Origin of the sequence: Pseudomonas sp. BW7P1 (genome assembly GCF_024981055.1) — a bacterium.
GTDB lineage: Bacteria > Pseudomonadota > Gammaproteobacteria > Pseudomonadales > Pseudomonadaceae > Aquipseudomonas > Aquipseudomonas bananamidigenes.
Map to the genome: position 1 here is coordinate 3,472,627 of NZ_CP103374.1, position 57,671 is coordinate 3,530,297.

The window sequence follows — 57,671 nt, forward strand, 5'->3', positions numbered from 1 at the left end:
GCTGCCTCGTGGCTCCTCAAGGGCTCATGGGGTGCATCGTCTGCCAGTGACGACAATGGGCCATTCCCCCCCCTAGACTGCTGAAATTGATCACGGAGATCACTATGAGCATTTTGCTTTCCCCGTTTTACTCTGACTTCGACTCCGAAGAAGAGGCAGAGAGCTACGATCGCTGGTTTCGTGCCAAGGTTCAGGAGGCACTTGATGATCCCAGCCCGGGCATTCCCCATGAGGAAGCCATGAGGCGGCTCGACCAACTATTGGAAGAGAGACGCAAGAATCGACGCGCTGCCGCTTGAATGGAGCAATCAAGCTCTGGACGATCTGGCTGACATTATCGATTACGTTGAACAATACAACTCCAAAGCTTCAGCGGCTCTGCAACAAAAGGTTGGTGCAGCAACGCAAAGGCTTTCATCAATTCCCTATGGTTACCGGTCCGGTCGAGTGCCAGGCACTCGGGAAATGGTGGTCAATCCAAACTATCTGCTGGTCTATCGAGTGAACGGGCACATCAAAATACTGACGTTAGTCCACACCCGACGACAATACCCACGAACCTCATCAACCTGAAAAAAAGGGCGGCCAAATGGCCGCCCGAAGCGTACTGCACGAGAGTCTTTTACAACGTCAGCTGCCCCCGCTCCTCCTCGGTCAGCTGCTGTTTCGCCTGTTCATCCAGGGCTCCGGCGCCCAGCACCTGCACCGGGCTGTCGGGGTTGTAGCCCGGTGTCGGTACACGGCTGGCGCCATCGCGGCTTGGGGCCAGTTGTTCGTTGCCGAAGCTCAGCACCTGCACGGTGAACACCGAGGCCTGGTTCTGTCGTGACGCGGCCTGCTGCTGACGGGCGACGTCTTCCGCCGCCTGGGTGGCCGACGACGCCGCGGAACTGGCCGAGGTGATCGCCCCGGTGTTGACCGCCGAAACCACCGGCACGCCGGTCGCCTTGCCCTGCACCGAGATGTTGGCGGCGTTGACCACCGTCAGCGCGGCGATGTTGACGTTGCCCGAGACGCGAATCCCCGCTTCGCCCGCATCGATGGTGCCCAGCGGCGCTATCAGGTCGATGTCCCCCGGGGCGACTTCGGCAATCGGGTTGAGCGTGGCGATACCGGCGCCGGTGCTCGGTACCGAGGGCGACAGGGTCACGTTGCCCCAGCTGTCGTACACACGTTTCGGCGGGGTATAGACCACAGTGGTTTTCGAACCGCGACCGGCGTTGATGTCGCCCTCGGCAGACCAGCCCAGAATCGAACCGCCGAAGGTGGTCATGATCCGGCTCTGCCCCAGCAGGATACTGTCCCGGGAATACAGCTGAATGTTCCCCGAACCCTGGGTGATGATGCCCGCCGTGGACGGCGGCGCGGCGCCTTCGATGCCGAACACCTGACCACCGCCCGGCGTGAGCATCTGGATATCGCCGCCAAACAGCGTCTTGACCCCGGCGCCTCCATAAAGAGTGATATCGCCGTCATAACGGATCGGGTTGCCGGCCACATCGGTGCTCGGGAACAACGAAGCGATGGCGTTACGTCCACGCAGATAACTGCCTTTGCGCGGGCCGTCGACATCGTTGTACTCCAGGCCACCGGCGCGCAGCTCGGCGAAATACACCTGGCGGGCGAAGATCGCCTGCTCGGCACTCGGCAGCGCGGCGAAGAAGGCTTGCGCCTGCTCGGCGTTGCCGCTGAAACCGTAGCCGAGGGTCAGCCAGCTCTGCAGTTCGTCGAGGTAGGTCTTGACCACCTTGCCCGGTTGCCCGCTGAGGGAAACGTTCGGGTCGGCAAGGTTGCGCGGGTTCAGGTAGCGCGCGATGAACCGCGAATAGTCAGGCCCCTGCGCGCCCACGCCCGCCTGCAACACCACACTGGCGCCCGGTCGCTGATCACCCGCCACCAGCGAGCCGAGACTGGTAATGCTGGCACGGTCTTCCATGAGGATATGGCGCCCGGCATTGATATCCAGGACGCCGGGACCGGCGATATCGAAGCTGCTGTAAAGGATGTCACGCCCTGCCGAGACCCGCGAAACATCCCGAGGATCGTCATGCACGAACAGGTTGCCGGTCGAAGTGATGCTTTCTGTTACCGGTACGCCCATCTCGGCGTTGGGCACGGTCGTGGGGTTGCCGAGGAAAGTGCCCGACGCCACGATATCGCGTCCCGCCAGCATCCACACCGGGCCTGCCGCTTCGTACCAGGTCCGTTTCGACAGATTGAACGTCAGCGTTTCACCACTGCGCACCCCCACCAGGTCACCGGTCAAGGCATAGAACCGTGCGGGCGCCTGCACCTCGCTCAAACCCGAGTAACTGTTGGCATCGAAAGCAAACAGCGGATAGCGCAGGTTTTTATCGGGTGAAACCCCGTCACTGCCACGGTTGGTCATGACCGGCGTTTTCGAAGTGTTGTTACCGTAGCCATTGAAGGCCGGTGCGAATGGCGTAGCGATGGCCGACGGACTGGCACCCGACTGATTGATTGCATAGCCACCGGCATAGATCGAATCCTGCGCCAGGAGCTCCAGTTGCCCGGCCTTCGAGGGCGCCAGCAACAACGAGTACGCCGTCGCCGGCGAAAATCCGCTGCCTTGCATGTAGGTCGCCGACGGCCCGGCATAAATCGAACCCTGGGCCGCCACCGCACGCAGAATCGACGGATATACAAAGCGCCCATCGGTAGGCGATGTGTTTCGCCCGATCACGGGGCCCTGTCCGTCGACCTCGCCCAGTTGTGTACTTGGCGTCAGGTTGCCGCCAGCCGAAAACAGATCGATAGCCGTGTGGTCGGTCCATAGCGAGAAACCACTCAATCCGCCCCCGTCATGCACGACACCGTCAGCGGTGGAGAACGGCGTCGAGTTCTGCAACCGGACCCGACCCGGGTCCGCTGCGCCACCCAACACCAGATCGCCGCGGGTATTGAGGCTCATGACCGAGTCGCCAGGGATCAGCACCAGGCCGCCGGAAGCACTGCCAGCGGTGGATGTGAACGGGTCAAACGGTCGGACTTCGCGCGGGTCCTGCACATAGGACGCTGCGCCGTACTGCAGATTGATTCCACCCAGCGCTGCGCCGGTCAGTCGGGCCGCGCCGCGCAGGTTGATCAAGGCGCCTTGCAGGTCGTGTCGGGGGGGAGCCACGCCATTATTGCCGGCCCGGGCCTGCAACGACGGATTGAGCGAACCACCGATGCGGATGTCCATGTCACCGCCACCGGTCAATTGCAGCCGTCCATCCTCGCCGACGCGCCCGGTACTGCCGACCGCCACGATCAAGCCTTGACCACGGGGATAAAGATGGGTGTTGGAGTTTTCACCCAACGCCTTGAGCATGCCCGCATCGGCACCTGCGCGCAGGCTGATGTTGCCGCCACCCAACGTGCCGAAACCGGTGAAGCCAACCAGGAACGGCCCGGTATCGACGCCTTGGTCAGGCAACGGCTGAGTCGCATAACTGCCGAAGTTGATCCACCACGCCGTCGGCACATCGCTGTTGCCGGTACCCTGACGCCAGAGCCAGTTGCCCACCGCCACACTTGGCACTTGTTCAGGTGTTTCCAGGGTTGCCGAAGGGCCGCGCCGCCCCAGCACATCCCCCGAAACAGAACCACCGGCGTTGATGGTCAGGTTGCCGCCCATCCGGGGGTACCAGGCCTGATACAGACTGTCGTTGCCCGTAACCCACCGCTCGTAATCGCTGCCGGCACTGCCCAGCACCGAACCGTTGTCCGACAGACGTCCGCGCGGCTGGTTGAAGCGTGGATCGATCTCTTCGGATTGGGTGCCGGCGGTATACACGCCAAACGGTGAGTCCATGCTCAGATTACCGGCGGCGAGCACGTCCAGATCCCCGGTGCCGGTACGCAGCACGCTGAACATTTGTGTGCGGGTCTTGACGGTAATGCCCGGTTTGTTTTCCACGCACAGCTCAGGGAAAGGACCACACCAGGCCAGCACGTCGTCATCGCTTATCGCTGACCCCGGGGGCATGCCCATCCAGTTGTCCGGTGCCCAGGTCCATCGCGGTGCCGAAACGCAGGAGTTCGGTGCCCAGTCGCACCATTCCTTGAGCTCGTCAGGGACCGGATCGCCCGGAGTGAAACCACCCAGGTTGCCTTCACCCCAGACCAGGGTGGGTGGTTTTTCAGTGACTTTGAGCCCGTAATGCGTGTCGGCCAGACGCAGATTGCCGTCGCTGGAAACCGGCTTGATCGCACGCGTATCGGCGGCGCCCAAATCGGCCCCCGCCACCACCCGCATCGACCAGGACGCGCTGCCGGCCGGCAACAGGCTGGCAACGGCCCAGTTGCGCCCCTGCTGGTTGCCGTTCAATGGCCGCAATTCGATAAAAGCCGTGCCATCGGCCAGCACCACATCGGTCATCGATGGAATCAAGGAACCGCGCAGCAATGCCAGCGATCCACTCAAGCGCACACCTTTGATGGCGTTGGTACCGGCTTCGACGCTCCCGGGCAACGGCACGCCTTTGGGCCAGCGAATCGCTTCGACAGAGGTGACGCCATTCAAGCGAATGCCCGCGCCAAGACGACTGCCGGCCGGCAATGTGACGCTGTCGGTCAACAGCGTTCCAGCGGCATAAAGCAGCTGGCCCGAGGCATCGTGAACTGCGCCTGCCAATACCGTACCGGCGCCCAGCGTATAAGGTGCGGCCAGGGTCGCCTCGGTTGGCAACAACGTGCCACCGGCCAGGGTTGTCGCTTGCAGCGGCACGTCATAGTTCAGCGTGACACCCGGCTGGAACAGCGTGCCTTCAGCCAATGTGACACCGGCCCCAGGCACCACCAGATCTCCGCCAAACGGCTGAATCCCCGGCAACAGTTTCCAGCCTGCATCGTCGACCGTCTCGGGTGGCGGTGCAAAACCGTCATTGAGGCTGCCGTGAATATCGAGATTGCCGCCGGCACGAATCACCAGGCTGCCTGACTCGCCAGAGCCATGGATGGCGGTTTTCCGCGTATGCGGATTCAGACTGGCATAGCGGTAACCGGACAGATCCACATCGCCCTGCACCACCAGATCACCGTCAGCGGTTTTGCTGACAATCTCGACGCCCGGCCGCAGATGGAAGGCATCGGCATAGGTGGCATTGTTCAGGCCGGACAGTTTGTTCTGCAGCAGGTTGCTGTTGAGCAACGCGGCATCAATGAATGCCGTGCTGTCGCCATGGATACGGTCAAGGTAGGCCTGGTCGATAACCTGATACGGACGTCCGCTGGCCGCCGGGTCTGTACCGTCGCTGGCATCGCTGTAACGGCGCGTGGCATTGAGCCCGATCGAACGGGCGCCCTGAATGTCCAGCGTACCGCTGGCATCAATGGCGATGTCACCGCCAGCCAGACGTGGCGCGTTCAGTTCCAGCGTACCGCGCGCCAATCCATCGGATTGCCCGGGCAATGGCCCCGAAGCAGCCTCGGTGCCATGGCGCAGATCGATCCGCGCGCCGGCCCCCAGCGTCAGCCTGCCGTCGCCGGAGTTGAGCTCGACCATCGCCCGGTTCGGTGCATCGATGATTTTTCCGTAGCTGTCGACCCGCAACACACGACCATGGGCGTCGAGCACAGCACTGCCGGTCAACGTCAGGCCGTTCTTCGCCGACAGACGAATCGAACCGACCCTTGCGCCACTCGCGTCGACAAGCCCTGCGACGGTCAGGCTACCGTTGTCCACCGAGACATTCACCTCACCGGCATTGAGCCCGTTGCCGATCAACAGATCACCCTGCTTGAGTTGCAGGCTGCGGCTGCCGAAAACCTGCCCTGCGTTCAAACGCTGGTTAAGGACCTCGAATTGCTGGCTCGGATCGCCATTCAAGTGTTGCGCGCGGATGTCCACGCCACCGGCCTTGTACGGCACCCACGTGCCGCCTGCGTCATAACTGCCGCTGCTGGCGCCGAGGATCCGGCCCTGCAGATCGACCATCCCGGCATCGTTGCCCAGGGCAATGGCGCTGAGATTGCCGGCCTGATTGTTCTGTGCCGACAGGTCGATGAGCGAGCCCGCAGCCTGACGGATATTGCCGTGGCTGCTGTACAACGCCACATCACCGCCCCAGCTGTACTTGTTCACATCATTGAAGGCAAGGGCACGCCCGGCCATATCCAGGTACGCGCCACTGTTCAGGGTCAGGTCTTCTGCCGATTTGATCACCAGTTTGCCGCTGGCCAGAGCAATGCGACTGTCGAGCGTGACGTTGCGCGCATCGAGGGTCAGTTCCGCGCCGAGGGCATTGGCCGCAGCCGGGGTACCGGCGCCGGTCAGCGTCAGGTTGTTACCGGCCTTGAGCAGATTCACCGAGGCCGCCTCTCCCGTCAGCAACGGGGTGCGCAGGTTGAGGTTGCCGCCGCTGTAGGCATAGCCCTCGACCGGATCGAAAGCGCCTTGCGTTTGATACACCGCCAGGCTGCCTTTGTGGTTGGCGGTGATGCGGTCGCTGGCGGTCAGATTGACGTCGGCAAAACCCAGCACCAGGCGATCGTTCTGCTCCCGACCACTGGCCTGCGGGTTGGGCCCGTAACCGAACTCGATGCGTTGTGCCTGAATGTCGAGCGTGCCCTGTCCGGTGCCCGCGCCGCCGCTAATGACAGCAGCGGGCGCTTGGGTGGCACCGTTCCACACCAGATTGGCAGTGCGGATGCTCGCCACCTCAGTGGCTTCACCCAAGCCGTAAATGGCCGGCGTGCCGAGTATCAGATTTTGCAGTTTGCTCACGCCAGTCTGCGGATCCAGCGTATCGAGAGTGACATTGCCATAGAAATTGAATGCATCGCGGCTGGTCAGGCTCAACGTCTCCAATGCCGGAGCGCCGAACTGCGTGTCGCCGCGCAACAGCCGGTCGAGCACGTTCTGGTTCAGGGTCAGGCCGGTCGGCACGCGACTCCCGGCGGCACTCAAGGCTTCGGCACTGCCGGCATTGATCGCGCCCACTGCCAGCGTCAGATGGCGGGTCCCGAAGCGTACCGTTTCATCAAGCTCGAACTGTTTGTCTGTGGCCGCCGTGATGCTGCCATTGGAGTAAAGCAGCGTCGGGTTGGTGCAGGTGGTCGTCGGGCAGTTGCCGATGCGAATATCCCCCGCGCCGGAGGTCGGGGTCGACGGCGACGGCGCGAGCACATTGGTCCAGCCGTTCGAGACCACCAGCAGACCTGCCGTGCCCGGCGCATAGGTAAAGCCTGCGGAAGAATCGTACGGTACGTCGCCGCGCCCCAGGGTGTTGATCCCCGAGCCGGCCTCCAGACTGATGCGGCCACTGGTACTGGTGGTACGCAGCAGCACTTCAGGCGCAGACAACACGGCGCCTTCACGCAAGCTGATATTCGATGTGTCGCCAATGAACGAGACGATGTTGCCAGCCGTGTTGTAATCGATCGTCGGCTGAGCCCCGAGGGTCAGACGGCCTGCACCCAGTCTGTTGAGGCTGTCGGCATAGAGCGACACACCGCTGAACCCCTCGGTACGCCGATGCCCGTCGCCGAGCAGTTCCACATCGCGCGCGCCCCTCACCACCGCCGTCCCGACCACGCCGCCGGTGGCAGGTTTGAACAACACCTGTCCAGAGAAATCCAGCGCAATGCCCTGCTCGGCGCCCGACATCAGATACAGATTCAGCGACTTGCCGTCCATCGGCGCCAACGCCCGTGGTACGCCACGCCGCGCAGCGTCACTGCGGATGAATTGAGTAAAACCGGTTTCGTTGTACTGCGAATAGCGGCGCACGACATCGGCCGAGGTCAGGATGACCTGGCTGGCCAGGCTGTCACGCAGCCCGGTGTTGGCAATCGACATCAGCCCCGAAAGGGTCCATGAACCATTGCGCAGAGATAACGCGCCAGGCGTGACACCCGGTGCGGCCTGGCCGTTGACCTCGACCCGAAACGCCCCCGGCAACAAGGCGAACGTCGAAGGCAGCAGCGTATAGGTGCCCGCCGCCAGCCCCGGCACGCCGGCCCCGAGGGTGATCTGCTGGCCGATACGCGGATCAACCGCTCCCGCTTCGGCGAGCATCGGCGCGTAGGTACTCTGATTGCCGGGCACGATGGCGTACACCGGGTTGCTGGCCAGGCCTGGCAAACTGAATGTGCCGTCCGCAGCGTTGCGCACCAGCGGATTGAAGCGTGCATCGGTAGAGCCGCCGCGCCCGGACACAAATCCGGCCCCTCGCAGGTCGCCGCCGCCAGACAAATCGATCAAGGCGCCCTGTTGCACATCGACGTATCGCGAAGTCAGCGTTACACCGGCGGTTTCTGCGGTAATCCCCTTGAGCACAACCGATTTGCCAGCGTAGCGATAGTCGATGCCGTCGGTGGTGCCGCCATAGGGCATGACCAGTCCGTCGGCGCTGACCGAGGTCACACTGCCTGGCAACAAATGCAGGTCGTGGGTATTGACCACGGTCTCGTCACCCAGACGGATCATGCCCAGCGGCGCACGAACAATGCCGCCCTGCTCGATGTGCCCGGCGGCCAGCGTCAGGTCGCCAAACACCGAGTAAGGCAGGGCGACCGGAGCGTTTCCGACGCCGGTGATGCGCAAGTTGCGCGCCGGGTCGGCGCCCGGGTGCACGCTCTGGTAACCGACCCGCACCTCGGCAGTGACATCACTGGCCGGATAGATTTGCGCGGCTTGCAGGTTCAGGTCTCCTGGGGTCCACAACTCTGATTTGGTGGTGTACCCCGTCGGAGCCAGGAAGCGCAGATCACCCCGGCTGTGCAAAGTCACCTGATCAAAGCCACGCCGACTGACCTCGATGGCCGCACCGTTACGTGAGGCGATCGTCCCCGCCGTGCCGAACGACAGGCTGTTGCCCAGATCCAGCAAGTCCGCCGTGGCGTTGAACGTGGCGGGTGCCACATGGGTCGTCGGCGTATTCATGACCCGCGGGCGCAGGTAACCCGGCGCGTCGAAGTATTTGCCGGTCCCCGACAAGCGCAGATATGGCGCTGACAGGTTGATCCGCGCATTGTCTCCGGCGCCGTCGGCCAACGCCAATGCGCCGGCATACAGGCTCAGACTCTGGCGGCTGTGCAGATCGACATCGCCGTCGAACGACAGCAAGCCATTGCTCAACAGGCTCAGGTTGTCGAAACCGCCGGCCATCAATTGATTGGCGCCCAGGCGGGCACGACCGTATTGCAAGGCTGAAGCGCCGGAACCGGGTTGCAGATCCGGCGGCAACAGAGACTTGCCTGCGTCCTGTCCGAGGATGATTTCCCTGGGGGTACGCACTTCATTGGCGGCAAGATTGAGGTCGTAGATCGGCGTCTCCAGCGCAATGTCCAGACGCCCGCCGGCTGCGCCCGCACCACCGGCGACTGCACGCAGGCTGCCATCGATGAACAGGCCGTTATAGGAACTCAGGCTGATTCGTCCACCGTCGGTGGCTATCGGCGTCGCCCCCTGCCCGGCGATATCCAGCACGGCTTGCGCGCCGGACGCATCCAGTCGCGCACCCTCGCGCACGATCACATAAGCATCGGCCGACGTGGCCGTGGCTTTTTTCGCATCGATTTCACCGCCGACGATGATCGTGCCGCCCTTGCCCACCAGCCCGTAAGTACGACCCAGCGCATCCACCGCCGTGGCCGCGCGGCCGGCCACATCCAGCACCGCGTGTTCGCCGATCCAGATCGAGCGGTTGTGCGCAGCGTTGTCAGCCAGTTGCGAGGCGTCGGCGACGTCGAGCGAACCGAACTGTTGCTGGCGAATATCGAGGGTACCGCCCCAGGCATTCAGCTCGCCATCGAGGGTGATCTGCCCCGCGCCGCGCAAGTTGATGCTCTGCCCCGGATCGACGCTGATGCGCGAGCCCCGGCCGAGGCTCAGGGTCGTGTGCGCAGGATCGACCAACCTGACTTCGCCGGTACCGGCCTGCAGCGTCAGGCTGGCCCCGGCACGCCGGGTCAGTTGGGCCTTGGTCGGGTTTTCCTGATAGAGCGGCGGCGTCCACAGTTCGAGAGCCTGTTGCGGCGCGACACCGCTGACCTGATTGGCGGCCGCCTCGCTGAAGCGATAGACCGGCATGGACACGTCAATGACGGTGTTATCCGTCACTTGCATCCGGTTCAGGCCAATCAGGTTGTAGGTCGAGAAGCCTTTGTCAAACAGCGTCGGCGTCAGCTGCAACACCGTATCGGCCTGAAGCTTCTCGGTCTGGCCGATCAGCACGTCGCCGGTCTGCAGTGACAAACGGCCGCCGCCGGACACACCATAACCCCGAAGTTGGCCGTCCAGGGTCAAGTGACTGTCACCCGACGCGGACAAGGCGCCGGCCTCCAGCGTCACGTCACCGCCCTTGCCACCGCGGGTCTTGCCGTTGGCCAGAATCGCGCCGCCGGACGACACATCCAGCAGGCTGCCGGCACCGACTTCGATGTCGCCACTGCTGCGAATCGACACCGACCCACCGTCCAGATACGCCAGGCTTGCGGCATCGTCCGGGTTGGTGCGCAGGTTGCTCCACAGACCGCGAGTGTCCAGTTGCACGCCTTCAGCCACGCTCACGCGGGTGGCCTTGCCGGTCGGTGCGACGAGCCGGGTGTCGGTGAGGCGATCGGTGTTGAGCTGATTGAGCACATTGCCCAGATGCAGGCTGCCGCCCCGGGCCGTCAGGCCGGCGTCGAGCTGCACGTCCGGACCGTAAAGGGTGATGTCGCCGCCATTGTCGACGGTGACGGCGCCTTGCACATCGATCCGTTCTTTGGCCGCGACCTTCAGCGCGCCCAGTTGCCCGTCACTCAGTTGCCCGGCATCGAGGAACAATTTGCCGCTGCGTGCATCGGACACCGCAGCGGTCAGGTCCCGATCATTGCCGGCGACCGGACGCTCACCGCCGACCTGCACCTGATCGAGCAACGGATTGAGGCCGTAGAGCAAGCCACCGGACGCCGCCACATACGCCGGGTCATAACTGCCGACAATCAATTGTCCGCGCCGCGCCCGAGCCGTCTGACTCTGCGCATAGCCATCGAGTACGGCACGCGGTGCCTGGGTCTGGCGTTCGCCCTGATACACCTCGCCAAGCATCTGGCCTTCGAGCACGGCGTTGCGGGTGCCGATCACCAGTTGCCCGGCATCGCGCCCCACGGTGTAGCCCGACTCCCGACGGCTGGCCGGCGCAATCAACGAGTTGTAGTAGTAACTCGTCTGGCCCCAGCGCTGGCTGCTGTCTTCATAACCCTTGTACAGCCCGGTGTAGAGCAGATCTCCAGGCGCTATGGAGACTTCATACAGGCGCCCGTCGGCACCGCGCAGCCAGCTCTGGCGAATTTCGCCACTTTGAACATCCAGCGTGCCGCCGGAGAGGTTGATCAACGAGCCCTTCTCGGTGACCACGTCATTGCCGGCAAAACTCACCTGCCCGCCCTGGGCCATCCATTCGCCGACGCTGTGGCCCTGGGTGCCGAGGTAACCGCCGACCTCGAGCAAACCGCCAGCGGTGTACCAGCGATCCGTCGCGTAACCGTTGGTGCCGGCCGGGACGTAGACCAGCTCACGCACATCGACCCAGATGTCATTGCTGTTGAGTGCACCCTTCTCGCGGTTGACCGAAGCATCGCGCTGCTCGTTGCCCTGGACGTTGATTTTGATGCTGTTGGATTCCATCGCGACTTTCACGCCGATGGCGCCGGAAACATCGATCAATGCGCCGTCACGCACCAGGCTGCGACGCTGCGCGGCCACGGCGACCTGGCCGCCGGTGGCCAGGGTGATCGAGCCGTTCTGGAACTCGACGCTGCCGCCACTCTGAATGTCGATGCGTGACTGATCGCTGCGAATCCTGTTGTTGGGCGTAACGCCCGTCAACGCGGCTTGATGCTGGCTGTCGAGCGCCGTCAGGTCGCTGCTGTCGAGCAGGATCGCCGTCGCACCGCCCTTCCCCAGTGTCACGCTGCCCTGGGTGTCGGTGGCCGGGTTGAGCAAATGGATCGTGCCGCGTGTCGCTACCGAAGTGCTGGCCAGCAGCACACCGTTTTGCACGACCTCGTGACCGGTCAGGGTGATGTCGCCGGTCGCCGCCCGAATCAGGCCGTTGTTGCTGACCTTGCCGGCCGCGCTGCCGGTCTTGAAGCCCGGCGTGACTTCATTGCCGAAGGTCGTGGAGAACGCGTTGCCTTCAGTGCCCGAGCCTTTGCGGATGTAAAAGCGATCCCCCGCGCCGAGCACGGTCTGGCCCTTGGCGGTGTCGATGCTGCCGTCGTTCTGCACTTCGCTGCCGAGCAGCAAGGCATAACCGCCGGCATCGGTCGATTTGGCCGGCCGGGCCGTTTCGATGGACGCGCCGCGCTCCACCAGCACCTTGCCGGCCGCCTCGGTGAACGTCGGCTGACTGCCGTTACTGTCGAAATACAGGCCCCGGTCGCGGAACTGAATGTCCGTGATGTTGGCCGCTGCGGCCACCAGGTTGCGTACGTTGACCTCGCTGGTGCCGCTGAAGACGATGCCGTTGCGGTTGATCAGCATCACCGTGCCGTTGCCCTTGATCCGGCCCTGAATCTGGCTGGCCCGCGCATTCGGATCGTTGACGCGGTTGAGCACGGCCCAGTTCGACTGCTGGGCGAAATCGACCGTGGTGTTGCGACCGACGTTGAACGTTTCCCAGTTGAGGATCGCCTTGTCGGCGGTCTGTTCGATCGTCACCGTGGTCTTGCCATCGACCTGAATCTGCTGCGGGCCTTTGGCGTTCTGCCAACCCTGAGTGAGGCTGTTATCGACCTTCAAACCGCCCTCGCCCAGCCCGTCAGGCACAACCTGCACCGTGCCCAGCGCAGCCGCACGACCGGCCGCCTGCGCTGCCTGTTGGGCGGCAATGGCGGCCACGGTGTTGTTCAGGGTCTGAATCGAGCGTTGCAATTGCGCATTGGCCTTTTGCTGCTGGGCCAGCGGTGGGGTCATTCCCGGCAGTCCGCCCGCACTCGGGCGTGACGCGGCAGCCTGTTGCGCCGCGCCCTTGGCGGCAAACCATCCCGAACTGAACGCCGTCGCCGCCTCGGCACTGCCCGCCACCAGACACAAGGCAACCGCCTGCGCCAGGGGCTTGAGCAACCACAGCGCCGGATCGGCGGCCATACGCTGCCGGGGCTGGACACGGGTACTGCGACGGGACGGGCGAGCGAGCATCACTACGAGATCCTTTTTGTTTGCCACATGAGGCCGCAGGTCGGCTTGCCCCTGCTGTTACGACATAGGCGGTTGGCGAGAGCCACGACCGAACGGATGTCACACAAACTTCATGAATGAGGAGTAGACCGGCCAAAAAAAATGGCAGCAGCCCGCAGGCTGCTGCCATTTCATTGCGCTGAAGCGAGGCTTACAAAGGACGGCCGACAGCGTTGCAGACGCTGGCGTTGTTGATGTCCAGGTTGTTGCCCGAGGTGTTGGTGACGAAGTTGGCAGTCACAGCGGCTTTCCAGTTGGTTGGAACCGGAGTGAAGCTGTGGGCCACGGTGGCAGCGTTGTTGCCCGGGTTGCTGTAGTGAGTGGTCAGGAAGGCTTTGACATCAGCGGCCACGGACGCGTCCTTGTAGCACTGACCGAAGATGAAGTTGGTGTAAGCCACGATCGGGTAACCGCTGGCAGGGTTAGGAACGACCGGTACCCACTGCGAAGGGTTCGAAGGGGCGGTTGGCAGAGCAGCCGAACCCAGAGCCAGCGAAACGTTGGCGGTGGTTGGCTGTACGCCGTTGACGCGAGCAACCACGGCATTGCTGGCAGCGTTCACACCGTCCGGACCGACGTAACCGATGGAACCGTCAACGGCGTTGACTTGAGTGGCCACGTCAGCAGTACCGGCAACGCCTACCCAGGTCGAAGGCAGGGTCGAACCGGCTGGCAGACGAGCGCTGGTGAACGTGGAGTTGGTGGCGAACTTGGTCGGGCAGATCGAGTTCAGGTGACGGGTCAGGATTTCCGTAGTGCCGCTGGAAACGCTGCGATAAACAACGCGGATCGGCGTGGCGTCGGAAGTGCCCAGCAGATCGCCCCAGGTGGTTTTGGTGCCGGAGAAGGCGTCGCACAGTTGAGCGCTGGTCAGGTTCAGAGCGGTCTGACCGGATTTTTTGTATGGAATGGCAACCGAAGTGGCCACCGAAGGCAGTTGAATCAGCGGGCCGTACGAAGCGCCGAAGTTGGCATTGTAGGTGCTGATTTCCGAAGCGCTGAGGATCGAGTCGCTACCGGCGAAGTGAACCGAACCAGTGGTGTTGAACAGTGCCGAGTTGTTGGTCAGGAACGCGGTCTTGCCGGTGCCGCTACCGGTACCCAGGTAGCTGAAGTTGGCTGGCAGGATGCTGTTGCTCGAGCCTTTGTACAGAGCGGCAGGCAGAGTCGCGCCACCACCGGTTACGTTGGCAGCCATGGCCTGGGCGGAAGCCAGGGCAGCGACGGTCAGGGAAGCTGCGATCAGAGTGCGCTTGAACATGAAGAATCTCCTTTTCAACGTTGGTTGTGAACACAGGTTTTCAGGGGACTTGCATGACACTGGGAGGACTCACCGCCGACCTTCGCAAGCGGGGTCCGTGGTTAAGTCGCAGTGAGAAATTCGCAGTTTCCGGTGACAGATAAAGGAAAAAACCTCGGGAGGTGCAGGCTGATTTTCGAGGGATTTTCTCGGGTGTTTACGCCGTTGTGCGGAGTGTCTGCGGCGGGCTTTTCGAGGGAACCGGCCACAGCCCTTGAAGGGCCGTTGCAGATGACAGAAAGGAGAACCCGAGGATGAGGGGAATGAGGGTCGGGTGATGCTGAAGCCGCTGAAAAAAACCTGAATTATTTATTGCTCTGACTGGCCTCATCGCTGGCAAGCCAGCTCCCACAGGTTTGTGAGTTGTGGGCGAAATTGCATTAACAACACCGAACACTGTGGGAGCTGGCTTGCCAGCGATAGGGCCAGTACAGACAGCATCAAACCAACTGACACACTACTACTGCACCAGCTGATTGATCTCGATGATCGGCAACAGCACCGCCATCACGATCACCAGCACCACCCCGCCCATCACCACGATCATCAGTGGTTCGAGCAACGCAGTCATGCCCATCGCCCGGCGCTCGATATCCCGGGACAGGGTTTGCGCCGCACGTTCAAGCATTGGCGGCAGTGCACCGGTTTTCTCGCCGCTGGCGATCAGGTGGATCAGCACTGGCGGAAACACGTTCTCCACCTTCAGCGCGGCCGCCAGGTTGGCACCCTCGCGCACCTTGGCGGTGGCCTCGTTGACGCTCAGGCTCAAGCGATCATTCGACAAGGTCTGCCGCGCCGCCTCCAGTGCCCTCAACAACGGCACCCCGGCACCACCGAGAATCGCCAGCGTGGAAGCGAACCGAGCGGTGTTCAGCCCCAGTACGAAACGCCCGATCAGCGGCAACTTCAACACCCGATGATGCCAATTCAGGCGCGCCGCCGGGTTGCGCAGATACAGGCGCCAGCTCCAGAACGCACCGGCCAGGACGCCAGCACACAACCAGCCCCACGCCCGAATGAAATCACTGGCATTGAGCATCGCCAACGTCAGCCCCGGCAGATCCTGCCGCGCCTGGGAAAACGCGCTGACCACCTGCGGCACCACGTAGCTGAGCAGGAAAATCACGATGCCGATCGACACCAGCCCGACCACGCCCGGATAAATGAACGCGGTGAGAATCTTGCCGCGCAGGTTGTTGCGTTCTTCGATGTAATCCGCCAGCCGCTCCATCACTTGCGCCAGATCACCGGACTCTTCGCCTGCGGCAATCAACGCCCGGTAAATCTCCGGAAAATCCCGAGGTCGCGCCGCCAACGCTTCGGCCAGGCGCATGCCACTGCGTACGTCGGCACGGACGGCGCTCAGGGTGTGGGCGATGTGTTTTTTCTCCGCCTGCTCCACCGTGGCACTCAGCGCCGCTTCCAATGGAAGGCTGGCGCCGAGCAGACTCGCCAGTTGCCGGGTGGCCCAGGCCAGATCGTTGTCCGAGAGTTTGGCGCTGAACAAACCGCCGCCGCCCTGCTGGGCGATGTTGCTTTCCTTCTCCACCGACAACGCCGTCAAGCCACGACCGCGCAGCACGCCGAACGCAGCGCCCTGACTGTCCGCCTCCAGATGCCCGGTTTCGATCTTGCCGCTGGCATCGGCGGCCTCAAAACGATAGCGATTCATCAGGCGTCCCGTGTCACACGAAGGATTTCTTCAGGGGCCGTGGCACCGCTGCGGATCCAGCGCTCGCCGTCTTCGCGCAGGCTGGACATCCCGGCCTTGCTCGCCGCCGTACGCAAGGCCTGCTCCCCTGCCCCGTTGTGAATCAGGGTGCGGATGTCGTCATCGATGCAGAACAATTCGTGAATGCCGGTCCGGCCGCTGTAACCGGTGTGATTGCACGTCGCACAACCGACCGGGCGCCAGGTGCCGGGCGTGGCCGGGTCTTCCTGTTTGCAGTGATTGCACAGCCGTCGCACCAATCGTTGCGCTAAAACCCCGAGCATCGACGAGGCCAGCAGAAACGGCTCGACGCCCATGTCGATCAAGCGGTTGACCGCCGACACCGCATCGTTGGTGTGCAAGGTGGCGAGCACCAGGTGACCGGTCAACGAAGCCTGCACCGCGATCTGCGCAGTTTCGAGGTCGCGGATCTCACCGATCATGATGATGTCCGGGTCCTGGCGCAGTATCGCCCGCAACGCCAGGGCAAAGGTCATGTCGATTTTGGCGTTGACCTGAATCTGGCTGATGCCCGGCAAGTCGTATTCCACCGGGTCTTCCACGGTGAGGATGTTGCTGGTGCTCGCATCCAGTCGCGTCAGCGCCGCATACAGACTCGTGGTCTTGCCGCTGCCGGTGGGGCCGGTGACCAACACGATGCCGTGGGGCTGGCGGATCAGGTGATCGAGCTTGGCCAGCACCTGCGCGTCCATGCCCAGGGTCTCCAGTTGCAGACGCCCGGCCTGCTTGTCCAGCAGACGCATCACCACCCGTTCGCCATGGCCGGTGGGCACGGTCGAGACACGAATGTCGATGGGCCGCCCCGCGACACGCAACGCAATGCGGCCATCCTGCGGCAAACGTTTTTCGGCGATATCGAGCTGGGCCATGATCTTGATCCTCGACACCAGCGCACCGTGCAACGCCTTGCGTGGCGACACCACGTCGCGCAGCGTGCCGTCGACCCGGTAGCGCACCACCGAATGGGTTTCGAACGGTTCGATGTGAATATCGCTGGCCTCGTCCCGCGCCGCTTGCGTGAACAAGGCGTTAATCATGCGGATCACCGGCGCGCCGTCCTGGGTGTCGAGCAGGTCGGTGATTTCCGGCATGTCCTGCATCAGGCGGTCAAGATCGACTTCGTTTTCCGCCGCGCCCACCACCGCCGCCGCGCTGCCGGTATCGGCGTAGGCCGTGGCGAGCAAACCGTCGAGTTCGTCATCGCGTACCCGCTCAAGCTTCGCTGCGCCGAACTGCCGCCGCACTTCGCTGATCGACCAGCCCGGCGTCGACGGGCACACCGTCAGCACGCCGTCGCGCAGCAGAATCCGCTGCGCCTTGGCCCAGGCGTAAGGCAATGCGCTCATCTCATGCCCTCCGCAGTGTTGCTCCTGACCTCTGTGGCGAGGGAGCTTGCTCCCGCTCGGGTGCGAAGCGCCTGCAAACCCGGCATACAAGGTGTGTCTGGAACAATGGGGCGGCAGTTTTCGGGTCCGCTGCGCAGCCCGGCGGGAGCAAGCTCCCTCGCCACGTTCATTGCAGCGGCACCGCTTTGATGGTCGCGCGCGGCCCCGTCCCCGGCAGCGTCGCCGGCACGCCTTGCGCGGCAGTCGGCAACTGCGGCGCCTGCATGTCCGGCATCGCCCAGCTGCGCTCCGGTTGCAGACCGCCCTGCGCACGGCGCATGAAGTCGTAGCGGTTGAGCGTGATACTGCGCCCCGCTGCACTGTCGCGAATGATGTACGGGCGCAGGAACACCATCAGGTTGGTCTTGGTGATCGCCCGGCGCTCGTTGCGAAACAGCGCGCCGATCCCCGGAAGGTTGCCCAGCCATGGCACCGCATCGTTGCTCTGGCTGTAACCATCCTGCAGCAGGCCGCCCAGCACCATGATCTGCCCGTCGTCGAGCAGGATGCTGGTGTCGATCGCACGTTTGCTGGTGACGATCCCCGCCGCCGTCGAGGCCGCCGAAGCGCGCTCGTCGATGCTGCTGACTTCCTGATAGATGTCGAGCTTCACCGTGCCGCCCTCGGAAATCTGCGGCCGCACGTTGAGCTTCAAACCGACCTCTTCACGGGTCACGGTCTGGAACGGGTTGTTGCTGGTGCCCCCGCCGCCGGTGACGTAACTGCCGCTGACAAACGGAATGGTCTGGCCGACGAAAATGCTCGCCGCTTCGTTGTCCAGGGTCAGCAGGTTTGGCGTCGACAGCACGTTGGTCCCGCCCTTGCTCTTCAGTGCCCGGGCCAGCACTTTCAGGTCGAGGATCTTGCCGATGCCGGGGATATCGACCGTGCCGTTGACGTACCCCACGTTCAGCCCCTGAGGCAACACATCGAGACTGGTCTTGCCACCGAGGTTGAGCTTCGAGCCGCCCAGATTGGCGCCGCCGATCACCCCTTTGCCGCCCAGGTTGCCGGACTGCCATTGCACGCCGAACTCGCTGGCATCGTCCTCGCCGACTTCGACGATCAGGCTTTCGATCACCACTTGTGCGCGGCGCTGGTCGAGCAAATCGATGACTTCGCGCAGGTTGCGGTACAGCGGTTCCGGCGCGGAAATCAGCAAGGTGTTAGTGGTGGCGTCCGCCTGAATGGTCACGCCGCCGGCGCTGAAGGCCACGTTCTGTTCGCTGCTTTGCGCGTTGCTGCTGCCGGTGCTGCTGCCTTGGGCGTAGCTGCCGCCGGTGCTGCCATTGTTGGTGGTCGAGGTGCTGCCGTTGGTTTGTGTACCACTCTGGCCGTTCTGCCCGCCGCCCGAGTTGGTGGAGCTGCCCATGGCGCTGAGCACCGAACGCGCACTGTCGCTGGTGCCGCTGTCGCTCTCGCCGGTCAACAAACCGCGCAGCGCCTGGGCCAGTTTGCCGGCCTGGGCGTTGCGCAGATACACCACATGCAAATTGCTCGGATTGCTTTGAGCGTTGTCGAGTTTGTAGATCAGGTTGCGCGCCAGCTCCGTGCGCTCCGGGCTGCCGGCGCGGATGATGATGGTGTTGGAGCGCGGGTCGCCGATCACGGCGATTTTCTGCGTCGGGTCATTGCCGGGCGCGTCGAGCAGGTCGGCGACCATCGGTGCAATGTCGGCGGCGATCCCGTTCTGGATCTGCACCACGTCGGTGTCGATGGCGCTCGGCGTGTCGATGCCTTGAATCAGTTGCGCGACACGGGTGAGGTTCTCGGCGTAGTCGGTGACGACGATGGTGTTGTTGCCCGGATAGGCATTGATCGGGTTGTTCGGCGACACGATCGGGCGCAGCACCGGGATCAGGTTCACCGCGTTCTCGTATTGCAGACGGAACGTGCGGGTGAGCATGCCGTTGCCGGCCGGTTTGTCGGCGCTGTAGATCGGCCCGCCGAGTAATTTGGCATCGGCTTCCGGCACCACCTGCGCCACGCCGCCGACATCCACCACGCTGAAGCCTTGCATGCGCAGCGCCGCCAGCAGCATGTCGTAAGCCTGATGCGCCGGCACCTGACCTTCGGAGACCAGCGTCAGGTTGCCCTTGACCCGAGGATCCACCAGAAACTGCTGGCCGGTGGAACGCGACAACGCCCGCACCACCGCTTGAATATCGGCGTCGACAAAATTCAGCGTCACCGGTTGATCGCCCAACGGATTGGCCGGCAACGTCGTGCCCCGTGCTGAACCGCCGCTGCGGGCGCGTTCGGTGATGTTGTGCAATTGCTTCGGTGCAGGTCTTGCCTGAGCCTGCGCCCGCTCGCGGTCGAGCACCGCGTCGCCGCTGCGCTGGGTGTTGGCCAGCGGCCGGCCGAGTTCGCTGTCCACCAGCAGCGGCGGTTGATTCGGTGGTGTGGTGTTGCTGCACGCGCTCAATGCCATCAACAGCATCGGCAACGCCATGCGTTTGGAGCCTGACCCCTTCATGAAGCTTCCTTAGCGCCCAGCGCCTGATCCATGCGTACGGTGCCCGACAGAGTGCCGGCGGTGTCATCGGTCGCGGCGTCGTCTGCGCGTTGCAGACGGGCCTCGACCACTTGCAGTGAGAAATTCCGGGGTTGGCTCAGCAGCCAGTCGAGCACGGCGTCGGCGGGCGCGGCGTCGAAGGTCAACTGCCAGCCGGCGGACGCGGCCGCCAATTGGTAATGGCCGCCCAACCCGCTGGCCTGCAAGGTCTGTTGCAATGACTGCTCCAGACTTTGCCCGCCGGGGCGCACGCTGACCTCGCGCAACAGCACTTCCAGCGCTTCGGCCTGGGCGTGCAATTTCGGGGTTTCGACTTGCGCGGCGGCGATCTTCTTCAGCGGCGGCTGAATCAGCGCCACCCACACAAACAGCCCCAAGAGCAACGCAACCATGCCGCCGACCATGCGTTTTTCCCGCAGCGCCAACGGCTGCCAACGGGCCTGCAACTGAGCGCTGAAGCGCTGCCAACCGGTGCGGTATTTCGCAAGCGAGGGGCTATTCATCTTCGGCTCCGCTGCTGTCGTCGTTGTCGTTGTCGGTGGCAGCGGTCGCCTCGCCGGCCGGGCGCAAGACCCAGCCGTCGTCATTCGGGCTGATGCTGATGCCGGCCTGGGCCAGCGTGCCTTGCCAATCCCTGTCGTTGCCCGAACGCCGGGCCTCGGGCAGCAGGCTCAGTTGCAGCGCGCCGTCGACAAACTCCAGCCGCTGCAACGTGCCCGCCATCGACGGCATGCCGCTGCCGGCTTGCAACACCAGCCGCGTGAAATCCTGCCCCGGCGCATCCGTCGCGCCTTGCTGGCGCGCCGCGATTTGCTGGCGGGCCTGTTGCAGCGGATTGAGGATCACCGGCAATTCGGGGAACGCCTGCTTCACCCGCTGCGCCATCTGCGTCTTGAGCTGCTGGACCTGCCCGGCTTCGCGAGCGGCATACAGGTTCAAACCGATCACCCAAACCGCCAGCGCCAGCGCACAGCAACCGAGCGCCCTGCCCCAGCCGCGATGTTCGGTGTCTGGTTGTTGAAGGCCGCCGTGCAAGCCCCAGTTCGGCAACGGGCCGGCATTGCGCTGCGTGTCGGGCAATCTCGACTGCACCGCTTCCGGCGCGCCGTCACCGATCCAGTGCGCCGGCAGACCGGTTTCCAGCAGCCACGCTTCATCGATCACCGGCTGCACCTGCGCCGCATTCGGGCCGTGGCGCAGCAACAGATGATCGTCGTGCAGGCAGCCGACGCCGCCGGCCATCACCGGCAAGCTGTAGGCCGCCGAGTACAGGCCTTTGAGGTTCAAGCCGAATTGCCCGAGGTGCTGCAAATCCTTGCGTGCCACCCAGGCAATCTGCACCTGGCCGCTTTCATCGCGCGCACTGTGGGCGATGTGCATCTCGGCGCTGTCGCCGAGCATCAACGACTGTGCCGCGCATTGCACAGCGGCAGCGGTTTTGCTCGCGGGCAGTGGCGGCAGATCGATGCTCGCCAACAGGCTGTCCGAGGGGTGCAGAAAACACACCAGCGGTTGCTTCGCCAGCGCGCCGAGCCGCAGGCGTTCCTGCCGCGTGACCTGCCCCTGACGATCCAGCCACACACAACCCACTTCACTGTCGAGACTCAGCTCCGCCAGCGGCGGCAAACTCACGCGCAACTGGCTCATACGCCCACCCGCGACCAGATCACTTGCGGCAACCGATCCTGACTGCGATGCAACAACGCATCGAGGCTGACCCGCCGCTGATCGCGCCGCGCCTGACCGCGCAGCCGGAACCAGTCGCTGGTGATGCCGACCTTGACGCTGGTGATCTCCAGTTGCGGCAGGCGCAGGCGATTGACGAAATCCCCGCGATTGATGAACCAGCGCCCGGCGTCGCGCTCATTGATCAACGCCTGCGCCCGCTCCAGCGACAGCCCCGGCACATAAGCCGCGAGCACCGGCGCCGTGGCGGTGTTGCCGTTGAGCCAGGTGGTCGCCGGAATCACCGTCAGGTACGGCGCCAGTTTCGCCAACAGCGCATCGTTGACCCCGTCGACACTGCGCAAATCATCAAGCGTGCGCAGCATCGGCAAGGTCGGCGCTTGCGGTTTGCGCGACGCGGACGGCGACGTGGCGCGCCCGCTGTCGAAGGTGTTTTTCGCCACAGGCTTGTCCACCAATTGGGCATTCAACAGGTGCGGATAAGAGCCGATCACCCGCTGACTGATGCGCCGGCTCAAGCCGCTGCTGACACCGATCAACTCGCACAAACGCTCGAACGCCTGCACCTGCGCATCATCGATCCGCTCGTTGGCCACCAGATTGCGCAGGTTGAACTTGCCCTGCTCGTCTTCCAGCCGACCCTCGAAACCTTGGGTGTTCAACACCTGCGCCCAAGGTTGATCAAGTCGGGTCAGCGGATCGCGCTGCCGTGCGTCCCACAACAGTTGCCGGCTGATCTCCAACCCGCCGTGCAACACCCAACGGCCCTGCACGCGCAGTTGTTCGGCTTCCAGCGCCCGGGTCGAAACGCTCTGGCGGGTCAGCATGCCGGCGGCGATCACCGCGACCACCGCCGCAATCAGCAGCGCACTGATGATCGCCATCCCCTGCTGGTTCGATGGGTTGTTCATGACCGGCCTTACAACTGCCAGGAACCGATGTCGGCATTCACGCCTTCGCCGTCAGGCTGGCCGTCGGCGCCGAGGGAAAAGATGTCGATCTCGCCGTTGGCACCGGGATTGAGGTACTGATAAGGACGACCCCACGGGTCATTCGGCAGGCGCTCCAGGTACGAGCGCCAGTTGCTGTTCTTCGCATCGGCCGGCCGCTCCACCAGCACCTTCAGGCCCTGGCTCTGGCTCGGGTAAGTGCCGTGATCGAGGCGATACAACTTCAGCGCCTGCATCAACCCGCCAATGTCCTGCTTCGCCGCCGTGGCCCGCGCCTGATCCGGCCGGTCGAGCACCTTGGGCACCACCATCGCCGCCAGAATCCCGAGAATCACCACCACCACCATGATCTCGATCAGCGTGAAACCCTGCTGCCCACGGGGCATCCGGCTCGGTCGACCGGGTTGTTTGAATTGCGCGATATCCATCTCGTCATTCCCTGGCTTGATTCGATTCGACGCGCAGTGTTGCAAGAAGATATGTCAGGGATGTTGAAAATCCTCGGGTGTTTTCGTCGTCAAGCCGTCAAGCACGGGGGTTAGCGTTGAGCGCTGTGTTTTGCCTCTGGGCCACTTATGCGAGCGCGTTCCCGGGAAGCGGGTTTCACCCTGATTGAAGTGCTGGTGGCGCTGGCAATCATTGCCGTGGCCATGTCCGCCGCCGTGCGCGTGGCGGGGTTGATGACGCAGAGCAGCGGGGTTTTGCGGGATCGCTCGATTGCGATGATTGCGGCGCAGAGTCGGATGGCGGAATTGCGGTTGGAGGGCAAGTTGCCCATGGGTATGAAAGCGCAGGATTGCGATCAGGGGCGGTTGTTGTTGCGGTGTGAGCAGGTGATTGGGGGAGCGGAGAATGGGCGGTTGTTGAAGGTGGGGGTGCAAGTCTTTGATCGCAGCCAGGAACGCCCTCCGCTGGCTCGACTTGAAACTTTATTGAGCCGGCCTCAGGACTGAAGAGTGGGTCTGTTTAAACGAGAGGGCTGATTTATTCTCCAAAACAAATCAGCCCCTCTTTTTGTCAATTATCTCTCATACACAACATCTGTAATATAGAGGCCCATTTTTCTATTGGCCGTTGCCATTCTGGGCAAGGCTAAATCATAGACTACCTGAATATTTTTACCGATACGGGTCTCGGAAACTACGTTAAACCCATACTTCTCCGGAAACCAAGCTACCAAGCTAGGCACATCAGACGGCACATTACGCACTAAAACTTCTGCTGTTGTTCCCATGTCGCAACCCCTTCCACAAAATAAGTTTCATTTATTCAGCACGTTAAACAACAAGCACCATGATCAAGGGTCGACAGGCTCCAGCCAACTGTCATTTATTACAGGTTTTTATATCGATTTTGAATTACCAGACAGAAAACATATTCCCAAACAAAAGGATTATTTTTTAAAACAAAAAAGTGTTCCACTTGCATTCGGATTAATTTATGGCCACCAGATAGTCCTAAAATTTTTGACGGCCGTTCTCCAAGTTTTCCAGCTTGTCCTTTCAGCAAAGTTTGACCTTTTATTTCATATGTTTAATCAAGCCGTCGGAACACGTTTAAAGACACCAGCCGTTACTTCCTGAAGGCTACAACGCCTTGCGTCATTACCTACGACTACGCCAGAATCCGCCGGCTTGTGCGTCCAGGGTGCGGGTTTTATCGTTTCCGGGTCACTGAAAAACAGTGATCGGGTTTGGTAGCCCGCACATGAGAGTTGCACAGCATCACCATTCGCGGCGTCGTTTCGTCTCGGCTTTATGGTGGTCATGCACAGGGCACCTTCGGGTGCGCCGGGTTCCTCATGTGCCGGTCTACCAACCTGAGCATGGCCGCCACCTTCGTTTGGTAGCGAATATTGGATGGCCTCCCTTTTTGAAGCATGAGGAGTTACATCTATGATCAAACCAACACCCAATCCCCCAGAAACCGACCCGGTTTCGCCCTATCAATTCCCCGACTCCCGAACCCTGAACGAAGCCGCCGAACGCGCCCTCGACCACTACCTCACCCCACAACAACGCATCATGGGCAGCCACACCACACACGACCCCATGTTCCTGGCCAACCCCGCCTACAACAGCGAATCCCTGTTGGCCAACGCCAGCGAATCCCTCGACTCCGCTGCCGAAATGCTCAGCAACTTCGCCGCGATCCTGGAGCCTGCGCACCGCAAGACCGCGCTGGGGATTGCGCAAGTGGTTATGGTGGCGGGTTTGGCGGTGAATCAGGCGTTGGATCATGTCGAGGTTAAGACGTAAGCGGCTGGGCGCTGTAGCTCAATAGCCGGAAAGAAAATGGCCGAGGTTGTCAGGTGTGACTGACAACCTCGGCCAAATACGTTTTTCTCAGTACCAAAAACTTAAACCGACCCGAACACGAAAGCGTTACGGGCTGCTCGCTTTAAGGTCATTCACAACCCGTCAACCAAAGAATTGTAAGAAATGTTGAGCGCAACATTTGCCTCAGGCATCCTGTGCGACGCAAACGTACATGGGTGGCGGAAGTTTGGTGCTCTCCTCCACCAGAGCACGCTTCCTGCTCTGCCGAACGTTTGATGTTCGCGTTATCTCAGTGGCCGGAATTTCTATTCCAATCAGGCCAAGGACATCTGAATCTTTCAAAAGGAACTTCCCGTGAGCGGCAAACCTGCAGCCCGAGTCACAGACCCCACCAGTTGCCCGCTCCCGGGGCACGGCACAAACCCAATTGTCAGCGGCTCTCCCAATGTCAATTTCGACGGTCTTCCCGCCGCTCGGATGACCGATAAATCCGCATGCGGTAGCCCGATCACCGGCGCGGTCAGCTCTACGGTTTTTATCAATGGGCTGAATGCCGCAACTCAAGGCAGTACCGGCGGCCACGGCAACGTAGTTGTAGGCGGCTCCGGCACGGTCATTATCGGCGACACCGTTGTATCAGCGCCGTTCAGCGGCCTGACGTCGATGCCAGTGCACTTCAGCGACAAGTTCAGGCTTATTGATGACGAGTCAGGGGAGCCCTTGGCTAATCTTGATTACGCCATTCAGCGAGCTGACGGCAGCATTGAGCACGGTGTCAGCGATTCAATGGGGTATACGCACGTAGTCAGCTCGCACCTCGCCGAAACGATCCAACTGTTTTTGGAGGATTGAACATGGATGTCAAAGTAAATAACGGAAGTTTTCCTCATGGCTGAAGTCATTAGCAAAAATGGCCGAAAAATGTCACCTGTAGCCACCAGAACGGTGACACCTGTCAAAGACTCCAGCCCTAAAGCTGTATCCGTAGACGCAAAGCAACAAAAGAGGCGTGCCGAGAATGCGGAGTTCTTAAAGAATCAGAATGTGAAGGCCTTTCTGGATACGTTGGCAACAGTCGAGGGTGGCGATTATCACGCGAAATTCGGGTATGGCTGGGCACCCGGCTGGAAATCCGGGAAGTGGACATTTAGTGATGAGTCCACTCACCCAGGACCAGGTTATGGCGGTTCAACCACAGCTTCTGGCAGGTACCAGATCACGAAAGCCACATGGTCGGAACTCTCCATCAAAGCAATGGGGCTAACTGACTTCAGTCCCGGAACCCAGGATCTGATTGCCGTTGAGCTCCTGCGCAACGTGAGTGCCATCGAACCACTGATCGGCGGCGACTTAAAAACGGCAGTTGGAAAAGCATCAAAAAAATGGGAAGCGTTGCCTATGGGGCCGGGGTTGGCAAACCGACCAATCAACGGAAAGCCTTCCGGCCAACCTTATACCGAGTACGACGAAGTAGAAAAAATATATAAAGGCTTTGGCGGTACCGTTAAATGAAACTAAAAATATTAGCCATCAGCCTTTTAGGTTGCGTCAGTTTATTTTCTAGCGCAGCAGACCTTCCTATCAAAGAGGGAATGCCATTTTCAAAAGCCCGAAAAGCCTTGATCAAAAATGGCTGGAAGCCAAATCCGACCTACTCCGGTGAGTTCGGCGTTGAAAGCGTCATCCAAAGAAAAGGCTTCAGTGAAATCGAGTCTTGCACGGAAGGCGTCCGTTACTGCAGCTTCAACTACATCAAGAACGGAGAATGTTTAGGTGTAGGAACTGTCGGCGAAGAAGTCAAAGACATGAAGATTTATTCCTGGAACTTCAAATGCCCTGAAAAGGATTGAAGCCAGAAACCAAAGGGAACAGAAATCTGTTCCTTTTTGTGGAACGATCAAATGAAGACCTCGCCCCTCCTGCTCCTCGCAATATATTGCACAAGTACAAGCTTTGCGTTTGCCGGCGGCTCGCAAGCGACAAGCGTCAAGCACGGCCGGCCCAGCAGGCATCGCCGTCGGTGAGCGCTTGGTGTCGGCCAGGTCCAGGTTGATCAAACAAGGGTGGAAGCCAACCCGGATGCACACCAGCGATGGCTATGAGTACGGTGGTGTCGAGCGGGAGCTGGCTGCACGCGATTTCCTGGAACTCGATACCTGCTCTTTTGATAGCTCGCGTTGCATCCTGTTCTATTCGAAGAAAGACGCCTGCTTGCGCGTTGACACCATGGGTGAGCAGCTCAAAGACATGGCGGTAACGCGATGGGCTGATGAATGTCCGGATGCGCCTTCAGAGCCAGATCGCGGAGACGCGGGTTAAGAAACAAAGGGGACTGAATGAAACAATTCAGTCCCCTTTCCTTGGGAGCGGACTTGCTCGCGAAGGCGCCAGAATTGACACCCGTTTAATCAGCAGGTGATCCCGAGGTCTGCTTCACCGGCAATTGCAAATTATCCAACGCCCGATTGACCGCCAACTCCCCGAGCATGATCAACTGCGCAATGCCCACCAACGCCCGACGCTGCGAAGCGGGCACCAGACTGGCGATGTTCTGGGCAATGGTTTGCGCCGAAGCGAGTGTTTCACTGGCATCAATCAGCAGTTCTTCGTTTTTGTTGTCCGCAGTCACGGCATACATCCCGCGGGTTCTGCGTGGAGGCGGCGTGGAGCCGGGTGGACAGAGGTAATGGTCGAGCGCGCGGTCGGCGGCTTCGTGGAGTTTTCTGGAATCGATGGATTCGTAGGGGGAAACCGAGTCGGTTTCGGGCGGGCTGGGTGTTGGTTTGATCATGGTGAAGCTCCATTTTTATACCTGGTGGAACCACCAACACCTGTCGCTAAACAAGTAAGGGTGGCAGCTGTACGCGGGTTAGCGAACCGAGAGGTATAAGACCCGGCAGACCCGAAGGTCTCCCACGCACAGCCACCATATCGTCATCGCAAATGTCTGCGACAAACTGGAGCGTCGTTGAACTTATACCTGGTCGGGTCGCTAAACCCGGTCGCTGGGTTGCCAGCGACACGTAGACGATAAAGACCAGGTACAAAGCGCACAAGCCGGCGGATTCTGGCGTAGCTGTAGGCAACGGCGCAAGGACATGTAGCCTGAGAGAGTTTCTGGAGATGTCTTTTTAAACGTTGGTGTTTATCGAAGTATTACTGTGGCACCTCCATGAGGTAGAGAGGCCAGCCAGCTGATTCTCAGATTTTTTTTGGAAATAAATCAGTCCCCTATTCGCTCGCTGGCAGCACTGACTGGACATGCTGCAGCGACTCAGGAGCCGTGAGCAGATTGAAAAAAGCATAGGCATCACAGTTCGAAGCATGGCGGCGCAAACGTTGTTGTTGATGCTGGAGAATTTGACGTCTACGATCCATGTGGGCTGTGCCCTTGGCTTTCTGGTGTGTGTTCGCAACTATCACCGTAGACCAAGCCCAGCCCTTCTTCATTTTTGCTTTCAGCTCGATCGGTTAGCTGCTAAGTAAGTGCCATTCGGGATTGATCTATTTTCTGGAAAATAAATCCGCCCACTTTTCTCAAAAAAAACCACATATGCTATCCATATAAAGCAACAGCAATATTTACTTACCTATCAATTGCTTTAGACGAGCAATATTTTGCGAATAGTTAATTATGTAAACTCCAAGTGAATGCGTCATTGTCACACCTTGGCTCATCCATCTTCTCATATCCCACCCAAGATCAAGTAGATCTGAAGCAGCAAAAACAAATTCTAACGTATCTACGATAAACGCGAGCTCTGTGAAATGTTTTTGATAATCAAATGATCCGGCGCTGCCGTGAACATAGTGATTTCGACACAATACAGCCTGACTGCATGGCAGATAAAGTTCAGGAAACTTATCGCCTGCCACCTCAATAATTTTGTCAGCACGGTGGTATATCTTGTCGCGTAGGCTTGCCTTACCAATACGTCCTAGGGTCGAGAGAACAGACTGCCTTGCGAAACTATCCGGCAGATCTGAGAAAATTTTTCGGCACTGCGTCATCGCTTCTCTCATTGACGTATCGACTTCTTTCGTCTTAGGTACATGGCTCGATGGTAGCAAGTCAAACATGTTGGCGGCGCCAACTATCCGATCAATGCTGTAGCTTCCGAAAAATGCTGTTGCAAATCTTACCCTTGGATCCCCCATCGACTCCGCGCTGTTCATCCAACCTTTCGCTACCTTGGCAAACTCTTCAGGATTTCGATCTGGGCAAAGAAGAATGTCACCTAAACTGGTCGTAGGGTCACCCTGAACTCGTTCATTGCACAAGCTCCAGTACAACTGGGCAGTCTGAGGTCTGTTGTGGGAGGTTTCCTTTGAGCGGTGAGTTAACTCTAACTCAATCCAACAGAAGCTTTGACGATTCCCGAGGATTAGCTCAAACAACCCGTGTAGTGTTTGAAGAGCATGGATCGCTTCGTCTAACGTTTTTGGTTCCGTGAACTCGATATTGGCGGTGACTTGATTTTTGATACCGATTCCCGCTGCACTTCCACCTGGATGAGAAGATCGGTTCGTCAACGAAACCTTCCCAATCTCCGCGCTAGTAGATACGATTTCCCACAAGCCACTAAAATAAAGTATATGCGGATGCTCGCCGATCTGAGGATTGAAAGCGCGGCTTTCCCAGCCGTACTCTTCTGCTATCCTCTCTCTACGCTTGTGATCCATTTCCAGAATCTGTTGAATCTCGGCTATTTCAGGATGTAGTGACTGAAAAGTCTCACGCCCGCTTACAAGGCAGTCGACGTTCTTAAAATGATAGCGAATCGCTTGAATAACAGGCTCACCAGAACTAATAAATTCTTCACCAACCACCACGTAGTGCGGAAAAAATACTCTCTCAAACTGAGAGTTCTCATCAAAGCGATGCCGACTTGTACCGTGAAGCACGCAATCCAGAAGCGAAACTTTCTTTCCATCATTTAGCATTCCATGAACGTCTAAGGACCCAATTTCGGAGTGAGTCCAGTGACTTTTCCCTACAAGCTTAAGGATGCTATCCGCGCCAGCAATTTTGAGTAAACCGGCAAACTGGCTATCTATTGGAAGAAAAAGTCCATTATATTGCTCGTGGGTTGGCATAGAAAATATAAACTCAATTATGGTTAAAGTACGATAACCCTGAGGATAGCATTCAATCGAAATTCTCACCGGATGCTTGCAACCTAAAGGGGACTGATTTATTTTCTGAGAAATAAATTAGCCCCTTTTTTTGACTTAAAATCTACAGCATCACTCCATAATACGCCTAACAAACGCCACTAACACACCGACTACCACGCCAAAAATTGCCATATTCTTAGCTGTAACAACTATTGCTTCTTTCGCTATTGCTCGCATTTCTTTTTCTCCGGGCATAGTTGGATTAATACCAACTAAAACCATATTCTTGGATAGAATCAACGCCCTATTCAGCAACCAAATGACTATAACCCGCTGAAAACGATCAAGAATACTTAACCCAAAATAACAAAACAAACCCAGCCCTACAACCATAGACGCCAGCGTAGCTTCATACCCTATGACCTGGGCAGAAAATACTGCTTTCATATTTAACAATTTTTCGGATGTATCAATATGATAGGCAATAAAGAGAGGGAACAATATAGAAAATGGCATCGAAACTTTTTTACTTACTTCCACACTGCGTCTTTTATCTTGAAGAGCATTTCCGATGGCCGCCAAAAAACCCAACGAAAGAAACATAGCGGGAGCTGCAAATGATAAAAAATCGGAAAAGAAAAACTGGATTAACAGCAAAAAAAGAAACAAAAAATTAACAACTTTATAAATCCCACTCGAGACACCTGAAAGCCTAGCACGCTTGACTCTGGGCCAAATTTTTTCCAAAAATTTATTAATTTTTATTTGAACAGCATAATTTCTGAGAAATTCCTCATTCTCAACAATTCCGGGCAGATTGTCTAAAATCACGCTAATCAATTTTAACTGGTACGCCGAATAGGCAATAGCACCTACCAGCATAGTATATGCCGTGCCTATTATCCAAAGCACTTGGCGCCCCCCCTAAATTACTTTATATATAGGTAAATTGTACATCCCCCAAACCAAAATGGGCGATTTTACTTTTACCACCCGCCTTCCAAACACCTTTTCACAACAGGAGTTGTTTTATACTTGAAACTTTCGGCACTGGACCTTTTCGGCTGAATCCGTATACAACATTAGCTTTATGCACATAATGAATCGAGGGTCCTTCACCGAATAACCACCAGTATGCTCATTTTTAAGAATAAGAGGACTTGATCCCCCTGTGAGGTCAGCCAAAATTGACCCTATGCCCATGTTAGTATTAGGCACAGTTCGAGGAAAGTTCTCTCTGACAAGCCTGTCGATATCACTTGAGTCGAACTCGTGTCTTTTAACCTTACCAATGCAGTAAATCACCTGATTACGTCGTGCAACGGTGGTTTCGCGGCTGTTCAGATTCTTTTCTACAACTGAATAGGCATGCCGTAATCCAGCCGTCAGCCATGCAAGATCAGCTGTTTGGAGCGTCTTCGGTATATACGTCCACTTATTATCTTGGATCGCGTATGCAAGGTGCTCACAAAATTCGTGAACACGCTGCGCGATGCCCAGCGTCACATCCGATACATGCTCCGATATCTCGATTAGCGAGGCCCCGGAAAGAGGTATTTGCAGATGCGCAAACCCCTTACTCACAATTTCACAAACTTGACCTGAATCAAGGCCACTTACTTTTTGAATTTCTTGCAATCTATTAGCAACGGATTCCGCGTTTTTTATTTCACGGAAGTATTGGAGAACCCCATTAGGAACCCCAACAACTAGAAAATTTATGTTGCACTCGGCATATCGACTATCATCAAGAAGTATGATGATATTCGACAACTCATCCATCAGTTCCTCGGAGCTGAATATCGATTCTAGATTGTCCAGCACGATTATTTTTTTTGCATCGTTCGCAGATGCGTACAGTTTAAAGGCCTTTAGTAGTGGTTCCTCTTGGGTGATGTCGTAACGATCACTCTGTTTCAGCCCACCTTTTAAAAAAGCTGCAGAAAGCTCCGCCACTTTCTCGACGTTGTATCCCAGACTTACGGCCGTACCTGGAGCTATGAGGCAGTTGCAAATTTCAGCAGTCAGAGATTTGATGCGAGCAGCATTCGCACAATTGACGGTCACATAGGTGATCCCGTCATCTTCAAGAACCTTTTTGTAAAGCCAGGACTTCCCGTTACCACTTTCACCAAAAATGAGTGTATGGGAATTTCGCTTGAATGCACGCGATAGCTCTAGTTCAAGCCTTGGCCGATGCACATACATGTTCACGTTTACTTCGCTGCGCCGAGGCGTAAACACCTCGGTTATCTCTTTTCTAAGCGTCATAGAAGTCCATCAGTGATGTGACGGGGCAGCCCGGGTTAACCCAAGCTTCGTGGCCCGCATACTACTAGATTTCCACAATGGCCAAAATGGGGAAGGACCAAAACGCCACGCAAAATAGGGGTGTGGTTATTTAGCAAAAACAGATCGGTACCTATTTTTCTGATTCTGATCGGCAGGGACCACAACATTCTTTGCTTGCTCGTACTTCTCTTTCCCGGATCCGTCTGAGCCATTGTCCCAGTGCGGACTACCGCGATTAAAACAGCAAAACTACTATATCCCTCCCAAAACTCACGGCCTAACCAACCTAGGCATCTCCACCCCCTCCCCCAACCTTTCCACCTCCAACCGCACCCTCTCCCCACCCTGCTCAATCACCACCCCATCCCCCTCCACCGCCACCAATTTCACTCCAGGACTCACCCGTTCCCCCTGCAAAAAACTCCTCGGCGGTCCATCGTTCAAACTCAAAATCGCCACCGCCCCGCGACTCCCCGCCATCACGCCGCTGACCTTGATCACCACCGGCGCCGTGCGGTTGGAGAACCACTGCAGCGCCGGGTTATCGCTACGCGCCGCGAGCAGTTGCGGGGTGGCGGCCGGGGTGTGGGATTCGGCGGTGGTCAGGAGCAGGGATGACCAGGTGGCGATGCCGACCAGGGCGGCCAGCAGTGCGGCGGCCTGGATGATTTGGGGGGGTGAAAAGCGTGCGGTGAATCTCATGGGCTGAATCTCCTTTTAGTCCCGGTGACCAGACTACGCGGCAATTCTCACGGTTTTATTTCACACGCCTTACATGTTGGCCGTGCAGGATGGTTTTTTGGGACGGGGCTGGACGCAAGGGAGTGCGCATTCGATGAACCGGAGCAGGCAGCAGGGTTTTACGTTGATCGAGTTGATGGTGGTGCTGGTGATCATCGGCATCGCCAGTGCGGCGATCAGTTTGAGTATCAAGCCCGATCCGTTGCAGTTGCTGCGCAAGGACGCCGAGCGCGTGGCGCAGTTGCTGCAGATTGCCCAGGCTGAGGCCCGCGCCGATGGTCGGCCGATTGCGTGGTTGAGCGACGGCAAGGGGTTTCGGTTCAGTCGGCGCAGTGACAGTGGCAAGGGTTTTGATCATTTCGAGCGGGACCCGCAGTTGCGGCCGCGTCCCTGGCAGAGTCCGAAGTTGGAGGTGCGGGTGGAGCCGAAACAGAAAGTGGTGCTGAACGCGGAGTGGATCAATCCGCCGCTGCAGTTGACGCTGTCTGACGGGCTCAATCGGTTGAGTGTGCTGCGCGATGCTTCGGGCCGGATCAGCGTGCAATGAACAAACAACACGGTTTTACGCTGATCGAGGTGATGGTCGCGATTCTGTTGATGGCGGTGGTCAGTCTGATTGCCTGGAAGGGGCTGGACAGTGTCACCCGCGCCGACCGCCATTTGCAGGCCAGTGGTGAGCAGAGCGACAGCCTGTTGCGGGCGTTGAACCAGATGCAGCGGGATGTGGAGATGCGCGCCGGGATCGAGTTGACGGAGCCGAAGAAGGTCGGCACCGAGGATGAACCGACGACGGCGCCGCCTGCCGTTACGGTGCGCAGCAGTGACAGCAAGGGGTTTCGGCTGGACATTATTCGGAGCGCGGCGGATCAGCCGGGGGCGTTGCAGCGGGTGCGCTGGTGGCTCAAGGGGGACACGTTGTATCGCGCGGTGGCGCCGGCGCGCAGTCGGTATCCGTTGCCGGCGCCGACGGCTGGGGTGGCGGTGTTGAGTGAGGTGAGTGATTTGCAGGTGCGGGTTTGGGAGGCGGACAAGGGGTGGCGGCAGTTGAGCGGGAATCGGCGGGAGGATCCGTTGGGGTTGGAGGTGCGGTTGACCCGGCAGACACCGCAGGGGCCGGAGAAGTATCGGCAGGTGATGGGGCCGTTGCAGTAGCGGCGGTCACCGTTGAATTTTGTGGGAGCCAGCCTGCTGGCGATGCGGTGGGTCAGGCAATGAGATGTCGGATGTGCTGGCCTCATCGCCAGCAGGCTGGCTCCCACAGGGATATAGGGTGTTTGTGAGTACTGTATTTAGTTAGCTGAGGACGACCACGCCGCCCGGTAGTTCGGTGCATTTGACGCCGTAGGCATCGCGAATCAACGCCCCTACCCCGGCCAGTTGGTCGAGGGAGAAACGTGCCTGTACGCGGCGCTGGCCGAGTTCCCGATTGAGCAGCAGCAACATGCCTGGGCGGTAGCGGTTGATCTCGTCGATCATCTGGCTGAGGGTCGTTCCGTTGAACACCAGCACCTGTTGGCGCCAGTTGCTCACCGCGGCGGTGTCGACGCTTTGCACGTTGCCGACCTGTTGCGCGTCGTAGGTCAACTGCTGGCCCGGTTCCAGACGCAGACTTCGGCCTTCGACTTCCACGTCCACCGCGCCATCGAGGCATGTCACGCACACCTGTTGATCGAGGTTGCGCAGGTTGAACCGTGCCCGGCTCGTCCGTAACCAGCCGCCACCGGCCTGCATCGCCATCGGCAGCCGTGCGGTCTGCACTTCGACTTCGCCGCTGACCAGTTCAAAACCTTGCACGCCCTCATCCACCGAACGCTGGTTGATGCGGGTCTGTGTATTCAGTTCCAGGCTCAGGCCATCGGCCGGTTCGACTCGGCGTTGCTGGCCGACTTCGGTGATGTAATCGGCACCAAGGCCGGAGAACCCGCCCGGTATCGTACCGCGCACCAAAAGGAACGCCGCCGACGCGGCAATCGCGCCGCCAAGAAACGCTCGTCGTCCAAACCGTCGAGGTGCCTGCATCGCTTCCGCCGCCGGTTGCAGCAGGTGCCACAACGCCTTGCACTCTTCGAAGGCGCGGGCGTGTTCGGGGCTTTGCGCGCACCACTGGCGCAGCGCTCGGGCGTCGGCGACCGTGGCGCGGCCGGAGGTCAGCAGGATCAGCCAGTCGCGGGCTTCGCTTTGCAGACGCTCGGCAGGCGTGGGCTCGGCAGGTGTCAGACGGAAGATGTTCAAACGCAAAGGTACTCGACGGGTTGATCGGGAGCTTCATTCACTAGACGGTTTTCCGGCCCCGCGACCGAACCGCTGAAACACTTTTCTTTCCAGTTTCGCCGCGCAGTATCCGAGGGCAGCCTTGATTTCCTTCTCGACCATGCGCGTAGAAATGCCAAAACGCTGGGAGATTTCAAGGTGCGGTGCTTCTTCCAGGCGTGCGGCGATGAAGATCCGGCGGCGCCGGGCCGGCAGTTCGTACAGGGCGCCGAGCAGCGACTGGATTTCTTTCTGGCCGCCGACCACGCGCATCGGGTCCAGCGCTTCGTCGCTGACTTGCAGCAGTTCTTCGACTTCGCTGCCGGTGAGCAATCGCGCATCGGCCTGACGGCGGTCGGCGGCGATGTTCAGGGCCATGCGATAGAGGTAGGCGTTGGGCCGCAGCAGGTTCGGCGGCGCTTCCATGCGGTCGACCCGCAACCAGGTTTCGTGCAGCACGTCGTTGGCCAGGTCTTCCGAACCGAGACGGCGCCGCAGGCGCACCCGAAAGTCCTCGTAGGACGTCAGGAACAGCTGGACCATCGAACTTTGTCCGGCGTCTTTCATCCCCCGGAAACTCCTTCCCATTGTGTGCATTCCATGCGCTTTCCTGACGATTCGGGTAACAACAGCAACGTGACTGGCTGGCGCAATGCGCCGGGTGTGGGCCGGTCGATCCTGAGCGTGTGAAAACTGTCTACCAGCGCGGCATCGCGCCGGACATCACCGGTCGAGGTCACCAACCGGTTGTGCTGCACCACGCCGTCGCGACCGATCCACAGCTGCAATACCGCGCGAAAACTGCCGGGCCGGGTCAACGGCGAACGGCACAGGTTGCGCTCAATCGCGGCCTGCACCGCCGTGGCGTAACTGCGGTTGACCGCGACGCTGGCGGAGGTCGGTTTCTCCGCCGGCAACGGCACATCTTCGACTTGCGCCACCTGCAGGGTGAACGCATCGTCGCGGCTGTACTTGGCCATCAAGCCGCTGCCACCGAGCATCCGGCGCAACGCTTCGGCGGCGGTGAATTCGCCATCCACCGCCAACGAGCGTCGACCGCGACTCAACTGGCTGTCGACCAGCACCGCCATACCAGTGGCGCGGCTGAACTGGTCGAGGGCGCGGGCCAGCTCCTGGGCCGGGATGTGCAGTGTCATGCGCATCGTCGCCGGTACCGGATCGGCGCTGGCGCGGCTCAGCAACAAGCCAAGCAGCAGCCCCAGACCGAGCTGGCGCACGAGCGCTGAGCGCACAACATCCTCCCTGGCACGGCCTCGCAGCACAGTTGATGTACCCCTGAAAACCGTCATCCTGAGGGCTGTTTATGAATCTGGTGTGACGGCCACTGCAAAAAAACCATCACGGGATCGGCGCGCCCGTTGCACTAGACTCTTGAGCTAGAGCGGCCCTTTCGGGCCGGCCAGGAGGCACACATGAAATCACTGTGGACATTGGCGCTGAGCGGGCTGTTGTTGACCCTGTCGGGCGGCGTGCAGGCCGAACAGGCGGTGGGTTGCGTCGAGGTGACCGTGGGCGGTTACAAGGCGCCGAATTACGACTGCCTGAGCCAGCAGATGGGCAACAACCCCGACGGCGCGAAGGCTGCGCAAAAGAATCAGGAAGCGATGAATGTACCGGTCAACAAGCGCCCGTCGAATCAGGTGGGGCTGGCGACGCCGGCGGCTACCAGTACGCGGATGGGCAATACGTTTGGCACGTCGGTGAAACCGCAGCGGCCAGCGAACTAGAGAGTGCAGCAGAGTGCTCGTGGCGAGGGAGCTTGCTCCCGCAGGGGGCGTGATCAACACGCACCCATCCTGATAAAACGTGCACAACGGATTCCGGATTGCTTCGCAACCCGGCGGGATCAAGCTCCCTCGCCACAGCATGCTCCCTTGCTGAAGTGGACATGTGCTCGTCAGTCACTGGGGACCTGGCGAAAACTCACCGCCAGGCGATTCCAGCTACTGATGGTGCTGACGGCCATGGTCAGGTCTACCAGTTCGCCTTCGTTGAACTGTGTTCGCGCTTGTTCATAGACGTCGTCCGGCACGTGACTTTCCGCCAGCAGCGTTACCGCGTCAGTCCAGGCCAGCGCCGCCCGCTCGCGCAGGTTGAAGAAGCCGCTGTCGCGCCAGACCGCGATGGCGTACAGCCGCCGGTCCGTCTCCCCTGCCCGCCGCGCTTCCACCGAATGCATGTCGGTGCAGAACGCGCAGCCATTGAGTTGCGAGGCGCGGATCTTGATCAGGTGCAGCAGCGGCGCCTCGATGCTCAGGCTGCTGGTCAGCGCTTCCAGGGCAATCATTGCTTTCATGGCTTTGGGTGAAGCGCTGTAGTAATCCAGACGTGGGGACATGAGCGGATCTCGGGCAGCAGAAGAGTGATTTCACGGTAAGCGCTGACAGGCCAGCGTTACAGCCCCAATTCCACGAAAAAACGGCAGACCACTGAACCCCGAGCCAAACACAGTACTTGTGGGAGCTGGCTTGCCAGCGATGGCGGTACATCAGCTGACATCTATGTTGAATGTGATCCCCCCATCGCTGGCAAGCCAGCTCCCACAGGGCCCTAGGCCAATTTGGGGTATTTGCACTACGCAACTTCTTCCGGTACTGCATTCGGGAGTAATCTGCCCGGCACACTCAATCGCCCGGAGAGCCCGTCGGTATGGAACTTCACGTCGTGATCAACGGCCGCAAGGATCTGGCCGGTCAGTTGTATCAGCAACTGCGCGGGGCCATTGAATCCGGGCGTCTGGCCGCCGGCACGCAACTGCCGCCGAGCCGCTTGCTCGCCGAGCAACTGGGGATTTCGCGCAAGACCATTTCCGACACCTACGCGCAGCTGACCTACGAAAACTTCCTTACCGGCGTGATCGGCAAAGGCACTTACGTCAACGCCCGCGCCACACCGGTGCAGCGCAAGCAAAGTCATTGCGAGCTGGCCGGTTCCGAGGTGATCGAGAGCTGGTGCAACCTGCCGGTGTTCCTGCGCCATCCGACGCTGGAAGGCTCGCTGCGTTATGACTTTATCGGTGGTGCCACCAGCAAGGGCCAGTTTCCCCACGATGACTGGCGCCGCTGCGTGTCCCATGCCATGCGTCAAATGGCCGGTTCCAAGGGCTTTTACAGCGCGGCAGAAGGCTTGCCGGCGCTGCGCAATGCGATTGCCCGGCACATCGCCTTCTCTCGCGGCGTGAACTGTCAGGACGAGGACATCGTGGTGTGCAATGGCGCGCAGCAGGCGCTGGATCTGATCGGCCGGGTGCTGCTGCGGCCTGGCAGTCTGGTGGCGATGGAAGATCCGGGCTATCCGCCGGCGCGGCTGCTGTTCGGCACTCACGGCGCAACGGTGGTCGGGGTGCCGGTGGATGCCCAAGGGATTCAGGTCGAGCACATTCCGGACGGCACGCGGTTGATCTACGTGACGCCGTCGCACCAGTTCCCGCTGGGCATGCCGATGAGCCAGGCGCGACGCGAAGCGTTGCTGGCCCGGGCCTATGAGCTGGGCGCGATCATCATCGAGGACGACTATGACAGTGAATTCCGCTACGAGGGTCGGCCGACGGATTCGCTGCACAACCTCGATCAGCACGGCATCGTGGCGTACGTCGGCACCTTCTCCAAAACCCTGCTGCCAGAGCTGCGGCTAGGCTACGCGATCCTGCCGCCAGCCATCCTCGAAGCGGTGATCCGCGCCAAGCAGCTCACCGACCTGCATGCCTCCACCCTGCCGCAATGGGCGCTGGCCAAGTTCATCGCCGAGGGCTGCCTGCTCAAGCACATTCGCCGCTGCCACACCGTCTACGCCCAGCGCCGCGAGCGGATCCTGGCGCGCATGGCCACCGACCTGTCGCCGTGGCTGGAGGCCGTGCCGGCCAGTGCAGGCTTCCATATGGCGGTGTTCTGCCGGGTGCCGATCGACTTGCCGCTGGTGATCGAACTGGCGAAAAAAGTCGAAGTCGGGCTCTACAGCATCGATGGCTTCTATTACCAGCAGCCGCCCAGAAGCGGGATGTACTTCGGTTTCGGCGCCATCGAAACGCTGGACATCGATATTGCGCTGGATCGCCTGCGCGATATTCTGCAACAGGTCACAGGGTAGATTGGTCTGACGGATTACCCGCCGATTGGTTATTGGTGATCCGGGGGTGCAGGCCTATTCTGCACAGGCGTTATCCCTCAATGAGCAGGATTCGTCCGGCCTGATTCAGGAGTGTGAGCAATGTCCAACGAAGTGATCAACACCGTAGAGGTGCGGGCTGCCGCCGGCCGCTCCGAAGAGCTGGGCAGGCAGTTGCAGAAGATCGTCGACACCCTGCGCGAAACACCGGGCTGCGATTCCTATCTGGTCGACCGCTGCCCCGAGGACAACCATCGCTGGACCGTGAGCGCCCGCTGGCAGTCGGAAGAAGCGATGCAGGCGCACTTCAACCGACCCGAGGCTCAGGGATTTATTGACCTGATCGACAGTCGGCTGGCCAATAGCGTGGATTTCAACTCGTTTCCAATCGTTTGACTTACAGACGCCATCGCTGGCAAGCCAGGCTCCCACAGGTCTTGTGTCGTTCGCATGATTAATGGACTGCACGAAAACTTGTGGGAGCTGGCTTGCCAGCGATGGCGTATTCGAATGCGCGGATATCCCCCAGATTGGTCACCTGAACTTCCCGAATATTGGCGGTGTGATTGGCCCGAAGCGCGGACTACTGTGAAGACCGACTCCCACTTCACAGGTGACCCGCCATGAAACTCCTGCACATTTTCGCCACCGCCCTCGCCCTGTCTGTTTCTGCCGCCGCCATGGCCCACGATGCCTCCGAGAAGGTCTCGGTCCTGCAGGACCAGATGCTGAAAAACGTTCCGGGCAAAAAAGCCATGATGATTGAAGTCGACTACAAACCCGGCCAGTCCTCCATCGCCCACAAACACGACGGCACGGCCATGGCCTATGTACTCGAAGGCGAAGTGATTTCCCAGGTCAAGGGCGAGCAGCCGATCACCTACAAGAAGGGTCAGTTCTGGTACGAACCCGCAGGTTCCGAACATCTGGTGTCGAAAAACGCCAGCAAGAGCAAGCCGGCCAAGTTGCTGGTGTTCATGGTGCTGTCACCGGACGAGCAAGTGCTGATCCCATTGAAAAACTGATGGTTGTTCAATCAGCCATAAATAAAAGGCGCAAATGGCTGATTTGTGCCTTTTTTATGTCTCGCGGCAATTAATCCAAAACCGTTACAGCCAATAAAACTATTGCATGACCGTCATTCAGCAAATTGTCAGGTTGTTTTCAGTCGTGCGGGAGTAGTCTGAGGCAACTGTCGCCGGCTCTATTAAGTGAACCCCGACACTTTTGATATTCCGATTGAAGTTGCTTCACGGGAGACTCACCATGAAACTTGCCTTTGCCAGTACCCTGGCGATATCGGTTTTAGCGTTGTCCGCCTGTTCCGTTCCCACCGCGCCCAAAGCGGTTTCTTCCCTCGACACACTGTTTACCCAACCGGTCGGGCGCAGCAGCGCCGCCCAAGTGAGAAGTGGTCCCGGTGTCTCGCTGGGTATCGTTTACAGCCCGAGCACCCAGGCCAATCGACAATACCTGCGCGACTATCAGGCCAACGCCGGCACCGGTTTCGGCCAGAGTCTGCTGGTGCAGCCGATCCATGATGCCTATGTCGCCACCTCGAAACCGGACATGGCCGTGGACTGGGTGAAAGCCTCCCTGCAACGCCAGTTCGGCTCGGTGACGGTGTACCCGGACATGCAGAGCCTGCGTGCGGCCAATCCCGATGTAGTAGCGATCGTCGATACTCACAGCCAGTTGATTACTTCGCGCAGTTCCGACATCAAGGTGGATGTAAGTGCGGATTTTTATGACGGGAAGTTCAACTATATCGGGACGGCCAAGGGGTCCGAGGCGAAAGAGTTGACACCGGTCTGGGCGGACTTCAAGCGTTCGGAGGAGATTGTTGCGGATATCAATCAGCAGCAGGAAGTTCAGGTTCGGGCGTTGCAGAAGTTTGACCAGTCGCTCAGCAATTTATTGACCAGACCGGCAGATAAAGTGTCGATGCTCGATAACAAACAAGGACATGACTTGCAGTAACTGTAATACCGCTATCGCGAGCAGGCTCGCTCCCACACTTGGAACGCATTTCCCTGTGGGAGCGAGCCTGCTCGCGAAAGGGCCGGAACAAACAACACGAATCCAACAGACATAAAAAAGCCCCGACATCTCACGATACCGGGGCTTTTTCATTCAGCAGCTACTCAAGCAAGCTCAAGCTCCGCCGTCGCCACAGCAGGCACGACCGCCTGACCGCTCAACGCCAGATCGTTCAGCTCACGGTTGGCCACCGCGTACATGGCGTAGTCCGAACCGCTGGCGGCACGGATTTCCACCAGCATGGCGCGCCAGCGCTGGATCATCGCGTCGTTCTGCTTCATCCACAGTGCCAGACGGGTTTCCACGTCCGAATCACCGCCGCCCGCTTGCAGAACGGCGATGGTGATCGCGCGTTGCTGCCAGTCGACGTCGTCGCGGAACGCTTCACGGGCCAGGGCCTGCCAGTTGTTTTCAACCGGCAAGGCGCTGATCTTCCCGTTGTACCAGGTGATGTCCAGCGCACTGCCCACGGCGAAGTACGCCTTGGCCACTTCGGCTGGATCCTGACCGGTGACGTCGGCCGCTTCGATGATCGGCAGCAGCGTGTAGAGGTGAGTCGTACCCGCCACCATGCGCGCCAGCAATTCCGGTACACCGGCAGCCACGTAGGCCTGATAACGCTCCTGCCAGTTATCGCGGATTTCGCCGCTCAGCAGCTCGTCCAGCTTCAGACCCAGATCCTTGAGGTGCGGACCGAAATGCGCGACGTCACGGGCAGCGTTCTGCTCGTTGCGACGGGCACGCAGGAACCAGCGTGTGGCGCGACGGCCCAGACGCATCAGCTCGTCCATCAGCTCCAGTTGCACGTCAGCGGAAACCTGGTAGTCCAGCGCCTCGATCTGACGGAACCAGTGCGGGAGGTGGAAGATGTCACGCACGATCACATACGCACCCGCCACGTTCGCCGGGGTCATGCCGGTGGACTCTTTGAGCCTTTGAACGAAGGTGATGCCCATATGGTTGACCAGATCGTTGGCGATCTGGGTGCTGACGATCTCGCGCTTCAGACGGTGACGGCGCATGGCGTCGGCGAACTTGCTGACCAGAGTCGGCGGGAACGCGGTTTCCATGTCGCGAGTCAGGTAGTCGTCGTCCGGCACCAGCGAGTCCAGCAGCTGCTGCTTGAGGTCGATCTTGCTGTACGAGATCAGTACCGACAGCTCCGGACGCGTCAGGCCCTTGCCGGTCGCGGCGCGCTCGGTGAGCTGCTCCTCGGTCGGCAAGTACTCGATGGCGCGGTCCAGCTTGCCACGGCCTTCCAGGTCGCTCATCAGGCGCTTGTACTCGGCGGCACGCTCGTAGGCACGGCGGGCAGCCAGGGACAGGGCCTGAGTCTGCTTGTAGTTGTTGCCCAGCACCAGACCACCGACTTCGTCGGTCATGCTCGCCAGCAACTGATCGCGTTGCTTGCCGGTCATGTCGCCGGCCTGAACCACTTCGTTCAGCAGGATCTTGATGTTCACTTCGTGGTCGGAGCAGTCCACACCACCGGCGTTGTCGATGAAGTCGGTGTTGGAACCGCCGCCATTGAGGCCGAACTCCACACGACCCAGCTGGGTCATGCCGAGGTTACCGCCCTCGCCCACCACTTTGCAGCGCAGCTCGTTGCCGTTCACGCGCAGTGCATCGTTGGCCTTGTCGCCGACATCAGCGTGGCTTTCGCTGCTGGCCTTCACGTAAGTACCGATACCGCCGTTCCACAGCAGATCCACCGGAGCCTTGAGCAAGGCATTCAGCAGTTCGGTCGGGGTCAGCTTGTCAGCCTGGATGTCGAAGCGCTCTTTCATCTGCGGCGAGATGGCAATGCTCTTCGCGCTGCGCGAGAAGATACCGCCGCCTTCGGACATGATGCTGGTGTCGTAGTCGGACCAGGCCGAACGCGGCAGGTCGAACATGCGCTTGCGCTCGACGAAGCTGGTGGCCGGATCCGGGTTCGGGTCGATGAAGATGTGCAGGTGGTTGAACGCGGCAACCAGTTGCAGCTTGTCGGACATCAACAGGCCGTTACCGAATACGTCGCCGGCCATGTCGCCGATGCCGACCACGGTCACGCTGTCTTTCTGGACATTGATGCCGCGCTCACGGAAGTGGCGCTGCACGCCAACCCACGCGCCCTTGGCGGTGATGCCCATTTTCTTGTGGTCGTAACCGGCCGAACCACCGGAAGCAAACGCGTCACCCAGCCAGAAGCCGTAGTCGATGGCGATGCCGTTGGCGATGTCGGAAAAGGTTGCAGTGCCCTTGTCCGCCGCGACCACCAGGTACGGGTCATCGTCGTCATGACGCACGACGTTGGCCGGCGGTACCAGTTTGCCGTCCTTCAGGTTGTCGGTGATGTCCAGCAGACCCGAAATGAAGATGCGGTAGCAGGCGATGCCCTCGGCCGCGATCTCGTCACGGCTGCCGCCCAGTGGCAGGCGACGCGGCAGGAAGCCGCCCTTCGCGCCCACCGGCACGATGACCGAGTTCTTCACTTGCTGGGCTTTTACCAGGCCCAGGACTTCGGTACGGAAGTCTTCTTCACGGTCGGACCAGCGCAGACCACCACGCGCAACGTTGCCGAAGCGCAGGTGCACGCCTTCGACGCGTGGCGAGTAAACGAAGATTTCGAACTTCGGAACCGGCTTCGGCAGCTCAGGGATCAAGTGCGGGTTGAACTTGAAGCTGAAGTACGACTTGTTCTGGCCGTTGGCGTCGGTCTGGTAGAAGTTGGTGCGCAGGGTCGCTTTGATCAGGTCCAGGTAACGACGCAGGATGCGGTCTTCGTTAAGGACCTGAACGTCGTCCAGCGCGGTCAGGATGGCCTGCTCCAGACGCTGCTGCTTGTCGTCCAGATCGTCGCTGCCCAGCTTGCGGGCCAGATAGAAACGGGTCTTGAACAACCGGGTCAGTTCGCGAGCGATGTCGGTGTGGTTGTTCAGGGTGCTGGCGATGTAGCCGAGGTCGAAGCCCAGGCGGATCTGTTTCAGGTAACGGGCGTAGGCACGCAGCAGCGCGACGTCGCGCCATGGCAGGCCGGCGGTCAGCACCAGACGGTTGAACGCATCGTTTTCGGCGTCGCCGCGCACGATGTGGACAAACGCGTCCTGCAGGGTGTCATTGAGCTGCTGGATGTCCAGGTCCATGCCTTCGGCTGCGGTGAACGCGAAGTCGTGGATCCAGAACTCGCGGCCGTTGTTGTGGCGCAGGCGATACGGGAATTCGCCCAGCACGCGCAGGCCGAGGTTTTCCAGGATCGGCAGCACGTCGGACAGTGCCAGCGGGGTATCGGCGTGGTACAGCTTGCAGTGCAGCTCGCGCGGGCCGGCGGCCAGCGGCTGGTAGAAGCTCATCGCCAGCGGCTTCTTCTCGCTGAGGTTGAGCAGGTGCTGCATGTCGACCACGGCCGAGTGCGCAGCGAAACGCTCGCGGTAACCGGCCGGGAAGCCTTTCGGGAAGTCCGCCAGCACGTTGGTGCCGTTGGCTTCGCCAAAGTTTTCGATAATCAGCGAGTTGTAGTCGTCCTGCCAGCTGCGGCAGGCCTGGATGACTTCGTTTTCCAGTTGCAGCGGGTCGATGTCGATGCGGTTTTTCGGGTCGACGCGCAGGATCAGCTGCACGCGGGCCAGCACGGACTCGGAGAAGAAGGTCCAGAATTCGCAGTCGGAGGCTTTCAGACGCTCCATCAGCACTTGCTGGATCTTCTGGCGCACTTCGGTGGAGTAGATGTCGCGCGGCACGTAGGCCAGGCAGTAGCAGAAGCGACCGTACGGGTCTTTGCGCAGGAACACGCGGATCTTGTTGCGTTCCTGGATCTGCACGATCGACATCACGGTGCTGAACAGTTCATCGACCGGGGTCTGGAACAGGTCGTCACGCGGCAGCACTTCCAGAACCTGAGCCAGTTCCTTGCCCAGGTGGGCCTTGGCCTGGAAGCCGGAACGACGCTCGATCTCTTCGACCTTGCGGCGGATGAACGGGATGACACGTACGCTTTCGCCATACACCGAGGAGGTGTACAGGCCCATGAAGCGGTGTTCCTTGATGACTTTGCCGTCGGCGTCGATTTCGCGGATCGACACGTAGTCCGGGTAGGCCGGACGGTGTACGCGGCTCGGGTGCGCAGCCTTGGCGAACGACAGCAGGGTCGGTTCGCGCAGGTAGGCGACCGCGTAGTCTTCGATGTGGCGGTCTTCGTTGGTCAGACCGGTGCGCAGCATCCGGGTCAGGCCGAGGAAGGAGTTCTGGTCGTATTCGATGTGGCCGCCATCGGCCTGATCGACAACGGTGAACTCTTCATAGCCGAGGAAGGTGAAATGGTTGTTCACCAGCCATTCCAGGAAGTTCTTGATTTCGTTCTTTTCGTCGGCTTCGACGGCGAATGCGCTGTTATCGAGCCTGGTGAGGATTTCCTGCACCTTGGCCTTCATCGGCTCGAAATCGGCGACCGCGACGCGGACTTCACCCAGAACCTGTTCCAGTTCCTTGCTCAGCACATTCAATTCGGCCGCGTTGGCGCAGCGGTCGATTTCCAGGTACATCAGCGACTCATGCAGGATGCCTTCGCCGGTGGTGCCCTTCGGCAGGATTTCCAGCAACTCGCCCTTGCTGCCACGACGCACGCTCAGCACGGTGGTCTGCAGGGTGTGGATGCTGTAGCCGCGGCGGTTCAGCTCGGTGCGCACCGAGTCCACCAGGAATGGCAGGTCGTGGTGCAGCACTTCGACCGCGGTGTGGGTCGACTGCCAGCCGTGACGCTCGTAATCGGGGTTGTAGACGCGCACTTGCGGTTGCGCGTGATCGAAGCGCTCAAGCAGGCGCCACGCAGAAAGAGTACAGCCAGCGAGGTCGGAGAGGCGACGCTGGGTCAGCTCGTCCAGGGAAATGATGCCGAAGAATTGTTCAGCGAACAGCGCCACTTGTGGCAGTGCCTGTTCACTGATGTGCTGCGCCAGTGCCGCTTGCAGTTGGTGCTGGAAGTCGGCTTTGCTGGCTGCGGTGAAGAACGCCATCTGTGGTACTCCGCTTGGGCTTGTTATTGATGGAAAGCGTCGCGTACAAAACCCCTTTCGGGGCGTTCCGTCGCCCTGTTCCTGAATCTCGGGCAGAGGAAACAGGGTGACAGGTGGGTGAAGCTGGACGAGACACTCAGGTCACATTCACCTTCCATGAATGGGCATCTGCAAAAACGACTGCCGGGGGCCGCCACGGGGCCTGCCGCAATGCCTTTACGGGTGCTCATCCGTTGCGCAGCTTAATGGCTGCGACAATGTGTCTGCTTGCAGTGCTGCGACATATTCGGTCATTGGCACGTAAACGAAGGCCGGGGCATGGCACAACACTAGCAGTGGATTGACGATCCAGCCCGCTTGCAGCCCGATATTTGCGCGATTCGTACCGGATGTGACTGCCCGAGCGAGGAACGTTCCCAAGCGTTCTTTTTGCTTGATGCTTCCCATGGCTGTGAACCTGCCAGACAGACACCACATATAGAAGTAAAAACAACAAGTTACAAAGTCTTCTATTTTTCTTACAAACAGCAAAGAAACCGCTCACAGAAATCTCGGACCGAATTCTTACAGTTCGATTTGTTCGAGATTTTGCGCAGTGCTATCACTATAAAAACATTTCTGCCCGAAGGATCGGGCTTCAGACGCACAAGGAACTTGCACATGTCTCAACTGGAAATTCCCGAAATAATCACTTATGCAGATGGCACTTGGGAAATCATCGACCTGAATCCAAAAAAGATTCGCGGCGACATTCGAAAGAACTACCCACTTGGGAATCCGATGCATGGATTCACCCTTTCACTTCAAAATGACTACAACGCACGCAAGCAGAATCTTGAAGCCAACTTGCAATCTGAATTGAACATTAGAGAAGGCGCCCATCCCCCTCTTAAAAACGTGACCCCGGACTCTTGGCTGTCCCGAGCATCGAATATCGTCAATGAACTGCTGTTCCAGAAAAACACCGAACTTCAACATCAATTGAAAACCGCGAAGACAGCAAAACAATATGCAAAGCTGGAAGCCACTTACAACGCAATGATCCTTCAGGATCAGATTGCAAGTCTTCAGTCCCGGCAAACCAGGTTGTACGCCGAAATCACACGCAGACAGATCGAAGCTCTGGCGTTGCAGCAGGCCGCCGAAGCGGCGCGCCGTGCAGAGGAAGCCCGCAGGCTGGAGGAAGAACGGGCGCGTCTGGCCGCACAGGCCATGGCACAACGAATCGCCGAGGAAAACGCGAGGATCGCGGCGGCAGAGGAAGCCCGGCAGATCGACGAACACAAACGCGCCGTGGCGTTCGTGGCCGACGCGAACAAATACATTCTGAAGAAGTACGGCGCGAACCTGCATCAAATCGTGATGGATCTTCAGAAGGACATTTCAGGCAAGAAGGTCCGCAGTTACAGCGAAGCCATGCAAACCTTCGAGCAAGTGCGAACCAACCCGAACGCACGGCTCAGCCCGCAGGATCGCCGTGCGGTGGTGGACGCGATGAACGCACTCGATAAAGCGACCTACATGGACAACGTCAACCGACTGGCCAAGGGTTTTGGCGTCACCGGAAAAATCGTCCAGGCGCACTCGGTGATCGAGAAGATGGTCATTGGGTTCCGGGACGGCGACTGGAAGCCTTTGATGCTGGAGTTGGAGAGTATTGCTGCCGGGGCAGGAGCAGGTGCGCTGCTGGCCCTTGCTTTACCACCACTACTTTCCCTGATTTGGGTTCCTCCCGCAGCGGTGGTAGTCGTTACCGGAATCGCAATCGCTGCCGCAGCGATTTTTCTGGACGCCAAAGCCGTGGAAACAATAAACCGCTCCGTGCTTAACGCAATGACGAAAAACGATACCTGACTACTAACCAAATGCAATCCGGCTCAACAGCCATTGAGCCGGTTATCAAGCTCACAACGGACACAACAATGCAAAAAAAAGAAAAGTCTGAATTATCCAACGCTTTCGTTTTAGCGGTCGCCTCCCCAATCCTGCTCATCAACCTGATAGTCCCGATTATGGGTGATCAACAACACGCCATCCTCGAAACTTTACTGAGCGGCTACCTAATCGAAAACATCGGCTTCTGGTCTTCGAGATTCCCGCTGAGCTCAAAAATAACCACAAACTATATTGCTATATTCGGACCAGTATTTGGAGCTGTACTTTTCCTGAAGAGTTACAAAAACGCTTTCAAATCAACCGACAGATTCAACCAAACACCGCTATACAAGTATCTCTTCATGACATTGACAACGATATTGATCTGTTCCCTTTTCGTATACGAAGCCTATTTCAATTCCACAGACCTAATAACTCAGGGCCCCAAACTCAGAATCATGGGGCTCAACTTTCTTTTTTATTCGATATTCTCCTTTACAGTTATTTTTTTCATATTGCTTCTACCTGCACTCGTGATTCACCTCCTGATTTATACCCCTTATCGACTGATCAAGCTTTTCAAGCCTAAACAGCACCCATAACTACGTTGACCTCCAGTACGCGAACATCAGAGCAGCGGAAATGGTCACGAACTGGCAAAATCACCTTTTTGCGTGGCACCCGTCGCGCCCGCCAAGTCAGGAATTTTCCATGCAAATGACCACCGCCCTACTCATCGTCAACCCGTGCGACGACGAAGAAGACAACATGGCCATGCTCTGCTGCCACAGCGACAAAGGCGAAATGTTTCTGATGAGCCGCTATCCGGACGAGGATGAGCTGGAAATCACACTGGAAGGCGAGCCGTCCACCCTGGATGGTGTAAAGGTCACCCTGACCCGGACCCTGCTGAAGATCGAAATCGCCGCCGCGGATGCCGATGCGCTGAATGGCGATGATGTGCTGGAAATCACCTACAACCCGGACATGGTGGATCTGGCCGAGGTCGAGGAAACCCTGAAGAACATTCTGGATGGCACTGGCACCTACATCAGCCAAATTTGAGGGTGCTTGGGCCGGCCCCTTCGCGAGTAAGCCCGCTCCCATAATGAACGGTGTTTTCCTGACAGAACGCGGTCGATGTGGGAGCGAGCCTGCTCGCGAAGAGGCCCCGAAGAACACTCCACCTCCCCCGCCCTACAAATTTCCAACAATTACTCCGGTCATTTCCCGCACTTTGCGCAAAATGCCGTTAGTCGCCACCCCCTGCGATGGATTAAAGTAACGCCCCCAGCCCCGGCGTTATCCGAACGCCTGTGGCCACCCTTTCCAGGAACAGTCATCGATGGAACATCGTGAAGCGCTGCTGGCGCTGCGAACCTTTCTTTCAACGCAGATTCTCGGCCAGGAAAAACTCATCGAGCGCTTGCTCATCGCCCTGCTCGCCGACGGCCACATGCTGGTCGAGGGTGCTCCGGGCCTGGCCAAGACCAAAGCGATCAAAGAACTCGCCGAGGGCATCGAAGCCCAGTTCCATCGCATCCAGTTCACCCCGGACCTTTTGCCGGCCGACATCACCGGCACCGAAATCTATCGCCCGGAAACCGGCAGTTTCGTGTTCCAGCAAGGCCCGATCTTCCATAACCTGGTGCTGGCGGACGAAATCAACCGTGCTCCGGCCAAGGTGCAATCGGCCCTGCTTGAAGCCATGGCCGAGCGTCAGGTCAGCGTCGGGCGCAGCACTTATGAACTGTCGCCGCTGTTTCTGGTGATGGCCACGCAGAACCCGATCGAACAGGAAGGCACCTACCCGCTCCCCGAAGCGCAGCTCGACCGCTTCCTGCTGCACGTGAAAATCGGTTTCCCGGACGCCGCCGTCGAACGACGGATCCTGCAACAGGCCCGTGGCGAAGCCCTGAACGGTGAAACCAAGCCCGAGCGCCGGGTCAGCCAGCAGGCAATCTTCGCCGCACGCAAGGAAATCCTCGGTCTGTACATGGCCGACGCCGTGGAGGAATACCTCGTGCAACTGGTCATGGCCACGCGCAACCCGGCCAAGTTCGATCCGGAAATGGCCGAATGGATTGCCTACGGCGCCAGCCCGCGCGGCTCCATCGCCCTCGACCGCTGCGCCCGTGCCCACGCCTGGCTGGCCGGTCGCGATTTCGTCAGCCCGGAAGACATCCAGGCCGTGCTGTTCGACGTATTGCGTCATCGCATCATTCTCTCGTTCGAGGCTGAAGCCGCCGGCATCGACCAGGATCGGGTGGTGCAACGGATTCTCGACGTCGTCGCCGTCGCTTGACCCTCATGAACGCCTCACTGCCGTCCGAACCGGGCATTCGCATCACCCTCGCCGAATTGATCGAGATGCGTCATCGCGTGCGGGAAGTGCAACTGTTTTCCACGCCAAGCCAGCGCAGCCCGCTGATCGGCCTGCACCATTCGAAATTCCGTGGCCGTGGCGTGGACTTCGATCAGGTGCGGGTCTACCAGGCCGGCGACGACGTACGCACCATCGACTGGCGCGTGACTGCCCGTACTCAAGAGCCGCACACCAAGCTGTTCCACGAAGAGCGCGAGCGGCCGATCTTCATCATGGTCGAGCAAAGCACGCGGCTGTTCTTCGGTTCCGGGCTGATGTTCAAATCGGTGCTGGCGGCGCAGGCCGCGGCATTGATCGGTTGGGCCGCGCTGGGCCACAACGACCGGGTCGGCGGACTGGTGTTCGGCGACAACGAGCATTACGAAATCAAGCCGCGTCGCAGCAAGCAAAGCCTGTTGCAATTGCTCAACCGTCTGGTGAAGGCCAATCAGTCGCTGCACACCGAGCGCGAGCCGGATCGCGATGCGTTCGGTGTCGCCCTGCGCCGGGCACGGGAAGTATTGCGCCCGGGCAGTCTGGTGGTGGTGATCTGTGACGAACGGGCCCTCAGCGACAGCGCGGAGCAGCAATTGAGCCTGCTGTCGCGCCATTGCGACCTGCTGATGCTGCCGCTGTCCGATCCGCTGGATCACGCCCTGCCCGCCGCCGGGCTGCTGAAGTTCGCCGAACGCGGTGCGCAACTGGAGCTCGACACACTGAATTTTGATCTGCGCCAGACCTACCGCGCCCAGGCCGAAGCACGCATCGCCCGCTGGGAACTGCTCGCGCAGAAACTGCGGGTATTGCTGATGCCCTTGAGCACCCAGAGTGAAATGGTCGAGCAGATGCGCGAGTTCCTCAACCCGCAGCGTCCGGGGAGCGTTCGATGAACGGCCTCGAACAACTGCAACCGCTGATGTCTCCGCCACCGATTGCCTTCTGGCCGCCGGCGCCGGGCTGGTGGCTGCTGCTTTTGTTGCTGCCGCTGATCGGTTTCGCCCTGTGGCGCTTGCGCCGGTTCATTCCGGTCAAGAAGAAACCCGTCGTGCGCGCCGAAATCCCGCTCGATCCTGTGCGCATCGCTGCACTCGCCGAGCTGGCACAAATGGTCAAACCCTACGACGGCGCGCCGGCCGGTGCCTGGCTGCAGCAGCTCAACGGCCTGCTCAAACGCCTGTGCCGCAACCATTACCCCTACAGCCAGAGTCATACCCTCAACGGGCGCAAATGGCTGGCGTTTCTCGACAACCGCTGCCCCGCCGCCGGCCTGACCCGCTGGATGGTGCTGGTGGAAGGCGCCTACAAGCCCGAGTGCAAACTGGACGACAAGGCCATCGCCGGCCTGACGCAGGCTGTCGATACGTGGATCCGCAAGCATGTTTGAGTTCGCCTGGCCGTGGATCTTTGCGCTGTTGCCGCTACCGTGGCTGATGCGCCTTGTGCTGCCAGTGGCGGACAGCGGCGAACCGGCGTTGAAAGTGAGCTTCCTCGGTGATCTGGAAGGCCTCGCCCGTCGCCGTGCCCGGGCCAATCTGCCGGCCTGGCGTCAGCAGGCGCCGTTCATGTTGCTGTGGCTGTTGCTGCTGATCGCCGCCGCCCGTCCGCAATGGCTCGGCGAACCGCTACCGATTGCCGCCAGCGGTCGCGATCTGCTGGTGGCGGTGGACGTGTCCGGCTCGATGGACTTTCCCGACATGCAATGGAACGACGAAGACGTCAGTCGCCTGTCGCTCGTGCAGCATCTGCTCGGTGATTTTCTGGAAAGTCGCGACGGCGACCGGGTCGGTCTGATCCTGTTCGGCAGTCAGGCCTATCTGCAGGCGCCGTTGACTTTTGACCGACACACCGTTCGGGTCTGGCTCGATGAAGCGCGAATCGGCATCGCCGGCAAAAACACCGCCATCGGTGACGCCATCGGCCTGGCCCTGAAACGCCTGCGCATGCGCCCGGCGCAGAGTCGGGTACTGATTCTGGTCACCGACGGTGCCAACAACGGCGGCGAAATCGAGCCGCTGATCGCCGCAAAACTGGCCGCCAATGAAGGTGTGAAAATCTACCCCATCGGCATCGGTGCCGATCCCGAGGAAAGCGGCGCCACGGCACTGCTCGGCGGCAACCCGACCCTGGACCTCGACGAGCCGGCACTCAAGGCGATTGCCGACGCTACCGGTGGCCGTTATTTCCGTGCCCGCGACGGCAAGGAACTGCAAGCGATCAAGGACACCCTCGACCGACTCGAGCCGGTAGCCCAGCAACCGACCGAGGCTCGCCCGGCACAAGCCTTGTATCACTGGCCGCTGGCGCTGGCCTTGTTGCTGAGCATTCTGCTGGTGGCTCGCGAACTGTGGCCGGACAACCCGCTGCAACGCCTGTTCACCAAGGAGCTGTATCTGCAAAGTCCGCTGCCTGACTGGCGCGAACGCCTCAAGCGTCTGCGTCTGCGGAGGCGCCGATGATTGCGCTCTGGCCGCACTGGTTCCGTCCGTGGTGGCTGCTGTTGTTGCCACTGCTCGGCTGGCTGATCTGGCAACTCTGGCATCGGCAGAAGCGCGCCGGGCGCTGGCAAATGATTCTGCCGCCGGCGTTCCATGCCGCACTGCTCAGCGGTGGCAACGGCCGCGACAGCAAATTGCCTTGGGTTGCGCTGGCCGTCGCTTGGCTGCTGACGGTTGTAGCGCTGCTCGGACCGAGCTGGGAGCGGGTCGAACAGACCAGCCAGAAACCGGCCGATCCGCTGGTGGTGGTGCTGGAGTTGACTCCGGAAATGCTCGCCACCGACTCGCCGCCGACCCGTCTGGAACAGGCCCGACGCAAGCTGTTCGATCTGCTCAAAGCACGCAGCGATGCACAGACCGCCATCGTCGTTTATGCCGGCAGCGCCCATACGCTGGTGCCGCTGTCGGATGATCTGGCCACCAGCCGCAACCTGCTCGACGCCCTGAAGCCATCGCTGATGCCGGAGAGCGGTCATCGCGCCGACCTCGCAGTGAGCAAGGCGCTGACGTTGCTGGAACAAGGGGCGCTTGGTCAGGGCCGTATTCTGCTGATCGGCTCTTCCCTTTCGGAAGAAGAACGCCAAGGCATTCGCCGCGCATTGAGCGGGCAATCGGCGCAACTGCTGATGCTCGGCATCGGCACCGCCGAGGGTGCGCCGATTGCTCAGGAGGACGGCAGCTTCCTCAAGGACGCCCAGGGTGCGATCCGCGTGCCGCAACTCGACAGTCCCGGCCTCGGTGCCTTCTTGAACGCCGTGGGTGGTGAATACCACAGCGCACGACTGGACGAATCGGACCTGCGCAGCCTCGGTCTGCTCGACGGCCCGCGCAGCCTGCGCAACGATGGCCAGACCCTGCGCCTCGATACCTGGGCTGATCAGGGTTACTGGCTGCTGTTGCCACTGTTGCTGCTCGCCGCCTGTGCCGGTCGCCGTGGCTGGTTGTTCTGTCTGCCGCTGCTCTTTTGTCTGCCGCAACCGAGCTACGCTTTCAATTTCGAAGACCTGTGGCTACGTCCTGACCAACAGGGCCTGCATCTGCTGAAACAGAAGCGTCCGGCCGAGGCTGCGCAACACTTCGAAGACCACCAGTGGCAAGGGCTGGCGTTGTACGAGGCCGGCGATTACAGTGGCGCCGCCGAGCGTTTCGCCGAAGGCAGCGATGCCCGCGCCCACTACAATCGTGGCAACGCCCTGGCGAAAAGCGGTGAACTGGAAGCGGCCATCGACGCCTACGAACAGGCGCTGGAGCTGCAACCGGATCTGCGTCCGGCGCTGACCAACAAGACGCTGGTGGAAAACCTGCTCAAGCAGAAAAACACTCCGCCGCCGACCGAGCCAGAGAAGCAACCGACGCAACAGAACCTGCCGGGCGACGAACCACCGCCCGCCACTGCGCCACCACCGGCGGTGAAAAATGATGCGCAAAGCGAGGCCCAGCCGGCGGAGCCAGCCAGCGAACCGCCGCCGACCACTCCGCCACAGCCCGGCCCCAACGAATTGCCGGACAGCGCGCCGGACGCGGAACCGAATACGGCCCCGACGCTGAGTCCCGGCGAGGACAACCTCGAAGGCGAGCAGCGTCAGGCACTGGAACAATGGCTGGGCAAGATCCCGGACGACCCGGGCGAACTGCTGCGACGCAAATTCTGGTACGAACAGCAACAACATCAGGATCAGGAAAACATTCGATGACCCGTTTCACCGCTCTCTTGCTGCCCCTGCTGATCTGCACGGCCGCCGCTCAGGCGGCCGAGCTGACGGCCAGCGTGGATCGCAGTCGCCTGAACTCCGGCGAGACGGTGGAACTCACCCTCGAATCCAACGATGTCACGCAGTTCGGCAAACCTGACCTGACCCCACTGGAGCCGCTGTTCGAAGTGCGCGGCACGCGGCAGGTCAACCAGCTCAACACCCTCAACAACGAAAACCGCGCCACCACCCGCTGGATCATCACCCTGTTGCCGAAACAGAACGGCAGCGTGGAAATTCCGCCGCTGAAACTGGGTGAAACCCAAAGCCAGCCGATTACCGTGCAAGTGGTCGAAAGCGACGTTCACGAAGAGAAGAATGCGCTCGATCCGGTGTTCATCGAGTCCAGCCTCGACCAGAGCAGCGTCTATGTGCAGGCCCAGGCCGTCCTGACACTGCGCATCTACCATTCGGTGTCGCTGTACGACGACAGCAGCGTCACCCCGTTGCAGATCACCGATGCGCGGGTCGAACAACTGGGCGACACCCGCACCTACGAAAAAGACATCAACGGTGTGCGCCACGGCGTAATCGAAATGCGCTACGCGATCTTCCCGCAACACAGCGGTTTGCTGACCATCACCCCGCAAACCTTCAGCGCCACACGGGTGGACACCCAACCCGCCAAGGACGCCAACGCACAGGGTCCGAAAGCGGGCAAAGTGTTGCGAGTGACCTCTACGGAAATCCCGCTGACGGTCAAACCCAAACCGATCACTTATCCTGCCGATGCACCGTGGCTGCCGGCCCGCAGCCTGAGCCTGAGCGAAAGCTGGAACCCGGAACCGGATCACACCCAGGTCGGCGATTCCCTGACCCGCAGCCTGACCCTCAAGGTCGAAGGCCTGGCCAGTTCGCAACTGCCCGCCCTGCCCGCCACCGAGGCCACCGGCCTGCGGCGCTACCCGGACCAACCGGTGCTCAATAACCAGAGCAGCGAGCGTGGTTTGATCGGCAGCCGTGAAGAACGCGAAGCCCTGGTGCCGAGCCGCAGCGGTTCAATCGAACTGCCGACCGTCGACGTGGTGTGGTGGAACACTTTCGAAGATCACCTGGAACACACCAGCCTGCCGGCCCGCACCCTGCAAGTGGTGAACAACCCGAGCCTGCAGGTCGACACCCCGGCCGGCACCGCGCAATCCTTCAACACCGCCGACAGCGAAGCGCTGTGGTGGTGGAAACTCAGCACGCTGATCCTGGCCTGCACCACCCTCCTCGGCTTCGGCCTCTGGTGGCGCGCCCGCTGGCAACCGGCAATCCTGCGCGCCGCCCAAACCGGCCCGAGCCCGCGCACCCTGCTCGACGACATCAAACGCGCCAGCCAGGCCAACGACCCCCACGCCACCCGCCAGGCCCTCGACGCCTGGGCTCGCCAACAACCGGAAACCCTCGCAGAAATGGCCGCGCGCTTTGTGCCGCTGTCGGATGCGCTCGACGGGCTGAACGGCGCGCTGTACAGCGAAACCGGGCAGCATTGGCAGGGTGAGGATTTGTGGCGGGCGATTAGGACGATTCCGACGGCGGAGCGGGTGCAGGATCCGGTTGGCGATAGTGGGTTGCCGCCGCTTTATCCGAAGTAGGCCATTCCCGGCTACGCTCAGTCGACGCCAGTAAAGTCCACATAAACAGCCTCGACGATGGCGTCCTCCTCACCTATTTCAGGTGCGTAGAACCGCAGGCCCAGACGGGCCACATCGAAGCCTGAGTTATTGAAAACCAGAAACTCGCCTTGCTCCGTCAGGAACTGCTGAACGACGAGTACCTCTTCGCCTGCCAACCGCTAACCGCGCCAAGAAAGTTGAGCCCATTTCAGAAACTCAACACCGACGACCTTCAAGGCATTATCGAAGTAGACGTGCAATCCCAAATCGTCATATGCGTCGGTTGGGATAGCGGAATCCGGACTTTTCAAAAACTCGTCAAAAGGGCTTTCAAGGGCCGACCTCGAATCGTCACGGGTCATACCTGCGTGAATCGGCCCAAGGTCTCCTGGGCCGAGCAGGTGAAAATCAATTGTCATTCATTAAAGCCTCTTGATCCGGACAAATCCCCCTGTCGCCCGAGTTAACAGTAAGCACTGCTTGCTCATACCCCTCAAGGTCATCGCTCAACAAGAATTCATCAGGACGGAGCACATGAACCTTGACTGTTGCACCGAATTCGTCGTTTGAAACGCTCCCCTGAAGAACACCCGGCAGACCGGATTTATTCCATTGATCAAGGACCAGGGACAACCAGGAAATAGCGGTGGCTAAAAAATCAGCACTGACATAATCATCAATATGAACCGAGTTGACGAAACACTCATAGCCGGTTCTATCAGGAAAGCTATCGAGGTTCATATGACTTTGAGGATTCAGGGCTGCGATAAAAATACAACCATCACGCTCGACAAAACCAGAACGTGCAATACGGCCCAGCTCACCCTCCAGAACAACGTGTGGGAGGTCAGCCAGCAGCAACTCCATCGCCTTGTTAGCTTTCACAGAATTCCTCAAACGCCAGCTCACATTCTCAAGCGCTTCGGCTAAAGCCAAAGCGCTCCTTGACAGCTCAGAATCTACACTTGGAACATCAATCATCGCCAATATCAATTAAAGGGGA

At 59.8% G+C, this 57,671-nt stretch carries 47 protein-coding genes; 24 read left to right on the forward strand and 23 right to left on the reverse strand.

Annotation, left to right across the window (positions count from 1 at the left end):
• Positions 1-104 precede the first annotated feature (104 nt).
• Together NWV16_RS15440 and NWV16_RS15445 are read left to right on the forward strand one after the other, a co-directional pair.
• On the forward strand, positions 105-299 hold the full coding sequence (locus NWV16_RS15440; RefSeq protein ID WP_260519752.1) for a stability determinant: 195 nt from the start codon (positions 105-107) through the stop codon (positions 297-299).
• 37 nt (positions 300-336) lie between these two features.
• Positions 337-573 (forward strand): type II toxin-antitoxin system RelE/ParE family toxin, encoded by a 237-nt coding sequence (locus tag NWV16_RS15445; RefSeq protein ID WP_260523535.1) that lies wholly within the window; start codon positions 337-339, stop codon positions 571-573.
• A gap of 49 nt (positions 574-622) precedes the next feature.
• On the opposite strand, the gene NWV16_RS15450 is transcribed toward NWV16_RS15445, so the two are convergent.
• The 9 genes from NWV16_RS15450 to gspG form a co-directional block, all read right to left on the reverse strand.
• Complete coding sequence (locus NWV16_RS15450; RefSeq protein WP_260519753.1) at positions 623-13,135, reverse strand: filamentous haemagglutinin family protein; 12,513 nt, start codon at positions 13,133-13,135, stop codon at positions 623-625.
• Positions 13,136-13,325: 190 nt separating this feature from the next.
• The gene (locus tag NWV16_RS15455) at positions 13,326-14,435 is read right to left on the reverse strand and encodes a substrate-binding domain-containing protein (RefSeq protein ID WP_260519754.1); all 1,110 of its coding nucleotides are present in this window, start codon (positions 14,433-14,435) and stop codon (positions 13,326-13,328) included.
• Positions 14,436-14,934: 499 nt separating this feature from the next.
• Positions 14,935-16,146: a type II secretion system inner membrane protein GspF gene (gene gspF / locus NWV16_RS15460; RefSeq protein WP_260519755.1), complete on the reverse strand. Its 1,212-nt coding sequence runs from the start codon at positions 16,144-16,146 to the stop codon at positions 14,935-14,937.
• Positions 16,146-17,552: a type II secretion system ATPase GspE gene (gspE, locus tag NWV16_RS15465; protein ID WP_260519756.1), complete on the reverse strand. Its 1,407-nt coding sequence runs from the start codon at positions 17,550-17,552 to the stop codon at positions 16,146-16,148. The genes gspF and gspE overlap by 1 nt, the downstream gene beginning before the upstream one ends.
• A gap of 166 nt (positions 17,553-17,718) precedes the next feature.
• Positions 17,719-20,070 (reverse strand): type II secretion system secretin GspD, encoded by a 2,352-nt coding sequence (gene gspD, locus NWV16_RS15470; protein WP_260519757.1) that lies wholly within the window; start codon positions 20,068-20,070, stop codon positions 17,719-17,721.
• Positions 20,067-20,612, reverse strand: a complete 546-nt coding sequence (locus NWV16_RS15475) for a type II secretion system protein M (RefSeq protein WP_260519758.1) — start codon at positions 20,610-20,612, stop codon at positions 20,067-20,069. Before NWV16_RS15475 ends, gspD begins: the two co-directional genes overlap by 4 nt.
• Positions 20,605-21,756 (reverse strand): type II secretion system protein GspL, encoded by a 1,152-nt coding sequence (gene gspL / locus NWV16_RS15480; protein WP_260519759.1) that lies wholly within the window; start codon positions 21,754-21,756, stop codon positions 20,605-20,607. The genes NWV16_RS15475 and gspL overlap by 8 nt, the downstream gene beginning before the upstream one ends.
• A complete protein-coding gene (gene gspK, locus NWV16_RS15485; protein WP_260519760.1) occupies positions 21,753-22,706 on the reverse strand; it encodes a type II secretion system minor pseudopilin GspK in 954 nt (317 codons plus the stop codon). The genes gspL and gspK overlap by 4 nt, the downstream gene beginning before the upstream one ends.
• Positions 22,707-22,714: 8 nt before the next feature.
• A complete protein-coding gene (gspG, locus tag NWV16_RS15490) occupies positions 22,715-23,173 on the reverse strand; it encodes a type II secretion system major pseudopilin GspG (protein WP_279309477.1) in 459 nt (152 codons plus the stop codon).
• A 147-nt stretch (positions 23,174-23,320) separates the two neighbouring features.
• Here gspG and gspI point away from each other — a divergent pair, with 147 nt between their 5' ends.
• Complete coding sequence (gene gspI / locus NWV16_RS15495) at positions 23,321-23,698, forward strand: type II secretion system minor pseudopilin GspI (protein ID WP_260519761.1); 378 nt, start codon at positions 23,321-23,323, stop codon at positions 23,696-23,698.
• Between the two features lie 68 nt (positions 23,699-23,766).
• Here the strand turns inward: gspI and NWV16_RS15500 are convergent, their stop codons facing one another.
• Positions 23,767-23,979 carry a hypothetical protein gene (locus NWV16_RS15500; RefSeq protein ID WP_260519762.1) on the reverse strand — a complete coding sequence of 71 codons (213 nt, stop codon included), beginning with the start codon at positions 23,977-23,979 and terminating at the stop codon, positions 23,767-23,769.
• On the opposite strand from NWV16_RS15500, the gene NWV16_RS15505 reads away from it, so the two are divergent.
• The 6 genes from NWV16_RS15505 (at position 23,978) to NWV16_RS15530 (ending at position 27,343) form a co-directional block, all read left to right on the forward strand.
• Positions 23,978-24,328 (forward strand): hypothetical protein, encoded by a 351-nt coding sequence (locus tag NWV16_RS15505; RefSeq protein WP_260519763.1) that lies wholly within the window; start codon positions 23,978-23,980, stop codon positions 24,326-24,328. The genes NWV16_RS15500 and NWV16_RS15505 overlap by 2 nt on opposite strands.
• Before the next feature lie 312 nt (positions 24,329-24,640).
• Positions 24,641-25,003, forward strand: a complete 363-nt coding sequence (locus NWV16_RS15510) for a DUF6124 family protein (protein ID WP_260519764.1) — start codon at positions 24,641-24,643, stop codon at positions 25,001-25,003.
• A gap of 375 nt (positions 25,004-25,378) precedes the next feature.
• A complete protein-coding gene (locus NWV16_RS15515) occupies positions 25,379-25,876 on the forward strand; it encodes a PAAR domain-containing protein (protein WP_260519765.1) in 498 nt (165 codons plus the stop codon).
• Positions 25,877-25,912: 36 nt separating this feature from the next.
• The gene (locus NWV16_RS15520; protein ID WP_260519766.1) at positions 25,913-26,536 is read left to right on the forward strand and encodes a hypothetical protein; all 624 of its coding nucleotides are present in this window, start codon (positions 25,913-25,915) and stop codon (positions 26,534-26,536) included.
• On the forward strand, positions 26,533-26,874 hold the full coding sequence (locus tag NWV16_RS15525; protein WP_260519767.1) for a hypothetical protein: 342 nt from the start codon (positions 26,533-26,535) through the stop codon (positions 26,872-26,874). Before NWV16_RS15520 ends, NWV16_RS15525 begins: the two co-directional genes overlap by 4 nt.
• A gap of 229 nt (positions 26,875-27,103) precedes the next feature.
• On the forward strand, positions 27,104-27,343 hold the full coding sequence (locus NWV16_RS15530; RefSeq protein WP_260519768.1) for a hypothetical protein: 240 nt from the start codon (positions 27,104-27,106) through the stop codon (positions 27,341-27,343).
• Between the two features lie 85 nt (positions 27,344-27,428).
• Here NWV16_RS15530 and NWV16_RS15535 read toward each other — a convergent pair whose 3' ends face one another.
• The 5 genes from NWV16_RS15535 to NWV16_RS15555 form a co-directional block, all read right to left on the reverse strand.
• Positions 27,429-27,815 (reverse strand): DUF6124 family protein, encoded by a 387-nt coding sequence (locus NWV16_RS15535; RefSeq protein ID WP_260519769.1) that lies wholly within the window; start codon positions 27,813-27,815, stop codon positions 27,429-27,431.
• A 791-nt stretch (positions 27,816-28,606) separates the two neighbouring features.
• Entirely contained in the window at positions 28,607-30,121 is a 1,515-nt protein-coding gene (locus tag NWV16_RS15540) for a HEPN domain-containing protein (RefSeq protein WP_260519770.1), read from the reverse strand.
• Between the two features lie 150 nt (positions 30,122-30,271).
• Positions 30,272-31,024 carry a hypothetical protein gene (locus NWV16_RS15545; protein WP_260519771.1) on the reverse strand — a complete coding sequence of 251 codons (753 nt, stop codon included), beginning with the start codon at positions 31,022-31,024 and terminating at the stop codon, positions 30,272-30,274.
• A gap of 147 nt (positions 31,025-31,171) precedes the next feature.
• The gene (locus NWV16_RS15550) at positions 31,172-32,413 is read right to left on the reverse strand and encodes an ATP-binding protein (RefSeq protein ID WP_260519772.1); all 1,242 of its coding nucleotides are present in this window, start codon (positions 32,411-32,413) and stop codon (positions 31,172-31,174) included.
• 291 nt (positions 32,414-32,704) lie between these two features.
• Positions 32,705-33,136 (reverse strand): type II secretion system protein N, encoded by a 432-nt coding sequence (locus NWV16_RS15555; protein ID WP_260519773.1) that lies wholly within the window; start codon positions 33,134-33,136, stop codon positions 32,705-32,707.
• A gap of 133 nt (positions 33,137-33,269) precedes the next feature.
• Between NWV16_RS15555 and gspH the strand changes: the two genes are divergently transcribed.
• The gene (gspH, locus tag NWV16_RS15560; RefSeq protein WP_085703557.1) at positions 33,270-33,722 is read left to right on the forward strand and encodes a type II secretion system minor pseudopilin GspH; all 453 of its coding nucleotides are present in this window, start codon (positions 33,270-33,272) and stop codon (positions 33,720-33,722) included.
• Entirely contained in the window at positions 33,719-34,327 is a 609-nt protein-coding gene (locus tag NWV16_RS15565) for a prepilin-type N-terminal cleavage/methylation domain-containing protein (RefSeq protein ID WP_260519774.1), read from the forward strand. Before gspH ends, NWV16_RS15565 begins: the two co-directional genes overlap by 4 nt.
• Positions 34,328-34,468: 141 nt before the next feature.
• On the opposite strand, the gene NWV16_RS15570 is transcribed toward NWV16_RS15565, so the two are convergent.
• The 3 genes from NWV16_RS15570 to NWV16_RS15580 are packed head-to-tail and all read right to left on the reverse strand — an operon-like array spanning position 34,469 to position 36,735.
• Positions 34,469-35,407 (reverse strand): DUF4880 domain-containing protein, encoded by a 939-nt coding sequence (locus NWV16_RS15570; protein ID WP_260523537.1) that lies wholly within the window; start codon positions 35,405-35,407, stop codon positions 34,469-34,471.
• A 33-nt stretch (positions 35,408-35,440) separates the two neighbouring features.
• Positions 35,441-35,992: an RNA polymerase sigma factor gene (locus NWV16_RS15575; protein WP_260519775.1), complete on the reverse strand. Its 552-nt coding sequence runs from the start codon at positions 35,990-35,992 to the stop codon at positions 35,441-35,443.
• Complete coding sequence (locus NWV16_RS15580; RefSeq protein WP_260519776.1) at positions 35,989-36,735, reverse strand: STN domain-containing protein; 747 nt, start codon at positions 36,733-36,735, stop codon at positions 35,989-35,991. The genes NWV16_RS15575 and NWV16_RS15580 overlap by 4 nt, the downstream gene beginning before the upstream one ends.
• Before the next feature lie 123 nt (positions 36,736-36,858).
• Between NWV16_RS15580 and NWV16_RS15585 the strand changes: the two genes are divergently transcribed.
• Positions 36,859-37,173, forward strand: a complete 315-nt coding sequence (locus NWV16_RS15585; RefSeq protein WP_260519777.1) for a hypothetical protein — start codon at positions 36,859-36,861, stop codon at positions 37,171-37,173.
• 170 nt (positions 37,174-37,343) lie between these two features.
• Here the strand turns inward: NWV16_RS15585 and NWV16_RS15590 are convergent, their stop codons facing one another.
• A complete protein-coding gene (locus NWV16_RS15590; RefSeq protein ID WP_065260552.1) occupies positions 37,344-37,784 on the reverse strand; it encodes a carboxymuconolactone decarboxylase family protein in 441 nt (146 codons plus the stop codon).
• 311 nt (positions 37,785-38,095) lie between these two features.
• On the opposite strand from NWV16_RS15590, the gene NWV16_RS15595 reads away from it, so the two are divergent.
• The 4 genes from NWV16_RS15595 (at position 38,096) to NWV16_RS15610 (ending at position 41,530) form a co-directional block, all read left to right on the forward strand.
• Positions 38,096-39,532: a PLP-dependent aminotransferase family protein gene (locus tag NWV16_RS15595; protein ID WP_260519778.1), complete on the forward strand. Its 1,437-nt coding sequence runs from the start codon at positions 38,096-38,098 to the stop codon at positions 39,530-39,532.
• 120 nt (positions 39,533-39,652) lie between these two features.
• Positions 39,653-39,946 carry a putative quinol monooxygenase gene (locus NWV16_RS15600; protein WP_065260550.1) on the forward strand — a complete coding sequence of 98 codons (294 nt, stop codon included), beginning with the start codon at positions 39,653-39,655 and terminating at the stop codon, positions 39,944-39,946.
• A 227-nt stretch (positions 39,947-40,173) separates the two neighbouring features.
• The gene (locus tag NWV16_RS15605; protein WP_260519779.1) at positions 40,174-40,575 is read left to right on the forward strand and encodes a cupin domain-containing protein; all 402 of its coding nucleotides are present in this window, start codon (positions 40,174-40,176) and stop codon (positions 40,573-40,575) included.
• 241 nt (positions 40,576-40,816) lie between these two features.
• A complete protein-coding gene (locus tag NWV16_RS15610) occupies positions 40,817-41,530 on the forward strand; it encodes an ATPase (protein ID WP_260519780.1) in 714 nt (237 codons plus the stop codon).
• 164 nt (positions 41,531-41,694) lie between these two features.
• Here NWV16_RS15610 and NWV16_RS15615 read toward each other — a convergent pair whose 3' ends face one another.
• Both NWV16_RS15615 and NWV16_RS15620 read right to left on the reverse strand, forming a co-directional pair.
• Positions 41,695-46,581 carry an NAD-glutamate dehydrogenase gene (locus tag NWV16_RS15615; protein WP_260519781.1) on the reverse strand — a complete coding sequence of 1,629 codons (4,887 nt, stop codon included), beginning with the start codon at positions 46,579-46,581 and terminating at the stop codon, positions 41,695-41,697.
• A 216-nt stretch (positions 46,582-46,797) separates the two neighbouring features.
• Complete coding sequence (locus tag NWV16_RS15620; RefSeq protein WP_260519782.1) at positions 46,798-47,028, reverse strand: hypothetical protein; 231 nt, start codon at positions 47,026-47,028, stop codon at positions 46,798-46,800.
• A 213-nt stretch (positions 47,029-47,241) separates the two neighbouring features.
• On the opposite strand from NWV16_RS15620, the gene NWV16_RS15625 reads away from it, so the two are divergent.
• The 8 genes from NWV16_RS15625 (at position 47,242) to NWV16_RS15660 (ending at position 56,647) form a co-directional block, all read left to right on the forward strand.
• Complete coding sequence (locus NWV16_RS15625; RefSeq protein WP_260519783.1) at positions 47,242-48,435, forward strand: colicin-like pore-forming protein; 1,194 nt, start codon at positions 47,242-47,244, stop codon at positions 48,433-48,435.
• 732 nt (positions 48,436-49,167) lie between these two features.
• The gene (locus NWV16_RS15630) at positions 49,168-49,521 is read left to right on the forward strand and encodes a hypothetical protein (RefSeq protein ID WP_260519784.1); all 354 of its coding nucleotides are present in this window, start codon (positions 49,168-49,170) and stop codon (positions 49,519-49,521) included.
• Between the two features lie 280 nt (positions 49,522-49,801).
• Positions 49,802-50,761, forward strand: coding sequence for an AAA family ATPase (locus NWV16_RS15635; protein ID WP_065259871.1), 960 nt, complete (start codon positions 49,802-49,804; stop codon positions 50,759-50,761).
• 5 nt (positions 50,762-50,766) lie between these two features.
• Positions 50,767-51,711, forward strand: a complete 945-nt coding sequence (locus NWV16_RS15640; protein WP_260519785.1) for a DUF58 domain-containing protein — start codon at positions 50,767-50,769, stop codon at positions 51,709-51,711.
• Positions 51,708-52,205: a DUF4381 domain-containing protein gene (locus NWV16_RS15645; RefSeq protein ID WP_260519786.1), complete on the forward strand. Its 498-nt coding sequence runs from the start codon at positions 51,708-51,710 to the stop codon at positions 52,203-52,205. Before NWV16_RS15640 ends, NWV16_RS15645 begins: the two co-directional genes overlap by 4 nt.
• Positions 52,198-53,277, forward strand: a complete 1,080-nt coding sequence (locus NWV16_RS15650; protein WP_065259868.1) for a vWA domain-containing protein — start codon at positions 52,198-52,200, stop codon at positions 53,275-53,277. The genes NWV16_RS15645 and NWV16_RS15650 overlap by 8 nt, the downstream gene beginning before the upstream one ends.
• The gene (locus NWV16_RS15655; protein ID WP_260519787.1) at positions 53,274-55,010 is read left to right on the forward strand and encodes a tetratricopeptide repeat protein; all 1,737 of its coding nucleotides are present in this window, start codon (positions 53,274-53,276) and stop codon (positions 55,008-55,010) included. Before NWV16_RS15650 ends, NWV16_RS15655 begins: the two co-directional genes overlap by 4 nt.
• The gene (locus tag NWV16_RS15660) at positions 55,007-56,647 is read left to right on the forward strand and encodes a BatD family protein (protein WP_260519788.1); all 1,641 of its coding nucleotides are present in this window, start codon (positions 55,007-55,009) and stop codon (positions 56,645-56,647) included. Before NWV16_RS15655 ends, NWV16_RS15660 begins: the two co-directional genes overlap by 4 nt.
• Positions 56,648-56,664: 17 nt before the next feature.
• On the opposite strand, the gene NWV16_RS15665 is transcribed toward NWV16_RS15660, so the two are convergent.
• Together NWV16_RS15665 and NWV16_RS15670 are read right to left on the reverse strand one after the other, a co-directional pair.
• On the reverse strand, positions 56,665-56,844 hold the full coding sequence (locus tag NWV16_RS15665) for a hypothetical protein (protein ID WP_260519789.1): 180 nt from the start codon (positions 56,842-56,844) through the stop codon (positions 56,665-56,667).
• A 232-nt stretch (positions 56,845-57,076) separates the two neighbouring features.
• Positions 57,077-57,649, reverse strand: coding sequence for a hypothetical protein (locus tag NWV16_RS15670; protein WP_260519790.1), 573 nt, complete (start codon positions 57,647-57,649; stop codon positions 57,077-57,079).
• Positions 57,650-57,671: the final 22 nt, after the last annotated feature.

Bases quoted from the DNA above. Each gene is read 5' to 3' on its own strand.
- NWV16_RS15440 (WP_260519752.1), top strand. From the start codon at position 105: ATGAGCATTTTGCTTTCCCCGTTTTACTCTGACTTCGACTCCGAAGAA.
- NWV16_RS15450 (WP_260519753.1), bottom strand. From the start codon at position 13,135: ATGCTCGCTCGCCCGTCCCGTCGCAGTACCCGTGTCCAGCCCCGGCAG.
- NWV16_RS15455 (WP_260519754.1), bottom strand. From the start codon at position 14,435: ATGTTCAAGCGCACTCTGATCGCAGCTTCCCTGACCGTCGCTGCCCTG.
- gspF (WP_260519755.1), bottom strand. From the start codon at position 16,146: ATGAATCGCTATCGTTTTGAGGCCGCCGATGCCAGCGGCAAGATCGAA.
- gspE (WP_260519756.1), bottom strand. From the start codon at position 17,552: ATGAGCGCATTGCCTTACGCCTGGGCCAAGGCGCAGCGGATTCTGCTG.
- gspD (WP_260519757.1), bottom strand. From the start codon at position 20,070: ATGAAGGGGTCAGGCTCCAAACGCATGGCGTTGCCGATGCTGTTGATG.
- NWV16_RS15475 (WP_260519758.1), bottom strand. From the start codon at position 20,612: ATGAATAGCCCCTCGCTTGCGAAATACCGCACCGGTTGGCAGCGCTTC.
- gspL (WP_260519759.1), bottom strand. From the start codon at position 21,756: ATGAGCCAGTTGCGCGTGAGTTTGCCGCCGCTGGCGGAGCTGAGTCTC.
- gspK (WP_260519760.1), bottom strand. From the start codon at position 22,706: ATGAACAACCCATCGAACCAGCAGGGGATGGCGATCATCAGTGCGCTG.
- gspG (WP_279309477.1), bottom strand. From the start codon at position 23,173: ATGGATATCGCGCAATTCAAACAACCCGGTCGACCGAGCCGGATGCCC.
- gspI (WP_260519761.1), top strand. From the start codon at position 23,321: ATGCGAGCGCGTTCCCGGGAAGCGGGTTTCACCCTGATTGAAGTGCTG.
- NWV16_RS15505 (WP_260519763.1), top strand. From the start codon at position 23,978: ATGTCGCAACCCCTTCCACAAAATAAGTTTCATTTATTCAGCACGTTA.
- NWV16_RS15500 (WP_260519762.1), bottom strand. From the start codon at position 23,979: ATGGGAACAACAGCAGAAGTTTTAGTGCGTAATGTGCCGTCTGATGTG.
- NWV16_RS15510 (WP_260519764.1), top strand. From the start codon at position 24,641: ATGATCAAACCAACACCCAATCCCCCAGAAACCGACCCGGTTTCGCCC.
- NWV16_RS15520 (WP_260519766.1), top strand. From the start codon at position 25,913: ATGGCTGAAGTCATTAGCAAAAATGGCCGAAAAATGTCACCTGTAGCC.
- NWV16_RS15525 (WP_260519767.1), top strand. From the start codon at position 26,533: ATGAAACTAAAAATATTAGCCATCAGCCTTTTAGGTTGCGTCAGTTTA.
- NWV16_RS15530 (WP_260519768.1), top strand. From the start codon at position 27,104: ATGCACACCAGCGATGGCTATGAGTACGGTGGTGTCGAGCGGGAGCTG.
- NWV16_RS15535 (WP_260519769.1), bottom strand. From the start codon at position 27,815: ATGATCAAACCAACACCCAGCCCGCCCGAAACCGACTCGGTTTCCCCC.
- NWV16_RS15540 (WP_260519770.1), bottom strand. From the start codon at position 30,121: ATGCCAACCCACGAGCAATATAATGGACTTTTTCTTCCAATAGATAGC.
- NWV16_RS15545 (WP_260519771.1), bottom strand. From the start codon at position 31,024: ATGCTGGTAGGTGCTATTGCCTATTCGGCGTACCAGTTAAAATTGATT.
- NWV16_RS15550 (WP_260519772.1), bottom strand. From the start codon at position 32,413: ATGACGCTTAGAAAAGAGATAACCGAGGTGTTTACGCCTCGGCGCAGC.
- NWV16_RS15555 (WP_260519773.1), bottom strand. From the start codon at position 33,136: ATGAGATTCACCGCACGCTTTTCACCCCCCCAAATCATCCAGGCCGCC.
- gspH (WP_085703557.1), top strand. From the start codon at position 33,270: ATGAACCGGAGCAGGCAGCAGGGTTTTACGTTGATCGAGTTGATGGTG.
- NWV16_RS15565 (WP_260519774.1), top strand. From the start codon at position 33,719: ATGAACAAACAACACGGTTTTACGCTGATCGAGGTGATGGTCGCGATT.
- NWV16_RS15575 (WP_260519775.1), bottom strand. From the start codon at position 35,992: ATGAAAGACGCCGGACAAAGTTCGATGGTCCAGCTGTTCCTGACGTCC.
- NWV16_RS15580 (WP_260519776.1), bottom strand. From the start codon at position 36,735: ATGACGGTTTTCAGGGGTACATCAACTGTGCTGCGAGGCCGTGCCAGG.
- NWV16_RS15585 (WP_260519777.1), top strand. From the start codon at position 36,859: ATGAAATCACTGTGGACATTGGCGCTGAGCGGGCTGTTGTTGACCCTG.
- NWV16_RS15590 (WP_065260552.1), bottom strand. From the start codon at position 37,784: ATGTCCCCACGTCTGGATTACTACAGCGCTTCACCCAAAGCCATGAAA.
- NWV16_RS15595 (WP_260519778.1), top strand. From the start codon at position 38,096: ATGGAACTTCACGTCGTGATCAACGGCCGCAAGGATCTGGCCGGTCAG.
- NWV16_RS15600 (WP_065260550.1), top strand. From the start codon at position 39,653: ATGTCCAACGAAGTGATCAACACCGTAGAGGTGCGGGCTGCCGCCGGC.
- NWV16_RS15605 (WP_260519779.1), top strand. From the start codon at position 40,174: ATGAAACTCCTGCACATTTTCGCCACCGCCCTCGCCCTGTCTGTTTCT.
- NWV16_RS15610 (WP_260519780.1), top strand. From the start codon at position 40,817: ATGAAACTTGCCTTTGCCAGTACCCTGGCGATATCGGTTTTAGCGTTG.
- NWV16_RS15615 (WP_260519781.1), bottom strand. From the start codon at position 46,581: ATGGCGTTCTTCACCGCAGCCAGCAAAGCCGACTTCCAGCACCAACTG.
- NWV16_RS15620 (WP_260519782.1), bottom strand. From the start codon at position 47,028: ATGGGAAGCATCAAGCAAAAAGAACGCTTGGGAACGTTCCTCGCTCGG.
- NWV16_RS15625 (WP_260519783.1), top strand. From the start codon at position 47,242: ATGTCTCAACTGGAAATTCCCGAAATAATCACTTATGCAGATGGCACT.
- NWV16_RS15630 (WP_260519784.1), top strand. From the start codon at position 49,168: ATGCAAATGACCACCGCCCTACTCATCGTCAACCCGTGCGACGACGAA.
- NWV16_RS15635 (WP_065259871.1), top strand. From the start codon at position 49,802: ATGGAACATCGTGAAGCGCTGCTGGCGCTGCGAACCTTTCTTTCAACG.
- NWV16_RS15640 (WP_260519785.1), top strand. From the start codon at position 50,767: ATGAACGCCTCACTGCCGTCCGAACCGGGCATTCGCATCACCCTCGCC.
- NWV16_RS15645 (WP_260519786.1), top strand. From the start codon at position 51,708: ATGAACGGCCTCGAACAACTGCAACCGCTGATGTCTCCGCCACCGATT.
- NWV16_RS15650 (WP_065259868.1), top strand. From the start codon at position 52,198: ATGTTTGAGTTCGCCTGGCCGTGGATCTTTGCGCTGTTGCCGCTACCG.
- NWV16_RS15655 (WP_260519787.1), top strand. From the start codon at position 53,274: ATGATTGCGCTCTGGCCGCACTGGTTCCGTCCGTGGTGGCTGCTGTTG.
- NWV16_RS15660 (WP_260519788.1), top strand. From the start codon at position 55,007: ATGACCCGTTTCACCGCTCTCTTGCTGCCCCTGCTGATCTGCACGGCC.
- NWV16_RS15670 (WP_260519790.1), bottom strand. From the start codon at position 57,649: ATGATTGATGTTCCAAGTGTAGATTCTGAGCTGTCAAGGAGCGCTTTG.